Annotated in this window: 54 protein-coding genes, 1 tRNA gene and 2 pseudogenes (2 of these 57 only partly in view); 37 read left to right on the top strand and 20 right to left on the bottom strand. The window is 55.7% G+C overall.

Features of this window, described 5'->3' with window-relative positions; translation table 11 throughout:
* Together HY788_05550 and HY788_05545 are read right to left on the bottom strand one after the other, a co-directional pair.
* Positions 1 to 498: the 5' portion of a haloacid dehalogenase gene (locus HY788_05550; protein ID MBI4773635.1), read on the bottom strand. It extends 18 nt beyond the left edge of the window; the window shows 498 of its 516 coding nt (coding positions 1-498); its start codon is at positions 496 to 498; its stop codon lies off the left edge, out of view.
* A 78-nt stretch (positions 499 to 576) separates the two neighbouring features.
* Positions 577 to 1,500 (bottom strand): FAD-dependent oxidoreductase, encoded by a 924-nt coding sequence (locus HY788_05545; protein MBI4773634.1) that lies wholly within the window; start codon positions 1,498 to 1,500, stop codon positions 577 to 579.
* 476 nt (positions 1,501 to 1,976) lie between these two features.
* Here HY788_05545 and HY788_05540 point away from each other — a divergent pair, with 476 nt between their 5' ends.
* From HY788_05540 to HY788_05385, 32 genes and pseudogenes are all read left to right on the top strand, one after another.
* Positions 1,977 to 2,879 carry a prenyltransferase gene (locus HY788_05540; protein MBI4773633.1) on the top strand — a complete coding sequence of 301 codons (903 nt, stop codon included), beginning with the start codon at positions 1,977 to 1,979 and terminating at the stop codon, positions 2,877 to 2,879.
* 69 nt (positions 2,880 to 2,948) lie between these two features.
* Entirely contained in the window at positions 2,949 to 3,947 is a 999-nt protein-coding gene (gene mltG, locus HY788_05535) for an endolytic transglycosylase MltG (GenBank protein ID MBI4773632.1), read from the top strand.
* Positions 3,948 to 4,009: 62 nt separating this feature from the next.
* Positions 4,010 to 4,489 carry a division/cell wall cluster transcriptional repressor MraZ gene (gene mraZ / locus HY788_05530; GenBank protein MBI4773631.1) on the top strand — a complete coding sequence of 160 codons (480 nt, stop codon included), beginning with the start codon at positions 4,010 to 4,012 and terminating at the stop codon, positions 4,487 to 4,489.
* 3 nt (positions 4,490 to 4,492) lie between these two features.
* The gene (gene rsmH, locus HY788_05525; protein MBI4773630.1) at positions 4,493 to 5,431 is read left to right on the top strand and encodes a 16S rRNA (cytosine(1402)-N(4))-methyltransferase RsmH; all 939 of its coding nucleotides are present in this window, start codon (positions 4,493 to 4,495) and stop codon (positions 5,429 to 5,431) included.
* 3 nt (positions 5,432 to 5,434) lie between these two features.
* On the top strand, positions 5,435 to 5,776 hold the full coding sequence (gene ftsL / locus HY788_05520) for a cell division protein FtsL (GenBank protein ID MBI4773629.1): 342 nt from the start codon (positions 5,435 to 5,437) through the stop codon (positions 5,774 to 5,776).
* Between the two features lie 38 nt (positions 5,777 to 5,814).
* Positions 5,815 to 7,764, top strand: a complete 1,950-nt coding sequence (locus HY788_05515; protein MBI4773628.1) for a transpeptidase family protein — start codon at positions 5,815 to 5,817, stop codon at positions 7,762 to 7,764.
* On the top strand, positions 7,761 to 9,299 hold the full coding sequence (locus HY788_05510) for a UDP-N-acetylmuramoyl-L-alanyl-D-glutamate--2,6-diaminopimelate ligase (GenBank protein ID MBI4773627.1): 1,539 nt from the start codon (positions 7,761 to 7,763) through the stop codon (positions 9,297 to 9,299). The genes HY788_05515 and HY788_05510 overlap by 4 nt, the downstream gene beginning before the upstream one ends.
* On the top strand, positions 9,296 to 10,696 hold the full coding sequence (locus HY788_05505; protein ID MBI4773626.1) for a UDP-N-acetylmuramoyl-tripeptide--D-alanyl-D-alanine ligase: 1,401 nt from the start codon (positions 9,296 to 9,298) through the stop codon (positions 10,694 to 10,696). The genes HY788_05510 and HY788_05505 overlap by 4 nt, the downstream gene beginning before the upstream one ends.
* A gap of 3 nt (positions 10,697 to 10,699) precedes the next feature.
* Complete coding sequence (locus HY788_05500; protein MBI4773625.1) at positions 10,700 to 11,779, top strand: phospho-N-acetylmuramoyl-pentapeptide-transferase; 1,080 nt, start codon at positions 10,700 to 10,702, stop codon at positions 11,777 to 11,779.
* 17 nt (positions 11,780 to 11,796) lie between these two features.
* A complete protein-coding gene (gene ftsW / locus HY788_05495; protein ID MBI4773624.1) occupies positions 11,797 to 12,903 on the top strand; it encodes a putative lipid II flippase FtsW in 1,107 nt (368 codons plus the stop codon).
* A gap of 1 nt (position 12,904) precedes the next feature.
* Positions 12,905 to 13,993 (top strand): undecaprenyldiphospho-muramoylpentapeptide beta-N-acetylglucosaminyltransferase, encoded by a 1,089-nt coding sequence (murG, locus tag HY788_05490; protein MBI4773623.1) that lies wholly within the window; start codon positions 12,905 to 12,907, stop codon positions 13,991 to 13,993.
* Positions 13,980 to 15,371: a UDP-N-acetylmuramate--L-alanine ligase gene (locus HY788_05485; GenBank protein ID MBI4773622.1), complete on the top strand. Its 1,392-nt coding sequence runs from the start codon at positions 13,980 to 13,982 to the stop codon at positions 15,369 to 15,371. Before murG ends, HY788_05485 begins: the two co-directional genes overlap by 14 nt.
* Positions 15,355 to 16,329, top strand: a complete 975-nt coding sequence (gene murB / locus HY788_05480; GenBank protein ID MBI4773621.1) for a UDP-N-acetylmuramate dehydrogenase — start codon at positions 15,355 to 15,357, stop codon at positions 16,327 to 16,329. Before HY788_05485 ends, murB begins: the two co-directional genes overlap by 17 nt.
* On the top strand, positions 16,313 to 17,152 hold the full coding sequence (locus HY788_05475) for an FtsQ-type POTRA domain-containing protein (protein ID MBI4773620.1): 840 nt from the start codon (positions 16,313 to 16,315) through the stop codon (positions 17,150 to 17,152). Before murB ends, HY788_05475 begins: the two co-directional genes overlap by 17 nt.
* On the top strand, positions 17,149 to 18,369 hold the full coding sequence (gene ftsA, locus HY788_05470) for a cell division protein FtsA (GenBank protein ID MBI4773619.1): 1,221 nt from the start codon (positions 17,149 to 17,151) through the stop codon (positions 18,367 to 18,369). Before HY788_05475 ends, ftsA begins: the two co-directional genes overlap by 4 nt.
* Before the next feature lie 38 nt (positions 18,370 to 18,407).
* Positions 18,408 to 19,571: a cell division protein FtsZ gene (gene ftsZ, locus HY788_05465; GenBank protein MBI4773618.1), complete on the top strand. Its 1,164-nt coding sequence runs from the start codon at positions 18,408 to 18,410 to the stop codon at positions 19,569 to 19,571.
* A gap of 9 nt (positions 19,572 to 19,580) precedes the next feature.
* Positions 19,581 to 21,341 (top strand): radical SAM protein, encoded by a 1,761-nt coding sequence (locus HY788_05460; protein MBI4773617.1) that lies wholly within the window; start codon positions 19,581 to 19,583, stop codon positions 21,339 to 21,341.
* A gap of 151 nt (positions 21,342 to 21,492) precedes the next feature.
* Complete coding sequence (locus HY788_05455; protein ID MBI4773616.1) at positions 21,493 to 22,323, top strand: glycosyltransferase family 2 protein; 831 nt, start codon at positions 21,493 to 21,495, stop codon at positions 22,321 to 22,323.
* Positions 22,304 to 23,728 (top strand): sugar transferase, encoded by a 1,425-nt coding sequence (locus HY788_05450; GenBank protein MBI4773615.1) that lies wholly within the window; start codon positions 22,304 to 22,306, stop codon positions 23,726 to 23,728. The genes HY788_05455 and HY788_05450 overlap by 20 nt, the downstream gene beginning before the upstream one ends.
* Positions 23,729 to 25,155 (top strand): annotated as a pseudogene (gene tadA, locus HY788_05445) (Flp pilus assembly complex ATPase component TadA).
* 4 nt (positions 25,156 to 25,159) lie between these two features.
* Positions 25,160 to 26,374: a type II secretion system F family protein gene (locus HY788_05440; protein ID MBI4773614.1), complete on the top strand. Its 1,215-nt coding sequence runs from the start codon at positions 25,160 to 25,162 to the stop codon at positions 26,372 to 26,374.
* Between the two features lie 27 nt (positions 26,375 to 26,401).
* The gene (gspG, locus tag HY788_05435; GenBank protein MBI4773613.1) at positions 26,402 to 26,833 is read left to right on the top strand and encodes a type II secretion system major pseudopilin GspG; all 432 of its coding nucleotides are present in this window, start codon (positions 26,402 to 26,404) and stop codon (positions 26,831 to 26,833) included.
* Positions 26,745 to 27,383 (top strand): type II secretion system protein, encoded by a 639-nt coding sequence (locus HY788_05430; GenBank protein MBI4773612.1) that lies wholly within the window; start codon positions 26,745 to 26,747, stop codon positions 27,381 to 27,383. Before gspG ends, HY788_05430 begins: the two co-directional genes overlap by 89 nt.
* Positions 27,370 to 27,801 carry a type II secretion system protein gene (locus HY788_05425; GenBank protein ID MBI4773611.1) on the top strand — a complete coding sequence of 144 codons (432 nt, stop codon included), beginning with the start codon at positions 27,370 to 27,372 and terminating at the stop codon, positions 27,799 to 27,801. The genes HY788_05430 and HY788_05425 overlap by 14 nt, the downstream gene beginning before the upstream one ends.
* A gap of 67 nt (positions 27,802 to 27,868) precedes the next feature.
* Positions 27,869 to 28,573, top strand: a complete 705-nt coding sequence (locus HY788_05420; GenBank protein MBI4773610.1) for a hypothetical protein — start codon at positions 27,869 to 27,871, stop codon at positions 28,571 to 28,573.
* Entirely contained in the window at positions 28,551 to 29,600 is a 1,050-nt protein-coding gene (locus HY788_05415; GenBank protein MBI4773609.1) for a general secretion pathway protein GspK, read from the top strand. Before HY788_05420 ends, HY788_05415 begins: the two co-directional genes overlap by 23 nt.
* A 59-nt stretch (positions 29,601 to 29,659) precedes the next feature.
* Positions 29,660 to 31,024, top strand: coding sequence for a pilus assembly protein PilM (gene pilM / locus HY788_05410; protein ID MBI4773608.1), 1,365 nt, complete (start codon positions 29,660 to 29,662; stop codon positions 31,022 to 31,024).
* Between the two features lies 1 nt (position 31,025).
* A complete protein-coding gene (locus tag HY788_05405) occupies positions 31,026 to 31,580 on the top strand; it encodes a type II secretion system protein M (GenBank protein MBI4773607.1) in 555 nt (184 codons plus the stop codon).
* Between the two features lie 3 nt (positions 31,581 to 31,583).
* Entirely contained in the window at positions 31,584 to 32,162 is a 579-nt protein-coding gene (locus HY788_05400; protein ID MBI4773606.1) for a hypothetical protein, read from the top strand.
* Between the two features lie 86 nt (positions 32,163 to 32,248).
* A complete protein-coding gene (gspD, locus tag HY788_05395; protein MBI4773605.1) occupies positions 32,249 to 34,501 on the top strand; it encodes a type II secretion system secretin GspD in 2,253 nt (750 codons plus the stop codon).
* A 35-nt stretch (positions 34,502 to 34,536) separates the two neighbouring features.
* A complete protein-coding gene (locus HY788_05390) occupies positions 34,537 to 34,980 on the top strand; it encodes a nucleoside deaminase (protein MBI4773604.1) in 444 nt (147 codons plus the stop codon).
* 48 nt (positions 34,981 to 35,028) lie between these two features.
* A tRNA-Ser gene (locus HY788_05385) sits at positions 35,029 to 35,124 on the top strand.
* A gap of 133 nt (positions 35,125 to 35,257) precedes the next feature.
* Here the strand turns inward: HY788_05385 and HY788_05380 are convergent.
* The 7 genes from HY788_05380 to HY788_05350 form a co-directional block, all read right to left on the bottom strand.
* Complete coding sequence (locus HY788_05380; protein ID MBI4773603.1) at positions 35,258 to 36,316, bottom strand: Ig-like domain-containing protein; 1,059 nt, start codon at positions 36,314 to 36,316, stop codon at positions 35,258 to 35,260.
* 115 nt (positions 36,317 to 36,431) lie between these two features.
* Complete coding sequence (locus HY788_05375; protein ID MBI4773602.1) at positions 36,432 to 37,115, bottom strand: hypothetical protein; 684 nt, start codon at positions 37,113 to 37,115, stop codon at positions 36,432 to 36,434.
* A 139-nt stretch (positions 37,116 to 37,254) separates the two neighbouring features.
* Complete coding sequence (locus HY788_05370) at positions 37,255 to 38,865, bottom strand: tail fiber domain-containing protein (GenBank protein MBI4773601.1); 1,611 nt, start codon at positions 38,863 to 38,865, stop codon at positions 37,255 to 37,257.
* A gap of 84 nt (positions 38,866 to 38,949) precedes the next feature.
* Positions 38,950 to 40,080, bottom strand: a complete 1,131-nt coding sequence (locus tag HY788_05365) for a carotenoid 1,2-hydratase (GenBank protein ID MBI4773600.1) — start codon at positions 40,078 to 40,080, stop codon at positions 38,950 to 38,952.
* Positions 40,073 to 42,217, bottom strand: coding sequence for an FtsX-like permease family protein (locus HY788_05360; protein ID MBI4773599.1), 2,145 nt, complete (start codon positions 42,215 to 42,217; stop codon positions 40,073 to 40,075). The genes HY788_05365 and HY788_05360 overlap by 8 nt, the downstream gene beginning before the upstream one ends.
* A complete protein-coding gene (locus tag HY788_05355; protein MBI4773598.1) occupies positions 42,217 to 42,507 on the bottom strand; it encodes a hypothetical protein in 291 nt (96 codons plus the stop codon). The genes HY788_05360 and HY788_05355 overlap by 1 nt, the downstream gene beginning before the upstream one ends.
* A 14-nt stretch (positions 42,508 to 42,521) precedes the next feature.
* Positions 42,522 to 43,214 carry an ABC transporter ATP-binding protein gene (locus HY788_05350; protein ID MBI4773597.1) on the bottom strand — a complete coding sequence of 231 codons (693 nt, stop codon included), beginning with the start codon at positions 43,212 to 43,214 and terminating at the stop codon, positions 42,522 to 42,524.
* Between the two features lie 345 nt (positions 43,215 to 43,559).
* Here HY788_05350 and HY788_05345 point away from each other — a divergent pair, with 345 nt between their 5' ends.
* The 3 genes from HY788_05345 to HY788_05335 all read left to right on the top strand — a co-directional run bounded on the left by HY788_05345 (position 43,560) and on the right by HY788_05335 (position 46,693).
* Positions 43,560 to 44,837, top strand: a complete 1,278-nt coding sequence (locus HY788_05345; GenBank protein ID MBI4773596.1) for a radical SAM protein — start codon at positions 43,560 to 43,562, stop codon at positions 44,835 to 44,837.
* 154 nt (positions 44,838 to 44,991) lie between these two features.
* The gene (locus HY788_05340; GenBank protein ID MBI4773595.1) at positions 44,992 to 46,359 is read left to right on the top strand and encodes a radical SAM protein; all 1,368 of its coding nucleotides are present in this window, start codon (positions 44,992 to 44,994) and stop codon (positions 46,357 to 46,359) included.
* A gap of 4 nt (positions 46,360 to 46,363) precedes the next feature.
* Complete coding sequence (locus tag HY788_05335) at positions 46,364 to 46,693, top strand: hypothetical protein (GenBank protein MBI4773594.1); 330 nt, start codon at positions 46,364 to 46,366, stop codon at positions 46,691 to 46,693.
* A 147-nt stretch (positions 46,694 to 46,840) separates the two neighbouring features.
* Here the strand turns inward: HY788_05335 and HY788_05330 are convergent, their stop codons facing one another.
* Positions 46,841 to 47,224 (bottom strand): pyridoxamine 5'-phosphate oxidase family protein, encoded by a 384-nt coding sequence (locus HY788_05330; protein MBI4773593.1) that lies wholly within the window; start codon positions 47,222 to 47,224, stop codon positions 46,841 to 46,843.
* 452 nt (positions 47,225 to 47,676) lie between these two features.
* Between HY788_05330 and HY788_05325 the strand changes: the two genes are divergently transcribed.
* Positions 47,677 to 48,237: a periplasmic heavy metal sensor gene (locus tag HY788_05325; protein ID MBI4773592.1), complete on the top strand. Its 561-nt coding sequence runs from the start codon at positions 47,677 to 47,679 to the stop codon at positions 48,235 to 48,237.
* A 401-nt stretch (positions 48,238 to 48,638) separates the two neighbouring features.
* On the opposite strand, the gene HY788_05320 is transcribed toward HY788_05325, so the two are convergent.
* The 7 genes from HY788_05320 to HY788_05290 all read right to left on the bottom strand — a co-directional run bounded on the left by HY788_05320 (position 48,639) and on the right by HY788_05290 (position 55,618).
* Positions 48,639 to 49,154: a purine-binding chemotaxis protein CheW gene (locus HY788_05320; protein MBI4773591.1), complete on the bottom strand. Its 516-nt coding sequence runs from the start codon at positions 49,152 to 49,154 to the stop codon at positions 48,639 to 48,641.
* A gap of 250 nt (positions 49,155 to 49,404) precedes the next feature.
* On the bottom strand, positions 49,405 to 50,547 hold the full coding sequence (locus HY788_05315; protein MBI4773590.1) for a DNA polymerase IV: 1,143 nt from the start codon (positions 50,545 to 50,547) through the stop codon (positions 49,405 to 49,407).
* A 152-nt stretch (positions 50,548 to 50,699) separates the two neighbouring features.
* A complete protein-coding gene (pilB, locus tag HY788_05310; GenBank protein MBI4773589.1) occupies positions 50,700 to 52,286 on the bottom strand; it encodes a type IV-A pilus assembly ATPase PilB in 1,587 nt (528 codons plus the stop codon).
* A gap of 7 nt (positions 52,287 to 52,293) precedes the next feature.
* Entirely contained in the window at positions 52,294 to 52,716 is a 423-nt protein-coding gene (locus HY788_05305; GenBank protein MBI4773588.1) for a hypothetical protein, read from the bottom strand.
* On the bottom strand, positions 52,703 to 53,866 hold the full coding sequence (locus tag HY788_05300) for a PilT/PilU family type 4a pilus ATPase (GenBank protein ID MBI4773587.1): 1,164 nt from the start codon (positions 53,864 to 53,866) through the stop codon (positions 52,703 to 52,705). The genes HY788_05305 and HY788_05300 overlap by 14 nt, the downstream gene beginning before the upstream one ends.
* Before the next feature lie 3 nt (positions 53,867 to 53,869).
* Positions 53,870 to 54,952, bottom strand: a complete 1,083-nt coding sequence (locus tag HY788_05295; protein ID MBI4773586.1) for a type IV pilus twitching motility protein PilT — start codon at positions 54,950 to 54,952, stop codon at positions 53,870 to 53,872.
* Positions 54,953 to 54,988: 36 nt separating this feature from the next.
* Entirely contained in the window at positions 54,989 to 55,618 is a 630-nt protein-coding gene (locus tag HY788_05290) for a hypothetical protein (GenBank protein MBI4773585.1), read from the bottom strand.
* A 345-nt stretch (positions 55,619 to 55,963) separates the two neighbouring features.
* Here HY788_05290 and HY788_05285 point away from each other — a divergent pair, with 345 nt between their 5' ends.
* Positions 55,964 to 56,275 (top strand): HNH endonuclease, encoded by a 312-nt coding sequence (locus HY788_05285; protein ID MBI4773584.1) that lies wholly within the window; start codon positions 55,964 to 55,966, stop codon positions 56,273 to 56,275.
* A 45-nt stretch (positions 56,276 to 56,320) separates the two neighbouring features.
* Here HY788_05285 and HY788_05280 read toward each other — a convergent pair whose 3' ends face one another.
* The 3 genes and pseudogenes from HY788_05280 to HY788_05270 all read right to left on the bottom strand — a co-directional run.
* Positions 56,321 to 56,614, bottom strand: coding sequence for a transcriptional regulator (locus tag HY788_05280; protein MBI4773583.1), 294 nt, complete (start codon positions 56,612 to 56,614; stop codon positions 56,321 to 56,323).
* A 154-nt stretch (positions 56,615 to 56,768) separates the two neighbouring features.
* The gene (locus HY788_05275) at positions 56,769 to 57,230 is read right to left on the bottom strand and encodes a transcriptional repressor (protein ID MBI4773582.1); all 462 of its coding nucleotides are present in this window, start codon (positions 57,228 to 57,230) and stop codon (positions 56,769 to 56,771) included.
* Between the two features lie 149 nt (positions 57,231 to 57,379).
* Positions 57,380 to 57,671 (bottom strand): annotated as a pseudogene (locus tag HY788_05270) (metal ABC transporter permease) (it continues 439 nt past the right edge of the window).

Raw genomic sequence — 57,671 nt, 5'->3', positions numbered from 1 at the left:
GTTCAGCTCCTCCCAGTTCCGGACCCGTTGGAACGGATGCGCCTTTCTGTTCCAAGGCTGGTCGAATACAATGGGCGTAATGCCGGAATCCGCCAGCAGGAAACAGGTCTCGAGCCGGTCTTCCACGAAGAACCGGAGACCCAGTTCACGCAGAACCAGGGGCTTCTTTTCCGGCGATCCCGTGGTTTCAAGATGCACGGTGAATGGATCCACCATCCGCAGGGTCTGCAGGATCCAGGAATAGATGGGGCCGCAATCCCGACGCGCGGTAACGAACATCAGGGGAGCCAGCCTGGAGAAACGGGTCAGCGTTTCCACGGCCCCGACCAAAGGCTCCAATCCGAGCCGATGCGGCTCATCGAGGACCAGCAGAGTAATGGGCCGGAGCACATCGGCTTCCACACCCAGCGATACCGTCAGATCGTAATCCGTAATGTCCTCGTATTTCCAGTGGGGGAAATTGAAGCGCGTTTGCGCCAAATGCAGAAACAAGGACATGGTATCCGCTACGACGCCGTCGATATCGAATCCGATCTGATCCAAAGGAATGCTCAAGCCTCTTCCGATCCTTCCAGCCTATCGATCGAGCTTGCTGAGATATTCGTACGCGCTGGTGGCGGCGAGGGCTCCATCCGCACAAGCGGTAACGACCTGTCGAATCGCCGTATCCCTCACGTCCCCGGCGGCAAACAGACCGGGATGGGACGACATGAGACTTGCGTCCGTCTTGACGTAGCCTTCCGACGTGGTATCGAACGGAACCCGGATGACCCGAAGGTCCGGTTCCCAACCTACGCAAACAAAGATCCCGTCGGCGCGAAGCACTTGCTCCCCGCATTCTCGGGTGGCGATACGGACCCCCGAAGCCGTGTCATCACCCAGAACCTCCTGAACCTGGGCGTCCATGATCATCTCCACGTTGCCCCGATTCCGCAGCTCTTTCTGAAGAGCCGCCTCGGCCCGCAATTCGCCGCGGCGATGAACCATCTGAATGTGATCGGCAAAATGAGACAAGATCAAAGTCTCGTGAGCAGCCATATTGCCGCCGCCCACCACTACCACGTTTGCATCCTTGCCTCTGAAAAGGGGACCGTCGCATAAAGCACAGTAATGGATACCCAGTTTTTCTTCGCCTCGGACGTGCAGAGACTTGGGCACCACACCCATGGCCAGGACAGCCGTTCTGGACTCATATCGCTCTCCCGTCGCCGTCTCCGAGAAAAACACTCCCCCTTCCGCTGAAAGTGATGCAAGTCGAATCATGGGAAGGGTAGCTCCCTCCATCTGCGCCTGGGCGAACATCTGGGCGCCCAGTTGCGCGCCGGGAACGCCGCCGGGAAATCCCGGATAGTTCCAGAGATTCTGGATCATGTAAAGGTTCCCTCCGGGAGTATCTCCCAGTACGACGCTGTTCATCCCCAGTCGTTGGGCATAGATAGCGGCGGTAAGTCCCGCGGGACCCGAACCAACGATGACGATGTCAAACTTCTCGGCTTCCATGTCGGCACCCTTTCATGTTTGAAGAACCCGCGCCCCGGACCCCTCGTCCCTCATCGGATTATGGTGGGCAATACTTGTTTCAAAATTATCATAGTTTGGCCGACTCGTCCAGGCGTTCGGCAGCGTGTCGGCGCCTGGATGTCCGTGATGCATCCTCGCAGGAAAGGGTTCCGTGGATCGCTGAATCCATGGGCGCCCACAGATGTATTAGGGAACGGAAGCTCTTGGATTCGATGCCCTTGACGGCAACCCCGGACAACGATAGCCGGAATTCGGTCTGCACCATACTCACATTGAAAAGTTACTGATCGGCGGCGATTGTACGTATACTTCCGCTCACCCCCCTGCGCCCCGCCGGTGGAAAAGAAGGGATGAGGGAGATTTTTCCCATTTTCCTCCCGGAGGGCGGGCATAAGGATTTATTGTTTTTCCAGGTGGTTTCGGTATAATCGTTTTTTCCTCCAGAGGGTTTATGGGTGATGAATAGTTATTTCAAAGCTATGCGACTTCCGTTTCTGGCGGGCTCCATGGTCCCGGCCGCCGTCGCAGGCGCCTACGCCTGGCTTAGAAACGAATTTGAATTGGTTTCCTTTTTGCTGGCCGCGTTCGGCGTAGCGTGCCTGCACGTCGCCTCAAATCTGATCAACGACTGGTCCGACGCTCCCGGAACCGACCGGGTGAATTTGAGGGTCACGCCTTTCAGCGGGGGTAGTCGCGTCATCCAAGAAGGCGGGGTCTCTCGCCCCACTGTTCTGAGCATGGCGCTCGCATTTTTCGGCATCGCTCTCCTGATCGGCATCCTACTGGCCGCCTGGCGCGCTCCGGGCGTGCTGTGGGTGGGTGTCCTCGGCTTACTGGCGGGATGTCTCTATTCCATAAGACCCCTCGAGCTGATGAGCCGATCGCTGGGTGAAATCACCATTTTTTTCGCGTTCGGGCCCTTGATCACACTAGGAATGTATTACGTCATGGCGGGCAGACTGTACTGGCCGGCCTTTTGGATCGGTCTGCCCAACGCCTTTCTCATAACGGCCGTCATTTGGATCAACGAATTTCCCGATTTGGAGGCGGATCAAGACACCGGCAAACGAAACCTGGTGGTTGTCCTTGGCCTTCAGCGCAGCCGAACCGTGTACGCGGCCCTCATGCAGTTACCCTACCCCTCTTTGATGGCGCTCGCATTGGCCGGAGTGTATTCGCCCGGTCTCTTGCTGGGCCTGCTCGCATTCCCCCTCTCCCTCAGAGCCGTGCAGCTGGTATTCGCCATGGATGAAGACCGCCGGGGCATCGTGCATATCCAGGCGCTGACCCTTCAGACCCTGTTGGTATTGGGTCTCGCCATGGTGGCCGGATTGATCTTACACGGGCTTTTGTTTTAAAACCGGGAACCTTTCCCGCCCGTTCGCCGGCCGGGACTGTGCGATTCTTCGCCTGTTCAAAGAGCTACGATGAGAATACGACATCTCGGAATCCTGTTGGCCGCTGTGGGTCTGTCCCTGATCCTGCTGATGCTCCATATTGAGAAGTACCTTGATACGCCTGTCGAATTGCGATCCGAGGCGGTGTTTTTTGACCTGAAAAAGGGGACCTCCTTCGATCGGCTGGCTCACCAGTTGAACGAGCTGGGGCTGATCGCATCTCCCTGGAAATTGAAGACCTATGCACTGATTACGGGAAAAGCGAGGAGACTCCAGGCGGGTTATTACCTATTGCATCCGCGTTCGACCCCTCGCGTCCTGTTGGATAAGTTTGTCAAGGGAGAAGTGTATCTCGCCCGTGTAGTGTTTCCCGAAGGGGCCACGGTTCGGGATATGGCGTGTACGTTGGACCAGGCAAGTATCGTTGGGAAACAAGCCTTCCTTGAAACGGCGCTGGCGGATCATGCGCCGGCTCGATTCAATGTACCCGGCCCCACCCTCGAGGGCTACCTGTTCCCGGACACCTATCTTTTTCGACCTCACTCGAGCAGTTCGGAAGTCCTGCTCCGAATGGTGCATCGATGGAAACAGGTCTTCGCTCCTTTCGGAACACGCCTGAAGGAAACCGGAGTGTCCGCCCGGGAAGCGATGACGATGGCCTCCATCATCGAGAAAGAAACCTCGCTGGAGTCCGAGCGCGGTCTGGTGGCGTCGGTGTTCCAAAACCGGCTTCAGAAACAGATGAAATTGCAGAGCGACCCAACGGTCATTTACGGCGTTCCGGACTTCGACGGGAATCTCACCAGAAAACACCTGGATACGGATACACCCTACAATACTTACACCCGCGTCGGCCTCCCGGCGGGTCCCATCGCCAATCCCGGCGAATCGTCTATTCGGGCGGCTCTTTATCCCCCCAATACGAGTTATTTCTATTTTGTGTCTACCAATGAAGGCTTCCACCGATTCTCCGAAACACTATCGGAACACAATCGTTTTGTAAGACTCTATCAAAAGAATAATCGTTAGTACTCTATTGTTTTTTTCTTGACACCAAAGGCCGGTGCTCCTATTCTTGGAGGTGGGGAAATGTGGGGATAAGTGTCTACCGTGGTCGCGAGGGTGGGGAGATGTTCCAGGGAATCAGTTACCAAACCATGGATCAAAAAGGCCGGATCGCCATTCCCACCCGAATCCGGGAAGTCCTCAATTCCGGGGGAAACGGCAACATCATGGTGACCCACGGAATCTCCTGCCTCATGGCATTCTCCCTCGAGTTCTGGAAAATCGTCGTTGAAAAAGCCGCATCCCTCGCCACCTTCGATCAAAGAAGCCGGGACTTCATACGACTGTTTATTGCCCCTGCCATGGAATGCGCTCCCGACAGGCAGGGGCGCATTCTCATCCCCAGCAGCCTTCGAGAATACGGGGAATTGGATAAAGACGTGGTGGTTGCGGGAATGCTTAAGAATTTCGAAATCTGGGACCGCAAGAAATTCGACGCCAAGATGGAAAGCGGACGCGCCGACCAGTCCTTCTTACTGGAAGGCGCGGGACTGCTCGGACTCTGACCCTTGAACAGAATCGTCCATGAGCCCGTTCTCCTGAAGGAAGTTCTGGAGCTTCTTCAGCTCAAGCCGGATGCCTTGTACGTTGACGGTACCGTGGGCGAAGGAGGACATGCGGTAGCCATGTTGGAGGCTTCGTCTCCCAGCGGAAAACTCATCGGGCTCGATGCGGATCCCTCCGTGTTGCGGTACACACAAAGACGCCTCGCACCCTTTAGGGGACGCTTTCAACTATTTAATGAATCGTATGACCGGCTGGACGAGGTCTTCTTCTTGGCTGATATCGATCAGGCGGACGCCATCCTGCTGGATCTCGGATTCTCCTCCTTCCAGGTGGAGGATCCGGCTCGCGGGTGGAGTTTTCAACAGGACTCGCCGTTAGATATGCGATATGACCAAACCCAAGGGGATACGGCAAAAGATGTTCTGAATCGAGCTTCCAAGGAAGAATTGGTCCGGATCCTAAGCCATTACGGCGAAGAGCGGTTCGCCAAACGCATCGCTTCCGCCATCATTGAGAAGAGAGCTGAAGCGGAGATCCGTACCACGGGTGAATTGTCAAACCTGGTGTTGGGCGCCGTGCCCTCTTCCGCTTTGAGATGGAGGATTCACCCGGCGACCCGCGTATTTCAGGCGCTGCGTATCGCTGTGAATCAGGAGCTCGAACATCTGCGCCGCTTCCTGGACAATGCGGAAAGGTGGCTTGCGCCGGGAGGCAGACTGGCGGTGATTTCATATCATTCCCTGGAAGATCGAATGGTCAAACAGAGCATGCAGGACTGGAGTCGTGATTGCATCTGCCCAAAATCCATTCCTCAGTGCGTCTGCAGAGGGAAGAAGCTTTTCAGGATACTCACCCGAAAGCCGTTGTTTCCGTCGGCCGAAGAGGTGGCGTCCAATCCGCGAAGCAGAAGCGCCCGGCTCCGGGTGGCGGAGAGGCTGTAACGCATGGCTCTACGGAAGGAATCGAAGGGTCTGAAGACGACTGCTCCCAGGCGTTCCGGAAGCCGCTGGATGGAAGACCGGCTTCGTCCTTTTTTCATGATTCTTCTGGTCCTTGTAACCCTGTTGAGCGCCGCCTTTGCCAATGTTTGGCTGTCCCAACAGTGTCGCTTGTTGACGTATGAAATTTCGAAGCTTGAGAAAAGCATCCGGATGGAACGAGAGACCAGTCTGCGTCTCGAAGTCGAGACCGCCAGCCTGAAATCGTTGAGTCGGATCGAACGAATAGCCATGAACGAACTGCAACTAAGTACCCCCACACCGGAACAGATCATCGAGTTGCCATGACTGCCGCGCACCGTAAGAACAGACAGAGGAAAGGGCTGATGTTGCGGCGAAACATCGTCGTAGCAATCATGCTGGCCTGTTTCGTTGCCATCGTGGTCCGAGCTTACCGGCTTCAGGTGACGGAGCGGGAACGTCTGACGGGTCTCGCCATGACCGAATATTCCCGTAACGTAACGCTTCTTCCACGAAGAGGCGACATCATTGACCGGCGAGAACGGATACTGGCGTCCAGTGTGGAAGTCTACTCTCTTTTCGCGGAACCCAGGATCATCGAAGAACCGAAACCCATTGCCGCGAAGTTGGCCTCCCTGCTCAACCTGGACTATCTGGACACGCTTGAAAAGCTTTCATCCGGTAAGGGATTCGTGTGGATAAAACGCAAACTGCCGCCCCATCAAAAAGCAGAGATCATGGAGCTGAATTGCCGGGCGCTCGGATTTGTTCCCGAAAGCAAACGAATTTATCCGAATCGGGATCTGGCGGCTCACGTACTAGGTTTTGTGGGTTTGGACGGCAATGGTCTGGAAGGCCTCGAACTCCAATACGATGAAACGTTGAGCGGTGAAAAGGGGCAGTTTCAGGTTTACAGGGATCGGCTCGGAAGAACGGTATACAGGCACGGCTCCCCGGAAGGTTTCGAACATGAAGGGCGCCGGCTGGTGCTTACCTTGGACAAAACCATCCAATACCGCCTCGAGAACGCGCTGAAAAAGGCCGTCATCGAACAGAACGCAGCATCCGGTTTGGCGGTCATGATGGACCCGTGGACGGGGGATGTCCTGGCGATGTCCGTGCAGCCCGCTTACGATCCCAATGTGTTCTGGAAGTACCCGCCTGCCAGACGAAGGAACCGGGCGGTCGTGGACTGCTTCGAACCCGGATCCACTATGAAGGTATTTACCGCCCTACTGGCGCTCGAGAATAATCGGATCGGCCTGGAGGAGCCCATATACTGCGAAAACGGGAACTACAGGGTGGGCAGGCATGTGGTGCACGACACGCATCGATACGGTTGGCTCACCCTCCCCCGCATTATCCAAGTATCGAGTAACATCGGGGCGCTGAAAATCGGCATGCGCATGGAAAAAGCCATGCTGTACGACGGCTTGCGCCGGTTCCGGTTCGGAGATCTCACGGGCATCGATCTTCCGGGCGAGACGAGAGGATTGCTGCGAGGGGCATCCGGCTGGGCGGAAATCGACTTTGCGACCATTTGCTTCGGGCAGGGCTTGAGTATTTCGCCCATCCAGCAGATCTCCGCCTTGAGCACCATTGCAAACGGCGGTCTACTCGTACACCCGAGGATGGTCAAACGCATCGAAGACGCACAAGGTAACGTCATACGGAGATTTGAAAGCAAGCCATCCGAACGTGTGGTTTCCAAGAAATCGACCCGCCTTCTTACGAGGATGCTGAAAACAGTGGTGGAACGTGGGGGAACCGGAAGTCACGCGGCCCTGGATGGATACTCGGTAGCCGGAAAAACGGGAACCGCTCAAAAAGTGGATTCGAGAACGGGCACGTATTCAAGAAATACCTATGTCTCTTCTTTCATGGGCTTTTTCCCGGCCGACAAACCGTCCGCGGTCCTGCTCGTAATGGTTGACGAGCCCCAAAAAGCCGTGTATGGCGGCTTGGTCGCAGCCCCGGTATTCAAGACCATCGCCGAACAGGTGATCCCTTACATGGGTATTAAACCCGACGAAGTATACCTCGCTCAGAAAGACATCGATTCAGCAGCCAAGCCGGACGAGGAGCCGCCGGATAATGATGTATGTCCCATAGGAGAAGAGGCTGAAGACCCGGGCGTCATGCCGAACTTGATCGGTTTGGACGCGAGGAGCGCACTGAACACGTTGGGAAACCGGAAACTGAACGTGAAACTGATCGGCAGCGGGATCGTGGTGAACCAAGATCCTCCTCCAGGAACTTGTCTGGAAGGCATGCAAGTTTCCCGGTTGACCTTGGGGAAGGAGCAGGCTTTTTGAATCTCGAGGAACTCATTCCACCCGGTTGTGTCATAGAGCGGCGAGGCCCGGGGAACCCCACGATAAACAGTCTGGCCTACGACTCCCGCGCGGTGACGCCGGGAGCCCTTTTTGCGGCGTTTCGGGGAGTGAGAGACCACGGCCTCCGTCATCTGCCCCAAGCCGTTCGGAATGGAGCGGTGGCCCTTTTGTTCGACGGCGAACCGGAAGGAGGATGGCCCGAGTTTTCGGGACCTGCGCTTCTGGTCCGGGATGCTAGAAAAACACTTGCTCTGACGGCGGATCGTTTTTACTCCCATCCGTCCGAAAGAATGGATCTCGTGGGCATTACCGGGACCAACGGCAAAACGACCACGGCTTACCTTCTGGAGTCTATATTCAACGCTTGGGGAAAGCGGGTCGGTGTCATTGGAACGATCCAGTATCGATATGGAAGTCGAGAGTTTCCTGCGGCCACTACGACGCCCGAGTCCGTGGATTTGCAGCAATTATTGAAGGCGATGGTGGACGAAGGCATGACTCATGTCATCATGGAAGTGTCATCCCACGCGTTGATCCAGAGCCGCGTGACGGGATGTACTTTTCGGGCTGCATTGTTCACCAACCTCTCGAGGGATCACTTGGACTATCACAGAGACATGGCCGACTATTTCGAAGCCAAGTCACGTCTGTTTGATTTGTTGACGGGCGGAACGCATGGCCCGCGTCCCATGTTGAGGCTGAGCAACGGCGATGATCCATATGGCAGGGAACTAAGACTCAAGTACGGTTCAGACGTGACGACGTACGGCATGACTCCGGAAAGCGACGTTTCCGGGAGGATTTTGACTTCAGGCCTCAACGGCTTGGAAATCCTCATCCGTTGGGAGGGAGGTCAGGCCGTCCTGGTGTCTCCGTTAATCGGAACGCTCAATGCCTACAACGTGCTGGCTGCTTCCGCTACAGCCCTCCATCTGGGGATTCCGATAGAGAAGGTGCAAGAAGGCGTGGCGTCAATGCGGAGTGTCCCCGGCCGCATGCAGCTGCTCCGGGGAATGCATAACGAAGTGGCCGTCATAGATTACGCGCATACACCGGACGCCCTTGAAAAGGTCTTGAACACGGTGGCGACTTTTTCGACCGGCCGGATCATCACGGTCTTCGGATGCGGGGGAGATCGAGACCGAGGCAAGCGCCCCCTTATGGGGCGTATAGCCGGCGAAAAGAGCGACATACTCGTCGTGACCTCGGACAACCCTAGATCCGAATCTCCAAGGTCGATCATCGAGGATATCGAATCGGGAGTGAACGAGGCGGGGCCGGTGTTATGCACCGTGAAAGAAGCGGGTTCCCGACCGAAGACGCTCTGCTATTTCATTGAAGAAGATCGGCGTACCGCCATTCGATCGGCGATATCCCTCGCGGCTGCCGGTGACGTGGTGCTGATTGCCGGAAAAGGTCACGAAAACTATCAAATCATAGGGAACGAACGTTTCCACTTCGACGACGTGGAGGAAGTGGTGAACGCGTTCAACCTGAAACCACGAATTACATGAACTGGACTCCACAGCAAGTCGCGCGATTGGTGAACGGGCACATCCGGTCACTGGGGGACAGTCCCCGCGTGCAGCTCCTTTCCACGGACACGCGAACTCTCAAACCCGGAGAGCTGTTTGTGCCGTTGGTTGGAGACGCGTTCGACGGACATCGTTTCGTGGTCGAATCCGAACGGCGTGGAGCCATCGGAGCCCTGGTACAGATCGGACGCATGTCTGAGTCCGAGTTGCAGGCTCTCTCGAAACGGTTTCTGGTGATTCTGGTTTGCGACACGCTGCACGCTCTTGGAAACCTCGCTGCCGACGTCCGACGCGGCTTTCAGGGTCCCGTTGTGGCGATCACCGGAAGCAACGGCAAAACCACGACGAAAGAGATGGTGGCCGGTATCCTTGAACAACGTGGATGCGTTTTGAAAAACGAGGGAAACTTCAACAACCTGGTGGGACTTCCCCTCACCCTCTTTCGCTTGGGAACGGAGCACAGGTTCGCCGTATTGGAGATGGGCGCCAACAATTTCGGAGAGATTCGCCGTCTGATGGAAATCGCTCGACCGACGGTAGGAATGATCACCAACGTGGATTCAGCGCATCTCGAAGGGTTTGGGGATCTTGACGGCGTGGCCAGAGCCAAAGGGGAAATGATCGAGCAGATGTCCGACTCGGGTGCTTTTGCCGTGAACCTGGATGATCCGCGAGTGGCCAGTAAGGCCGCGCGCTTTCGAGGCAGGCTGATCTCATTCAGCCGTACATCGGATGCGGATGTTCGACTCATACGATCGCACCCCACTTCTTCCGGACTCTCGGAACTCCTTTTGCGGGTGGGCCGTGACGAGATTCGAGTCCGGTTGAACGCCGCCGGTGAACACATAGAACAGAATGCCCTGGCCGCGACCGCCGCCGCTTATGCGGCCGGAGCGGACAGTGAAGCGATCCGCGTGGGCCTCGAGTCCTTTCGGCCCGTCCGAGGCCGAAGCCGGATACTGACCGGTGAAGGCGGCATCCGAATCCTGGACGACACGTATAACGCCAATCCGGCCAGCATGTCGGCCGCCCTCAAGATGCTGGCCCGAGTCAGGGGAAAGGGCCGAGCCATAGCGGTTCTCGGCCACATGGCCGAACTTGGGCCACATGCGGAAGCGGCGCACCGGGAACTGGGAGCGCAAGTGGCGGACCTTGGTGTGTACGAGGCCTTTTTTGTCGGTCCGTACGCCGAGTCGGCCAAGGAAGGAGCTGTCAGCCATCAGATGAGTTCGACCCGGGTGCATGTGTTCGAATCCCTTGAATCGCTCATCGATGAACTGAAAAAACTACTGCAAGAGGACGACGTCGTTTTGGTCAAGGGAAGCCGAACGGCTCGCATGGAGCGTGTAGTGAATACTTTGGCGGAAGGATATTGATTCATGCTGTACGAGTTGCTGTTCCCGTTACATACGCTCCACCCTGTGTTTAATGTGTTCAGGTATATCACCTTCCGGACCATCTACGCCATTGTGACCGCCCTGCTGATCGTCTTCTTCATGGGGCCCTGGTTCATAGACAAAATGACCCGGCTTCGGATCGGTCAGTTTATACGTGAGGAAGGCCCCACCAGCCACAAGCCAAAAGAAGGCACTCCCACCATGGGAGGGGTTCTCATCCTGTTTTCGGTTCTGGTATCTACGCTGCTGTGGGCCAGGCTCAGCAACCCCTACGTCTGGGTCGTCCTTTTCATCACTTTGATTTGCGCCGCCATCGGTTTCGCGGATGACTACCGGAAGTTGACCCGACGGCACAACAGAGGGCTGCGAGGAAAATCCAAGCTCATCGCGCAGTGCCTGGCGAGCCTTGCCGTGGCTCTATTCCTATACTTTCACGGAGGCTTCGACTCCAGGCTTACCATTCCCTTCTTCAAAGAGATCAATCCGAATCTCGGCCTGGGCTACGCGTTGCTCACCATATTCATTATCACCGGTTCCTCGAACGCGGTGAATCTGACCGACGGATTGGACGGACTGGCGATCGGACCCATCATTGTGGCTTTCGCGACCTACCTCGTATTCTGCTACCTGGTGGGACACGCCGTTATAGCCAAGTATCTTCAGATTACACACATACCCGCGGCAGGCGAGCTGACGGTGTTTTGCGGAGCCATGGTCGGAGCCGGAATCGGGTTTCTCTGGTATAACACGTACCCCGCGCAGCTCTTTATGGGCGATACGGGATCGCTCGCGTTGGGAGGTGCGCTTGGCACCGTCGCCGTCCTTATAAAACAGGAGATTCTTCTCGTGATCGTGGGAGGAATCTTCGTGATGGAAGCCCTTTCCGTAATCTTTCAGGTTGGTTTCTTCAAGCTCACTCACGGTCGGCGCATCTTCCGGATGGCTCCCCTTCACCATCACTTCGAACTGAAGGGTTGGCCCGAACCGAAAGTTATCGTTCGATTTTGGATCATAGCGTTCATTTTGGGACTCGTCGGCATCAGCACCCTTAAACTCAGATAGCCGAGTTTCAAAGAACCATGAAAATCAAACCTTTCAAGCCTCTAGATCCCTCTCTGGTCCTCACCGTCTTCGCGCTGGTGGGCCTCGGAGTGGTTATGGTGTTGAGCGCGAGTTCGGCCCTGGCCCTTCAACGGTATGGCGATTCCTATCATTTCCTGAAACGGCAGACGTTCTCCGCCGGCATCGGTATACTCGGACTCTTACTACTTTCCCAAATTCCCTATGAATACCATAGAAAACTCGTTTATCCCGCGCTGATCTCGGCCCTGGCGCTGATGGTAATGGTCTTGTTCCCCGGCATTGGTTATGAGGTCGGCGGAGCCCGAAGATGGCTTCGGTTAGGAGGCTTCTCGTTCCAGCCTTCCGAGTTGGCAAAGATAGCGTTCACGGTGTATCTGGCTTACTCGTTAACAAAGAAAGGCGAAAAGGTACGGGAGTTCTCGATCGGATTCCTCCCCCACCTCATCTTTCTGGGCCTTTTCGTACTGGTAGCTCTGCTGCAAAAGGACCTCGGCACCGTTGTCGTTTTGGGGCTGCTTACCTTTGCCATGCTCTTCATAGGAGGCGCCAGGACGCTCCACTTGTTCGCTACGGGCACGGCAGCCTTGGGTCTGCTGGCCCTGGCCATCGTGATGGAGCCCTACCGTCTGAAGAGAGTGTTCGTTTACCTGAATCCTTGGGCGGACCCACTGGACCACGGATTTCAGATCATTCATTCGTTCTTGGCCTTAGGTTCCGGGGGTATTTTCGGAGTCGGGATCGGAGACGGCAAGCAGAAGCTCTTCTATCTGCCCGAACCTCACACGGACTTCATTTTTTCCGTCCTGGGGGAGGAACTCGGCCTGGTCGGCGTCTCCGCGGCAGTGGCGCTCTACGTCGTTTTGTTCTGGAGAGGCATACAGATATCCAGAAAGGCCTTGGATCCCTTCGGATCGCTCCTTGCTTTCGGTCTTACCCTTCTGATTTCGTTCCAGGTGATCATGAACATCTGGGTTGTAATGGGTTTGGTTCCCACGAAAGGCATGGCGCTCCCGTTTATGAGCTATGGCGGTTCGGCTCTTATGATGAATCTGTGCGTAGTAGGAGTCCTGCTCAGCATCCGATCCAAAGGGCGGGCAAGCTGACATGGCGGGGCTCGTATTCGCCGGTGGGGGAACGGGCGGGCATTTGTTTCCCGGCCTGGCCATGGCTGAAGATTTCCGGATGCGAACAGCAGAGATACCGATCACGTTTATCGGGACCGGCCGGCAACTCGAGCAACGAGTGTTGAAAGAGACAGGATACCCATTAGAGACCATCTCGACAACGGGTCTTACCAATAAACGCGGTTTCAGAAAAGCGGGGGCCTTTTTCAAAGTGGTTCAGGGCATCTTTGAAAGCGTTTTTCTGCTTCGAAGGCTTCGCCCTTCTCTGGTGATCGGCCTGGGCGGCTATTCCTCCGGACCGGTGGGCCTCGCAGCATATCTGATGGGAATTCCATTGATCCTGCAGGAACAGAATGCCAGACCCGGACTGACCAACCGGTGGTTGGCGCGGTTTGCGCGAGCGGTGCTCGTTTCATACGACGAATCACTGGACTACTTTCCCGAGGGACTCGCCAAAGTGACGGGCAACCCTGTCAGAAAGCCGTTCCTGCACTGTCCGGACAGAAGGGACCCTTCTATGACCCACGTGTTGATTACGGGCGGAAGCCAAGGCGCGCACGCCATCAATACCGTGGCGCCTGAAGCGATTAGGATGATGATCATGGATCATCGGGCCGTGCGCGTTACACATCAAGCCGGTCAAGAGGACTTGGATTTGGTGCGCGGGGCCTACGAGAACATCGGTTGCGAAGCCCGGGTCGAAGCTTTCATCCGGGACATGGCTGAAGCTGTCTCCTCGGCGGATCTCGTGCTGGGGCGCGCGGGAGCCACCAGCCTGGCCGAGATCGCGCAGGTGGGACGCGGAGCGATTCTTATCCCCTATCCCTTTGCTTCTCACAACCACCAGGAAGAAAACGCACGGGTCTGGGAAAAACGGGGAGCTGCGCGTGTACTGTTGGAAAGCGAACTCAGCGCCGAGAGTTTGGCAAAGGTGTTGGATGAACTGATAGGCGACCGATCTCGCTTGTTGGAGATGGCTGTAAACGCCCGGGGACTGAGCCGCCCCAACGCGGTCGAAGATGCGGTTGCGGCTTGCTTGGAGTATCTGCCCGATGATGAGACGCACTAAAATAAGGAATCTGCACTTTGTGGGCATTGGCGGCTCGGGCATGAGCGGCATTGCGGAAGTGCTTCTGAACCAGGGATTTCGAGTTCGCGGCTCGGACATGAAGGACTCCCAGATCGTTCGTCGCCTTACCGGCCTCGGAGCGGAGATCCATATCGGCCATCAGGCGGACCACGTGCGTGATGCGGAAGTAGTGGTGATCTCATCCGCCGTGAAAGAGGACAATGTGGAAGTCCAGGAGGCCCGTCGACTGAAAATCCCGGTGATCAAACGCGCTGAAATGCTTTCCGAACTGATGCGTACGAAATACGGCATCGCCGTAGCCGGCGCCCACGGCAAAACAACGACTACAAGTCTGGTAGCCCAAGTGCTGACCAACGCAGGGTTGGACCCCACCGTGGTGATAGGCGGCCGCCTCTCGACTTTCGGCAGCAGCGCCCGCCTGGGTCAGAGTGACATCATGGTCGCCGAGGCGGACGAGAGCGACGGCTCCTTTCTGCGACTGTCTCCCGCCGTGGTAGTGGTCACCAATCTGGACGCCGAACACCTGGATTACTACGGCAGTCTGGACGAGATTAAACAGGCGTTCCTGGAGTTTATCGACAAAGTACCTTTTTATGGGCTCAGCGTGCTCTGTCTGGACAACCCCGGGCTCCAGGATCTTATTCCTCACGTGCACAGAAGAATGGTCACGTATGGGCTTTCGGCTCAGGCGGACGTCAGGGCCTTTGACGTTAAGCAGCGGGGGCCCACCACCTCCTTTCGTGTGATGGCCGGAGACCGGGACATGGGACCGATCACTCTGAACCTTCCGGGCATACACAACATGTTCAACGCTCTTGCCGCGATCTGTGTGGGCATGGAGCTGGACGTCTCCTTCGAGTCCGCCGCGGAAAGCCTCCAGCGTCTAGGCCAGGTCCAGCGCCGCCTTGAAATCCTGGGGTCCGTGGACGAGGTGATGGTTGTTGACGACTACGCGCACCATCCCACGGAGATCAAGGCCACGCTCGAGGCGGTTCAGAGTTCCTGGAAAGAGAGGCGGATCGTGGCGGTTTTCCAGCCGCACCGATACAGCCGGAGCTTTCACCTGCACGATGAATTCGTCAAGTCTTTCTACCAGGCGGATCATCTGGTCATCACGGAGATTTATCCGGCAGGCGAAAAGCCCATCAAGGACGTGAACGGACATAGAATGTTCGAAGGAATCCGCGATCACGGCCATCGGGACGTGCTTTTTCTCGAAAACGATGCCGAAATCGTCGAGCATCTGGTGTCTTTCTGCCGTCCGGGCGATCTGCTGCTCACCATGGGAGCGGGCAATGTCTACGAGGTTGGATTGAAGTTCCTTGAACAGAAAATGGAAAATGCAGTCCGGGCATAAAACATCGCTCAAGAGGCTTTTGAAGGACCGGGTGGACTTCGAAGTGCCGCTCGGCAGGTACACCAGTCTTCGGGTTGGAGGCCGGGCGTGGGCCGTGGCGCGGCCGGCCGACGTACACGAGGTCAGAGCGTTGTTGGGTTTTCTGGCCGACACCGGCATGGCAGCGTTTCCCTTAGGAGAAGGCACCAACCTGCTGGTTTCGGATTCCGGTTTCGACGGGGTGGTAATCCTTCTGAAGGACGGATTTACCAGCGCACATTTCGAGCGGGAACCCTCGGGGACCGTTGTATGTGTTGCCGGTGCAGGAGCGCATCTTTCCATGGTGCAACGCTTTCTGCTTCAGCACGGTTTCGGCGGGTTCGAATTCGCTGCGGGCATTCCGGGCTCCATCGGCGGATCGGTCAGGATGAACGCGGGTACGGCCGCGGGCGAGATGAAAGACGTGGTCCTGTGGATTGAGTGGGTGACCAGGGACGAGGGCTGCCTCCGTTTTTACGGAAACGAATTGAGCTTCTCGTATCGAAACCTGGATCTTCCTGAAGGCGCCGTTGTCGTCCGCGCGGCCTTGAAAGTGGAGGCACGGGACCCGGATTGCATCAGAAGGGAAATCCGCGGACTCATGAAAAAGCGCCTACAGACTCAGCCCATCGGCAAGCGCTCCGCCGGAAGTGTATTCCGAAATCCTCCCGGATTCGCGGCAGGTCGGCTCATTGAACAGGCGGGGCTGAAAGGAACTCGTGAAGGTGCGGCGGTGGTGAGCGAGAAACACGCCAATTTCATCTTGAATGAGGGGAGCGCCACGGCGACCGATATCTTTCGCTTGATTCAAAGAATCCGACGGGACGTTCATGATCAACTTGGTGTCCGTTTGATCCCTGAGATCGTCTTTTTGGGGTCGTTTGGCGCCAATGGAAAGGCTGCGTCGGAAACGGCTTTATCCTATGAAAAGATTTCCTAGAGACAAAAGAAACCGTTACGTAACCAAGGTCCATCGAGGGCTCATGGCGCCAAGGATACTGGTGTTCCTGGTCCGCCTACTGGGCGTTGCGTTCATAGGCGTTTCAGCCAGCATGGGCCTGTTGTGGTTCTATGAATACGCGCTCGAATTACCCTATTTCAGACTCTCGGGTGTAACGCTGGTAGGCTGCGAGCGGGTCAATGACAAACGAATCATCGCACTCATGGGAGTTGACAGCCGAACGAGTGTTTTGGGGATGGACCTGAAAAAGGCGGCCGAACGGATTCAGTCGGAGCCCTGGATCGAAAAGGCCATGGTGCGCCGTGAACTTCCGGACGAGTTGTGGGTTCGAGTCTGGGAACGGCGGCCGGTCGCCCTGGCTAACCTGGACTCCCTTTATTACATGGATGGAAACGGCGTGCCGTTCAAAACCATCGAAGTCGGCGACTCGATGAATTATCCGATCGTGACCGGAGCTTCCAGTGACGATTTCGAGCCCGACCGCTCAGGCCGTATCCATACTCTGGAACGGATTCTGGCCGTTCTGCAGTTGCTGGAGAATAAAACCTCTCCCGTGATCCCCACAGCGGTCTCCGAGATCCATGTGGAGAAAGATGGGGCCCTGGTGCTCATCACTCGTGACCATGTTCACATCCGGCTTGGCCTAGATTCGTATTCGAATAAGTTCAGCCGACTTGCCGAGGTGATGGAAGATCTGAATGGGAAAGATCACTGGCGGCTCATTCAATCGATCGACCTCGACTACGAGGATCAGGCGATCGTGGAATACCGCAAGTTGAAAGAGAGTATGGAGCAAGCATGAAAAATGAACTGATCGTCGGGCTGGACATAGGGACCACCAAGATCTGCGCGGTCGTGGGGGAAGTCACGGAAAAAACGATAAACATCGTCGGCTTGGGGTCGCACCCTTCCGTCGGTTTGCGCAAAGGGGTGGTGGTCAATATTGAAGACACCGTCGAGTCCATTCGAAAGGCTGTGGAAGAAGCGGAACTGATGGCCGGATGTGAAGTCACCGAAGTGTATGCCGGTATCGCCGGAGGCCACATTAAAGGGTTCAACAGCATCGGCGTGATCGCAATAAAGAACAAAGAGGTAACCCAGTCCGACGTGGATCGGGTGATCGACACAGCCCGGGCCGTGGCCATTCCAATGGATCGTGAGGTCATCCATATCATCCCGCAGGAGTTTATCGTGGATGATGAAGGCGGCATACGAGATCCCATCGGTATTTCGGGCGTGCGTCTCGAGGCTCGGGTGCATATGGTCACCGCTGCCGCCACATCGGCCCACAATATCATAAAATGCGCCAACCGTGCGGGATTGGACGTCTGCGACATCGTGCTCGAGCCCATCGCATCCTCCGAAGCGGTGCTCACGCCCGAGGAACGGGATCTGGGCGTCGCCTTGGTCGATTTCGGAGGCGGGACAACGGATCTGGCCATATTCTCCGGAAACAGCGTCAGACACACTTCCGTGCTGGCTTTAGGCGGAAACAACCTGACTCACGACATCGCAGTAGGGTTGCGCACGCCGGAAATAGAAGCGGAAATCATCAAGAAACGGTACGGATGTGCGCTCACGTCCATGATCAGCAAGGATGACGTTATTGAAGTGCCCAGCGCGGGCAGCGGCAGGACCAGGAAGATATCGAGAAGAATTCTTGGAGATATCCTGGAGCCTCGCGTCGAGGAAGTATTCACACTTATTCAAAGGGAAATGATCCGATCCGGATACGAGGATCTTCCCGTATCCGGGATCGTACTCACGGGAGGTTCTTCCCTACTGCCCGGGATTCCGGAGGTAGCCGAACAGGTTTTCAATCTGCCGGTTCGCCGCGGCTATCCGCACTCCATCGGCGGACTGGTCGACATTGTCAACAGTCCTATGTACGCCACGGGCGTTGGTCTGGTGCTGTATGGAAAACGCGCCAAGCCGGGCAAAAAATTCAGGATTCGAGACAAAAATATCTTCAACCGCGTGTTAGGCCGGATGAAGAAATGGATTCAGGACATTATTTAAACCCTAGCAGCCGTCACAAAAAAAGGGGAGGAGAAACCATGACCGTAAAGTTTGAACCGAACAATCCCGCAAGCGGTGCCAGGATCAAAGTCATCGGCATTGGAGGTGGTGGGGGGAACGCCATCAACAACATGATCGAGTCCCGGCTGATGGGCGTCGAATTTCTGGCGGCGAACACCGACATGCAAGCGCTGGAAACATCGTTGGCGGACGGGCGAATCCAGTTGGGATGCAACCTGACCAAAGGACTCGGAGCCGGCGCGGAACCGCAGCGAGGCCGTGAAGCTGCTTTGGAAGACAGCCACAAACTCCGCGAGGCGCTGAAAGATTCAGACATGGTTTTCATTACAGCAGGCCTGGGCGGAGGAACCGGCACCGGCGGAGCACCCGTGATAGCGGAGATCGCCAAAGAACTCGGCGCATTGACGGTTGCCGTAGTTACCAAACCGTTTTCCTTTGAGGGTAAGAAACGCTTGATGCAATCACAGGAAGGGATTGACAACTTGAAAGAGGTGGTGGACACGCTTATCACCATTCCCAACGATCGGCTCATCGCGCTGGCCCCAAAGGGCGCTACCTTCAAGGAAATGTTGAAGAAAGCCGATGACGTGCTGTACTATGCGGTCAAAGGCATTAGCGATCTTATCATGGTCCCCGGACTCATCAACCTCGACTTTGCCGACGTGAGAACCATCATGGGCGAAATGGGAATCGCTCTTATGGGAACCGGAGTGGGCAAAGGAGAAAACCGGGCGATGGACGCGGCCCAGGCAGCCGTGTCGAGTCCGCTTTTGGATGACGTTTCCGTTGAAGGCGCGCGCGGTCTGCTCGTAAATATGACATCTTCCAGCGACTTGTTGATGCAGGAAGTGCAAGAGGCTTCCTCTTTCATACAGCAGGCGGCCCACGAAGACGCGAACATCATCTGGGGCGCGGTGTTTGACGAGAATCTCGAGGACGAGATCCGAATTACGGTCATTGCTACGGGAATCAAAGACAAACCGGAAACCAAACTGAAGCCCGTGAGCAGGAAAGAGACGGCGGAATCCAAAGAGCTGGAGGTACCGACCCACGTCAGGATGCGCAAACGGCTAAAAACGGCGGTAGGTCAAGACTCGCACCACCTCGAGTCGGAGAACGATTTTCAGTTCGACGAGGGCTATTATGACGAGCCTACTTTCTTGAGAAAGCAGGCCGATTAGGGCCTCTCGATGTCGTGGAAGCTTCGTGAATATTACCGAAAGCGCCTTGCCGGAGAACAAGGAACGGTTTTCAAGGACCCCGGAGGAAGAATCCGTGTAGCCCTGATGTATCCCAATCGCTATCATATCGGGATGTCGAACCTGGGTTTTCAATCGGTGTACGGCTGGCTAAATGACCAGGACGACTTTGTTTGCGAACGCGCGTTTCTGCCGGATGATGACGAAACGGGGTTATATGAGCGGTCGGGCGCCTCGTTACTGACCATGGAGTCCCAAACCGAAGTTTCGCGGTACGACGTGTTGGCGTTCTCGATATCGTTCGAGAACGACTATCTCAATGTATTACGGCTTCTCGATCTGGCCCGTGTGCCTTTACTCTCCTCCCAAAGGAACGGACCGGGTCCCCTCCTAGTGGCCGGGGGCATCGCAATTTCCCTGAATCCCGAGCCCCTGGCCGCTTTTTTCGATCTTCTGGGGTTGGGTGACGGCGAGCGCCTGGTTCCCGAGCTTATCGAACTCCTGCGACAGGCGCGATCCGTACCCCATGATCGTGAACCCATTTTGAAACAAGCTTGCCGTCTGACCGGATGGTACGTACCCTCCTATTACACTGAACACTACCGGGAAGACGGGACGATCGAAGGCAGGGAATCGCGCGAAGCGGCGCCGGAGCGTGTAACGCTTGCCAGAACGAACCTTGTCTCGGCGCCCATTCCTAAGACCGCCATTACCACGCCTGATACGGAATTCAGCAACACGGCGCTGCTGGAAATCGGAAAAGGCTGCGGTCGAGGATGTCGCTTCTGTGCGGCGGGTCACTTGTACAGGCCTCCACGATCCCACAGCGAGGACCGCCTCTCTTCCATGCTGACCGATCTCTCCGAGTCGGTTTCCCGGTTCGGCCTGATTTGCCCCGCCTTGGGCGATCTGCCCGAAACGACGCTCATTCTGAAGCATATCCAACACATCGGAGCCGAGGCGACCACGTCTTCTCTCCGGGGGGACGCCGCGAGCGATGAACTTCTGACGTTGTTGAGAGCTTGCGGCCAGAAAAGTGTAGCCATCGCCCCGGAAGCAGGTTCTCAGCGGTTGAGGAACGTTCTGAACAAGAAACTGTCGGAGGATGAGATCATTGCCGCAGTGGCCAGACTAACGGAGGCGGATCTGAGTTCCATAAAGCTCTACTTCATGGTAGGGCTTCCCACAGAGACACTCGATGACGTTCATGCCATCCATGCTCTTCTTAAACGAATCGTTCACGCGCTGAAGAAATTTCGCAAAAAGGACCGGGGATTCCCTAGAATCGGCGCGAGCGTCAATTGCTTTGTGCCAAAGGCGCAAACGCCGTTCCAATGGGAGGCCATGGATCGCGTGGACGCTCTTAAGAAGAAACTTCGCTTGATTCAAGGGCAGATGCGGAGCACCAAGAGCGTTTCCTTCTCCGCGGAAGTTCCCAAGTGGTCGTATATACAAGCCTTTTTTTCATTGGGCGACCGACGGGCGGGCCAAGTGCTCGCCGCCGTTCACTCAAATGAAGGACGGTGGTGGGAAACGTTCAAGAATGTCCCCTTCAATCCGGATTTCTTCGTCTATCGTCGGAGAGAGTACACGGAGACGCTTCCCTGGGATTTCATCCACACTGGCGTTAAGAAAGCGTACCTCGTTTCGGAGCATAGCCGCGCCATGAGCGGAAAGACTTCTCCCGACTGTATCCCGGAGACCTGCAATCGTTGCGGGCTGTGCGGGAACGCGGCTGTGCCCGGCGTCTGAAAATCCGAGTGATTGAATCGATTTCAGCACTTGATTCCTCTTGGCCGGAGGTTGTTCGAGGCCTTGCCGCCTCCGCGGAAGATTGACTTTAACCTGTCTTTTGAATAAAGTAGATCGTCTGGAAAACACCTTTCGGTACGAAGCTAAATAGATGCTCAGCGTCATAATCGTACACTATCGAACTCCGGACCGTCTCGTCAGGTGCCTCGACGCGTTGTCTCGAGCGTTCATACCTGCGACGGCGGAATGTATTGTTGTAGACAACGGCTCCGGACGCGATGAGGAGCTTGCCCGCATATGTGAAAACGGTCCCAAGCCCATCACGTTGGTTTCCAGCGGAAACAATGAAGGCCTCGCTTCAGCGGCCAATCGGGCCTTCCGTATAAGCCGGGGGAAATACATACTCAACCTGAATCCCGACGTCACGGTGTCTCCCCATTCCGTCGGCATTTTGTACCGATTTTTGGAAGACCATCCGGACGTGGGAGCGGTATTCCCCAAACTCCTGAATCAAGACGGCTCGCTGCAGCTCTCTTGCAGGCGGTTCTATGATCTGCCCACGGTCATCCTGAGACGCACGCCCTTACACCGGCTTATGGGCAAGGTGCATGTGGATCGGCACCTCATGACGGATTTCGATCACAGGAGCGTCAGGAACGTTGACTGGGCGCTTGGCGCCGCCTTTTTGGTCCGCAGGGAGGCCCTGTATCCGGGCAACAGGCTCTTCGATCGTCGCTATTTTCTCTATTTCGAAGACGTAGACTTGTGCATGGGTCTTCGGCGTCGCGGCTGGAGGGTGGTGTATCATCCGGAGGCCGTCATGATTCACGATCACATTCGCCGCAGCGCTTCAAAGCCTTTCAGCCGGGCGAACTGGGAACATTTCATCAGCTATCTCAAATTCTCTCTTAAACAAAGCGGATGTAAGGCCTATCCGATAAATCCGAGTACGGAGCGGTTCCATGTTGAGGCAACGGGCTAAAGCGATCGAGTTTGTGCTGTATTCTATGGATCTTGCGGTCACGGTGGGCGCGTTTCTACTCACCTATTGGGTCCGTAACCGGTTCCCGGCGCCTTATTTTCAAGAACTGTTCCACATAAGTCACTACCTCAAGCTATTGGTGTTCCTCATCCCCACTTGGGCTATTTTGCTCAAGTATTTTAAAACATACAGATCGTACCGGACCACCGGCATCCTGAAGGAAGCGTGGATACTTGCCAAGGTGGTCGTCTTAGGCGGCCTGGTATTGGGCTTTGTCATATTTCTGCTGAAATACGACGTCATCTTGAGCCGAGTTTTCATTCTCTGCTTTCTGATGGTCGACTTCGTATTTCTGGTGATCATGCGCGTAATCATCCGCATGGTCAGCCGTTGGGTGCGGAAAAGAGGATACAACTTCAGAAACATGGTTCTGGTCGGCGACGACAAACGCGCTCTGGAATTCGCCAAAATGATCGAGCAGACCCGTTGGTGGGGAATTCGCATTTTGGGATTCATGACTCCGGGAGAAAATGACGTTATCCCCGAGATTCGGGCCCGGTATCCCATATTGGGCAGCATAAACGACCTCGAGCGTTTCGTGATGGAAGAGGTGGTGGATGAGGTCCTGTTTCTGGTGACCCGAAAGAAACTGGCCGAATTGGAGAATGTCTTTCTCTTCCTCGAAGACGTAGGGGTCAAGGCCCGTGTGGCGTTGAACTTCTTTCCCAACGTCATTGCCAGAGCCGAGCTATCGGAACTTAACGACATCCCGTTGATCTCCTTTTCCACGATACCCAAAGACGGCCTTCCTCTTTTCCTGAAGGCGGTGATGGATCGGTGCCTTTCTTTCCTCCTGCTCCTGCTTCTTTCGCCTTTCATGGCCTCCGTCGCGTTTCTCATCAGACTGACGTCGGAGGGACCCGCTATTATCCGTCAAACCCGCTGCGGACTGAACGGAAGAAAGTTCATCATCTACAAGTTTCGAACCATGATAGCCAACGCGGAACAGCTCAGAGACTCGCTGATGCCGTTAAACGAAATGGACGGCCCCGTGTTCAAGATCAAAAACGACCCACGCATCACAGGAATCGGAAAGTGGCTTCGCAGGACCAGCGTAGACGAACTGCCTCAGCTTCTTAACGTGTTGAAAGGCGACATGAGCCTGGTAGGGCCGCGTCCTCCGATGCCCCAGGAAGTAGCTTTGTACGAACGATGGCAGATGAGGCGTCTGAGCATGAAGCCGGGCCTCACCTGTCTGTGGCAGGTGAGCGGACTTCGCAATAAAGTGGATTTCAAGAAGTGGATGCACATGGATTTGGAGTACATTGACAACTGGCGCCTCGAGCTGGACTTCAAAATTCTTCTTAAAACGATTCCCGTCATGCTTTCGGGAAAAGGCATGTAGATGGAAACCAAATCTCTCGGGGAAGTATCTGAGAAGGAATTCCCGTCGGCTCCCGTCATAATAGAAGGTCTCACTCCTCAGTTTATGCGATTTAACCTCGTGGTTCCTGTCGAAAGAGAGGACAACGAACTCACCCTCGCCATGGCGCGTCCGGACGACATCGACACCATCGAAGCCGTGCAGATGGCTACCGGCCTGCGCATATGCCCCCGTCCAGGAAACGAAGACGACATCATGGATGCCATAGAACGGCTCTATGGACAGGGCGCTTCGACCATGGAACGTATCGTCGGAGAAATCGGAGAGGAGGACCCGGACGTCTTAGGTCAGGACAGTGTGGAAGTCCTTAGAGACATGGCGTCGGAAGCGCCTGTCATAAGGCTGGTTAACCTCATCATTTCAAAGGCCATCGAACTGGGAGCCAGCGACATTCATTTGGAACCGTTCGAAAACCGTTTCAAGGTTCGTTATCGGATCGACGGAGTACTCCAGGACATGGAGTCTCCCCCTCGAAGGCTTCAATCCGCCGTATTGTCTCGCGTCAAGATCATGTCCAAACTGGATATCGCCGAGCGAAGATTACCACAGGACGGGCGGATCAAGATGCTGATACAGGGCAACGAAATCGATTTCCGGGTTTCCACCATTCCCACGCTGTTCGGGGAAAGCGTGGTCATGCGTATTTTGGACAGAGGCACCGTACGATTGGATTTGAAGCGGTTGGGCCTTCCCGAGGACATACAAGGCGTCTTTTCCGCGTTAATCCGAAAACCGTACGGCATGATTCTGGTCACCGGACCCACCGGAAGCGGGAAGACCACTTCTCTATATGGCGCCCTCGAGCAGATCAATTCATCCGATAAGAAGATCATATCGTCCGGCAGGACCCCGACGTCATCCTCATTGGAGAGATACGCGACGCGGAAACGGCCGAGATTGCCATTCAGTCCGCCTTGACCGGTCATTTGGTCTTCAGCACGCTGCACACCAACGACGCAGCCGGCGCCGTATCCCGCCTCCTGGAAATGGGCGTAGAGGACTACCTTCTCTCATCCTGCCTTTTGGCCATTATCGCTCAACGCCTGTTGCGGGTTCTGTGCCCTGCCTGCAAAAAGAAAGTTCGAGCCGATCGAGCCATGCTCGGTGACTTGGGAGTGAATGGCGATCACGGCGACACCTGGGTCTACGAACCGACGGGCTGCGAGAAATGCGCCCACACCGGTTATCGCGGTAGAACCGGGATATACGAATTCCTTCGCGTAACTGAAAACGTCCGAAAACTCATCCTCGGTCACTCGGACTCGTCCACGATCAAACAAGCCGCCATGAAGGAAGGCATGAGAACACTGCGATCCGACGGAGCCTTACGGGTTCTTCAAGGAGTTACATCCTTTTCCGAGCTGCTGCGTGTGACCCTGGAAGAATAATCCGATGCCCACCTTCAAATACAAATCCGCCACCAGAGACGGCAAGATTTCCGAGGGATCATTGGAGGCGCCTTCCCGAACGGATGCCGTTCGGATGATTCAGGCCACCGGAAACATTCCGCTGCACGTCTCGGGAAAAGGCCTTTCGATCCAAATGGAAATCAAGCTTCCCGGTTTCGGGAACAGGATTACCCAGAAGGATCTGGTTATTTTTACTCAGGAATTTTACACGCTCATCCGAGCCGGGCTTCCCCTGGACCGATCGCTGGCGATTCTGGCGGAAATATCAGAAAAGAAGAAACTTTCCGACGTCATTGGCGAAATACTACACAAGGTGGAAGGTGGAGACAGCCTGGCCGACGCGATGGAGGAATATCCGAAGGCCTTTCCAAAGCTGTATACGTCGATGGTCCGAACGGGCGAAGTGGGAGGCGTCCTCGACGTCGTGCTCAAACGGCTGGAAGAATACATGGCCAGGCTGCAGGAGTTGAAAGAGAACCTCATCTCCGCGCTCGTTTATCCTTCACTGCTGGTAACGGTCGGCACGTTGTCCATGGTGATCCTGATGGCTTTTGTTATTCCGAAATTCGAGAGTATTTTCGAATCGGTGGGACAATCGCTGCCATTAAGCACCACGATTCTCCTTACGACAAGCAAGATCATCCGATTTTACTGGTGGGCGATCCTGCTGCTGCTCCTAGGCTGTTTTTTGAGCGTTCGGTATTACTTCCGAACGGAAAACGGCAGGTTCTTATTGGATCGTCTAAAGCTTGGCGCACCCATCATAGGCGGCCTGGCCCAAAAGATTGAAACCGCTCGATTTGCACGTACGCTGGGGACGCTCATGAACAGCGGCGTGCCGTTTTTACAGGCATTGAAGATCGTCAGAGACGTATTGCAGAACAGGGTCATATCGAGCGCTTTGGACAAAGTCACCAGTCAGGTGCGAGGCGGTAAAGGCATTGCAGCGCCGCTGATGAAGAGCAAGTTGTTCCCTCCCTTGGCGCTTCACTTGATCCAGGTAGGGGAAGAGACGGGAACCTTGGATCAGATGCTGCTTCAAGTAGCCGACAATTATGATCGCGAATTCCAAACTGCCGTAAAAAGAATCATCGCATTGATGGAACCGGTTATGATATTGGTTGTCGCCCTGATGATCGGATTCATCGTGGTGAGCATGCTGTCGGCCATATTCAGCATCAATCAACTGCCGCTCTGACAACATCATACTAAGGAGGATCGCTTCATGAGAGTAAGAAAACATTGCGGAGGCTTCACGCTGATCGAGCTTCTGGTGGTCTTGATTATACTGGGCCTCTTGGCTGCCCTGGTCGGCCCTCGACTCTTCGGACGTGTGGATACCGCGCGCCAACAGGCCGCCCAGACCCAGATCGAAATCTTTTCAGGGGCTTTGGACACCTATCGATTGGACAACGGCAAGTACCCAACCACGGACCAGGGGCTTCAGGCCCTCATGGAAAAGCCCGAGGATCTCTCAAACTGGGCCGGCCCATATCTAAAGAAAGAAATCCCGAGGGACCCCTGGGGCAATGACTACGTATACAAAAGCCCCGGCGAGCACGGTGACTATGACATCACATCCTATGGTGAAGACGGCCAGGAGGGCGGAGACGGCAACAGCACGGACATCGTCAGCTGGAAAAGCAAGGACCAGTAACGCCTGGTCTGCCGGCTTCACTCTCATAGAATTAATTACGGTTCTTATCATCCTGGCTCTGGCGGGGGCCATCGTCGTCCCAAGATTCTCGGACAGTCTTGACTTCCTCTTCGACAGGAAGGGACTGCGATCCGCCGCCGCGATGATGAGAAGGGCCCGGGCGGAAGCCGTATTCCGTCGGGAAAACATGGATGTAACCGTGGACATCGAGAACGGAAAACTGACGCTGAGCAGTGCTGAAGAGTCCGAGAACGGGGTTGCGATTGCACCGGAACCGCCGCCGGACGGTGACGAAGCGGGGGCCGGTTCCGCGGTGAGGGCTTTCAGCCCGATCGAAATTCAGTTTCCCAAGTCGCTCAAGATCGAGGAGGTAAGTGTAGAGACGTACGGCGAAGGCAAAGATGACGAGTATACGTTCACGTTCTATGCACGTGGAACGTCCAGCGGGGGCGAAATACGTTTCGAAGATGCCCGTCGAAACGAACACCTGCTCCGCGTCAGTCCCTTGAACGGCAAAGTTTGGCTTGTGGATTTGGATGAGAAGAAGTAACCAGCGAGGCTTTACGCTCCTTGAAATATTGGTCGCCCTTACCCTTATGGGCCTCGTACTGACCACGGTGATCGAACTGCTCTCGAGTTCCTTGAATACGGCCGCCGTTGCCAAAGAAACCGCCCAGGCCGCGCTCCTGGGTCGCCGGCTGATGGACGGCCTTCTGGGGCAGGACGAAACCTTCGAGAATGAGGACTGGCCCCAAGGGGGCGCTTTGGACGATGTGTATAGCTGGCGGGTGACCATCACTCCCTATCTGGACCTGGATGTTGAGGACGCAGAAGAGACGTTTCCGTTTATCATATACTCCTGTGACCTCAGCGTGGAGTGGCAAAGCGGCATCCGCACACGTAGCGTCCACCTTAAAGCGCTCAAGACGGTCCCGAAACCACAGACAACCGTCACTGAACAACAATAGAGAACGCTCTTTGAATCCATGGCATTCCACATCTGATTCGTGTCCATCGGACGCAGGCTTCACCCTGATGGAGTTGTTAGTGAGCCTGACCATTCTGGGCATCATGGTTTCGGCTATTTCCGGCGCCTTCCATCTGGGAACCCGGTGCTTTGAACGGGCGGACCGCATCGTCGAGGACACCCAGGACCGGATTTACGGATGGGATCAGATTGCCAAACAAGTCCGCAGCGCGTTCCCGTACAAGTCCAAGAAAGGGACGGTCTATTTGGAAGGCGAAGCCGATTCCCTGGATTTTGTGAGCGCCTACTCGCTTCGCTGGGGCGGGACAAGAGGCCTGGTAAGGGCGAGCTATAAGATACTCGAACTGGACGAAGGAGGGTACGTGATCGACGTCTACGAAGAGCAGCTTCTGGACAAGGATCAGCTCGACGAGAAGATCGACGATGAGAACTACGAAACCTTGGCGCGGTCCAACGAAGAACTCTCCTTTCGATATTACAAGCAGAGCAAGGGGAGCGATGATCCGGAGGCGGGCAAATGGATGGATGCGTGGGATCAGAATGAAACTTCCCTTCCTGCACGGATCGCTCTTGTCGTCGGAGACGCGGACCCGGATGAAGATGTCACCGCTGTCATGCAAATGAGCGTGCAGGCCCAGACCATGGTCTCATCAACCGGCGGCCGACCCGGAATTCAAAAAGGTTCCTTCTCCGGGAGACGTCCCTCTTCTAGCAAGCAGGACTCAGGGCATGGCAATCCCCGTGAACCGTGAGAAAGGGTTCGCCCTTATATTGGTTTTGTGGGTAGTCGTCTTCCTCACGGTAATCGCCTTCGAATTCGCTTCGAGTATGCGACTCGAGTCCCGCATCGCCCGTAACTACCTGGACGACGCGAAGACGTACTTTCTCGCACGATCCGGTTTCGACGTGGCGATTGCCGAGATCGAACGGAGGCAGACATACGTAAAAGATCAATCAAACAAGAGTCTGAGCGAACAGCAGGAAGAGACCAAGGATCTTTGGGGCTTTGACGGAGAGGAAAATTCGATTAAACTGGACAACGACTCCATAGCCGTGCGCATATTTACGGAAGAGGGGAAGATCGATCTGAACACTTCATCCATTGTGTTGTTGCGCGGTCTTCTCGATTCGACCGAACTGGATGAGAAAGACCGGAATGTGATCCTGGACTCCATTCAGGATTGGAAAGACTCGGACAACCTGCATCGTATGAACGGAGCGGAAGACGATTATTATGAGTCGTTGAATCCTTCTTACAAAGCAAAGAACGCGAATTTCGAGACGGTCGAAGAGTTGCTTCTGGTTCGTGGTGTCACGGAAGCGATCCTGTACGCCCCCATTTCTTCGGGCAGTAATGAAGAAAGCGGATCTGAAACGGAAAAAGAAGGGCAAAAGGGGCGGCGTCCACTGCGCTTGATCGATTGTCTGACCGTAAATAACACGAGCGGCCGCATCAATCTGAATTTTGCACCCACGGAGGTGCTGCGCGCGGTTCCTTTTTTCGGACCCGGATTGATAGAACGCGTCGTCGAACTTAGAAACAGCAGAGGCTCTGAATTTCTAACCCAGAACGACTACCGTATTACCTTGGGCGATGATGTGTATAATGCCATCGAAGGCTATGTAACGTTCGAGCAAGAGCCCAAGATCTTTTCTCTCCGCTGCAGGGGAGCGTTGACCACCGGGGCCACGACGGAGATTCAAGCGTTGGTGCAATACAACGCCGGCAACCGACAAAAGCCTTACGAGATTCTCCGCTGGCTTGACGCCGCATACTAAACCAACATCTTCATGAACTCTTTTTCTACAAGTCACTGACGGTACATAAAGGGTGTCTTTTGGTTGAATCACTTGGACTCTATTTCGACGCTCATGCAGCCACGCTGGTCCACATGCGCAAGGGCGCAGGCGGAAAACGAACCGAGCAGTTGATGTCCTTTCCCTATCCCGCGGGGGACTCCGGCGACCACGCCCGAGAAGCGGTTGCGCCCAGAATCGCTGAATATCTGGTGATGAACCGGATCAGACTGAAAGAAGTTTGGGCTGTGATTCCCAATGAAGAAGTGGTCCTGAAAAAGGTTAAGCTGCCGGAAGCCGCTCGCGAAAACCTGGATGAATTACTGGAATTCGAATTCGAGAACTATTTTCCTTTCAAGCGAGAGGACGTACTGCTTGACTACCTGGTGCTCACAGCTCCCAAAAAGGACCGGCACGAATTCAATGTTCTCCTGGCCGCGCTGAAGCGCGCCCGCTATGATTTCTACTGGAACCTGATCGACAAAGCCGGTTTGGCGCCCGTCGGACTGGAGCCGCCGCTTTCCGCCCGTCTCCCGATGGTTCGGCGGCTTCACCGGAAACGGCGTATCCGTTTCCCATCGGTGCTGCTGATTCCGGGAACACGCGTTTGGGAGTTCGAAGCCTGGTTCGGCAAGAACGAACTGGATTGGAGGAGAATCCCCAAGAACGATCAGGAAACCTCCGATCAGTTCTTTGCCGAGCGGGGTAGAACCTTGGTGAACGGGGCTGTCACCGGGCCGGTGGAAACGCCCTGCATCGAGGATCCGGAGGGGGCCGGCCCGGATCTGCCGGAACCGTTTCAACGCGTGGATCTTGCGGAGACCTTCAAGGAGGCGAGTCTTCTTCCTTACTCTCCAGAAGCTTTTCACGCCGCGGGCGCCGCTCTTCGGGGCATGGAATGGACGGATTTCGGTCTCAACCTGTTGGCTCCGGAAAAACGCAAGAAACGCAAAATGGGACCCGTATATCTTCTCATGGTCCTCTGCCTGATCGCCGTCTTATTGGGCGTCGCCACATTGGCGTCTCCCTACCTTCAGATCAAGAAGACGCTGACCGTCTTAGAGGCCAAGTACGAATCCCTTTCTCCGCAAATCAAGACTGTTGACGAAAAACGCGCCAAATTGGAGCGCGTCCAGAAGGACATGGAAGCGCTCACACGAGTGCATCAAAGGAACACCCTCGAGGTTCTGCTGCAGCTCACGCCTCTGATCCCCGAGCATTCCTGGCTTCAAACCTTCGATCTGAAGAACGACACCATCAACATCCGGGGAAACTCGACCAGCGCTTCGGAGCTGATTCCGCTTCTGGAGAATTCGCCGCACTTCAAGGATGTTGAATTCATTTCACCAGTGGTCAAACGCGGCGGTCTCGAGAATTTCAACATCACCATGAAAGTGGAGAACTGACATGTTCTCTCAGTTGAGTGATCGTGTACGTACGTTTATTTGGATCGGAGCTGCGGTCCTTGGTTTGACCGCTGCGTACCTTATGGGATGGGAACCGCTCTACGCTGATTACCGTGCTAAACTGAACCGGATCGAGCTCCTTCAATCGGACCTGGATAGGGCGCACCGGAGGTTGGCGGACGTCACCGAGTTGGATCGTACGTTCCGGGAGCAGCAAGGACGTTTGGAAGCTCTCGAGAAACGAATGTTTACCGGGGACCGTCCGTCGCTGGTAGGAGCGGAGATGCAGAACATTCTAAGCGACATATGCAAGCAGCAAGAAGTTTCCATCCGAAAAACGCGTATGTTGAAGGAAGGGACCATAGGCAAATACACGGAAGTCAAAGTGAAGATTGAACTGAACGCTTCCCTGACCTCCTTGGCCCACCTTCTGTACGACCTGTTCAATAACGACTACCTGTTTCTGGTCGACGAGTTTGAGGCATCCTCCGCGGGACGCGGGGGATCCTACATTCGTGTCGATATGACGGTTTCCGGGCTGATGAAGGCGGTCTAAAGTATGTTGCGCTCCTACATCGGCGTCTTGAACGCTGTCTTGCTCGTCGGGATCGGGGTGCTCGGTCTGCTGTTGTCCAATCAATGGCGAGGATTCGAACCGGACATAGAAGGCCCGGAGGCAAAGACGGTTGATGTCCGGCCGGGAAAGAATTCATCCCCGCCGACCGAGGGTTTGCTCGCTTCAAATCCGGAGCGCATGTTTGATTTCTATCAACAAGTCATTGATCTGAACCTCTTTCGTCAGGACAGGAAGGAACCCGAAACACCGGCGGAGACGGAAGATGGCGCTGCAACCAAAGAGAAACCTACGTTCGACAGGAATTTTAAGTTGCTGGGAGTGGCGGTGGTAGGTGATAAGAAATTGGCCCTCATAACGTTCAATGACAAGGAACAGGAATCCAATCGGATAAAGCAAGTCACTAAAATGGTGCATGAAGGCCAGGAAGTGCGTGACTTTAAGATCGAGAAAGTAGATGATCGATTTGTTATAGTGAATACGGATGAAGAAAAAGTCGAGGTCCGCCTGAATCAAGCCGAACCTTCCAACGCGGCCCCCGGCGGGCCCTCACGTCCAAGGTGAAACCCGGGATGTTCGAAGCCGGGATGAATATGTCTTTGCATGAGAGCCATTAGAAGGGATTTCACTGTTTGAAATTGAGGTACTGTATGAAAAGGCTGGGCATCATTCTATTGGCGGTGTGCCTCATTGCTGCATGCTCATCGCCTCGAGGCAGAGAGAAGGCAGAGCCATCGGCGCCCGAACCTGGTTCGGATCGCGTTCGAGTGACTCAGAGAACGTTCAAGGATGTGAGTCCAACGAAGTCGGAATCCCCCAAAGACGTTACGAAGCCGTCCGTGCGGGAACTCGAACTTGAAACGGACGAGTCCGCTGCCTCGTCCGTCAAGACTCAAAAAGAGGCGCTCTCCAAACTCATCGCCGCCGCGTCGCCCGAGAAGCCCGCCCAACCTCAGGTTCCGGCCCAAAAGCCTCAAGAACCTTCCCCGAACAAACGGCCGACCGAATCCGACAATGTACCGGATGTGGTGCTGAACTTTGAAGGCGCCGATTTATATGAAGTTCTTCAAGTGTTCGCAGAAGTCCTCGAGTTTACCTACACCGTGGATCCGAGAGTGCGGGGGAAAGTCACCATACACACAAAGCACCGGCTCAATCGCAAACAATTGGAAGCGATTTTTCACAAGGTGCTGGAACTGAACGGCGTGGCCGCGATAGGCGGCAACGGCTTCTATGAGATTATCCCCCTCGGCGAAGCCATCCGGAGGGGCGAGATCGTCTCTCCCGAACTGAGGACCATCAAAGGTCTGGGACCCGACAAAAACGTGGTCGAAATCGTGCCCTGCAAGTATGTCAGCGCAACCGAACTGTCCAAGATGGTAAAACCCTTCGTGAGTGAGGGAGGAGCCGTATATGAATATCCGTTGTTGAACATGCTCATCGTAGCGGACGATCCGGACAGCGTCCTGCGCGTCCGTAGCATCATCGAAGCGCTGGACGTGAATACGTTCGAGGACGTCCACTTTCGGCTGTTCACTCTCGACAACGCCAGCGTCGAGGATGTGGGAGACGATCTCAAATCGGCCCTCGAATCCATCAAACTCTCGGAACGGATCGGCAAACATTTGGTGTTCAGTTTCACCCCTATTCCAAGAATCAATTCCGTTCTGGTGGTTAGCTCCATGCCCGAGCTCTTCGACAAGGTGGAACTGCTCATCCGGGCGCTGGACAGCGAAGCCAGCGAAAATGAAGAGCGAGTGTTCGTGTACCGCGTCCAAAACTCCAAAGCAGAGGACATTGTCAACGTTTTGGAAGCCGTATACGGAGAGGGGAAACAGGAATCCAAGAAGGAAAAAACGACTACGAAGGGGACAACCCCCAAAGTCAAAGGACAGCAGCCTGCACGGACACCGGCGCCGGCCAAGCAATCCGGCTCGGCAGGCGAGGTGGCGGCCGTGGTGGCGGGCGAGGTCAAATTCGTATTTGACGAGATCAACAATTCGATCCTCGTTCGTGGCACTCCCAGGGACTACCGCGCCATTCTGAAAACCATCCGCGAGTTGGACGTGTATCCGCGCCAGGTGCTCATCGAAGTCCTGATCGCTGAAATTACTCTAGATGACTCCACGGCCATGGGCTTCGAATGGACCAAACTCGGCGCCCAGGGTCCGGGATCCCAGATCGGTTGGACCAGCGGACTGACCGGTTCCAGCCCCCCAATCACAACAGGACTGGTTTACACGGTCAACTATGTGAATTCGTTTGTGAGCGCCTTACGCGCCTTTGCTTCCGAAAACAAGGTCAACGTGCTCTCCTCGCCGCATATCATCGCTTCCAACAATCAGGAAGCCAAAATCGACGTGAGCCGGGAGGTGCCCATCGTAACGAGTTCGACCACCACCACGGCGGCCACCACCACGGCAACCGGCGGAACCACGACACGCGACCAGAGCATCGAATATCGGGATACGGGTATTATCCTTACGGTGACCCCATACATCAACGACCAGGGACTGGTGAAATTGGAGGTCAACCAGGAAGTGAGCAACGTGGACACCACCACTGTTGTGGAAGGAATCAATTCCCCGGTGTTTTTTAAACGGGTGGCAACCACCACCCTGACGGTGCAGGACGGTCAATCGGTGCTCATCGGTGGTCTGATCAGCCAGACGAAGTCGAGAAACCGTTCCGGCGTGCCCGGCCTGAGCAGGCTTCCGCTGATCGGGTGGCTTTTCGGCTACTACGAGGATTCGGCCAACAAGACAGAGCTCATGCTGCTGCTGACGCCCAGGGTCATCGAACATATCGAGGAGGCGGATCTGGTTACCGCCGAATTCCGGCAAAAAGTGCAGTCGCTGCGCCTGTCCATAGACCGAACCCTGGAAAGAGAAGGGCTGGAATAGAAGCCATACTATCCGTGCCCGGCCATTCGCATTACATGAACCTGGCCTTGGAGCAGGCCCGAAAGGCGGCTGCAAAAGGAGAAGTACCCGTTGGATCGGTCGTCGTATCGGAGACCGGTTCCATTCTTGGAACCGGTCACAACGAACCTTTAGCCGGCCACGACCCGACGGCGCACGCCGAAATCCGGGCTCTTCGGCGGGCGGCCCTCTCCCGCCGCAATTACCGGTTGCTTGATTCCACGATTTATGTCACCATGGAACCATGCATCATGTGTGTCGGCGCTTTGCTCTGCGCAAGGGTCAAGCGCCTGGTTTTCGGAGCCCGCGATCACCGATTCGGCGCGGTCGAGTCCATGCACCGGCTGCTGTACGATCGCCGTCTGAACCACGAAGTGGAGGTGATCGAAGGCATTCTGGAAGCCGAATGCGCGGACCTGTTGACCTCTTTTTTCCATGATAAAAGATCACCTCGCACCTGAGAGGTCGCGGACAACAGGTATACTCCTTTCTTTTCGCTACACCTTCGCGGAGAGGTACCGAAGTGGCCGTAACGGGGGCGACTCGAAATCGTCTTGTCTCGTGAATAGCGAGGCACGTGGGTTCGAATCCCACCCTCTCCGCCAGTTTCTTATTCCCGGTCCGGCGTCGTCAATTCCCATCCGAGCCTGCGCGCAGAGGAATATCAGGGTGCGCGGCGCGCACCCTATTATTTGATTTGCTGAAAATGAGGGACGGATCTTACAGGAAGTCCGATCCTTACTGCCCGCCGCCGGCGATACTGAACGACCAGGTGTAGGACCAGGGGGCGAAATGCGTGGACGAGTAGTTGCCGCGCACCCGCCAGTAGAGCGTTGAACTCGATGACCGGTTAAAGGATAAAGACGTGCCCGACACGTCCTGGTCCACCAGGAGGGGAGATACGAAGGCTGAATTATTGGCGACCTGGATGCGATACCCCACAACGTCGTCCACGGGATTCCACGTCATTTGGATGGGCAGGCTCAGGCCGGACGCGCCGTTGGAAGGAGAAATGGGTTGGACCTGATTGGCCATGGGTCCGACGGTATTGTTTACCGTAACCGTAATGGTATCGATGACCTTCTTCAGCCCTGCCGTATCGTAGCATGTGGCCGTGATGGTTACGGGTCCCTTCGGTGAGGTGGTCGATTCCCACATATACAAGAACGAACCCGTCAGCACATTGAACATCGTATCCACTTCCGGCCCGTCACCGATCCGGAGCGTCACCCGCTGGAGAACGACGTCGTGGGAAGTTCTTCCGCTCACCGTGGTCAGGCCGATCACCGTGGAACCATCGGGAGGGGCAAGGATGGAGCCCGTGGCCGGATTTCCGTTCGTGCCGTCGTCTCCCGGATCTTCATCGCCCGGATCTTCATCGCCCGGATCTTCATCGCCGGGGTCTTCGCCATCCGGGTTGTCGCCGCCCGAGTCATCTTCCAAAGCCGGCGCCGCCGCGTTTCGGACCAGAGTAAATATGGCCGGCTTTTCCCCTTCAAACGTCAAAACGGCGTAAGCCTTATCGTCGCCCTCGAAATAGATCTTCAGCGTGTGCGGGTTCCCGGCCACATCACGATCCGCCTCGAATCGGCCTTCAAATCGCGTGTCCAGAAATCCCCAGAACGAGCCGAAGTCCGCCGACAGCATCACCAGCATGGAGCCTCCCGCATAGGTCTGAATGTACCAGCTATACGGAGTGGGCCCGTTCTCGCTTTTCCACAATCCGCCGGGATCGGCCAGAACCGACCCACCGGCGAGGAACATCAGAATGACGAGGAGAAGACTCGCTCTTTTCATAGGCTTGTTTTCTTCAATTGCCGATTTTGAATTCTCTTCGCGATGCGCAGGGCTTGTCAAAAGCCCCCATATCGGTTGCCTTCAATCAGCCGCTTTTCTCCGCCGCGGTCGCTGGTCATGAACTCGAAACGTGGAACCGCCGGATCTCGGACCAGGGGCTGTACGATCCGCCGCCAAGGTCGGCCCGAACGCGCCAGTAAAAGTCAAATCCAGCGGTGGCATGTGTGAGCGAGATGCTTGTCCCCGTGCTCGTCCAGTCTCCATTATCGTCCGAAATCACGTTGGTGCAGCTGTTGTCCGTACAGATCTGGACAATGTAGCCCTCCGCTCCTGTAACGGCCGTCCAGGTCATGCTATAAGGGGATGCGGATGTCGGAACGGCAATCGTCTCGCCGTCCGCGGGGGAAATCAGTGTGGGAGCATCGCCACTATCACCGGTCGAAGGCGCTTGCGCGTTACGGGACAGGTTGTACGTGGCAGGCAGTTGACCGGTGAGCGTCATGTTGGCCAGGGCGCTGCCGTCGCTCGTAAAGGTGATCGACAGGCTGTTGGGTGCTCCGCTCAGGTCCTGGCTTGCGCTGAACCCGTTGGTGTAGTTGTCGTCCGCGTCCAGGAACACCCAAAACGTCTCCGTGTTCGGCGCCACGATAACCAGCATGGCGTTTCCCACGTAGGTCTGCATATAGAAACTGTAGGCCGGCGCGCCGGTGATATTCTTCCAGATGCCGTCGGGAACAGCCCACGCGTTTCCTACGATCAGCATCAGGCCGACGAAGACCATCGCCAACCTTTTCATCATGGTCATCTCCTTTGTACATTCACCGATGAAGAGAAAACGGTATAAAGTCCCTCCTGCGTGTTGAACTCGCGGGATATCCGCCGCTCGTTCCTCGATTCCTCGCGACGGCCGTCCTCGCGATCCGTTCCCATATCGTTTACTATCTAGCTGTTTTTGTCTCCCCTGTCAATAGAAGTTTCAGTGCGTCGCGCAATTCGGCATTGGCCTTTTCCAATTCCTCGATGCGGGCGCTCTGGACCTCGAGCTTCCGGTTCATCTCCTGAATGGCGGCGAACGCCACGCCGTTGGCGTCCAGCGGGAAGATGGTCGTATCGTCGCCCAGGCCGAAAGCCGCGTGAAAATCCTGGGCCATTGGCCCCATGTGCAGGGTCTTGCCGGTATCCTTCTTGTAGTTCCATGTGCTGACGGGAAGCTCCGCCACTTTGGCCAGCACGTCCTCGGCCGCCACGTTCCCGAAGTTCTCCTTCAGGTTCCGGTCGCTGGCCGGGTTTGCCACATAAAAACTCCAGGTGGCGGACCAGGGACCGAAGGAACCCCCGCCCAGATTGGCGCGCACCCGCCAATAGAGGGTAAATCCCATTGCAGCTGACGTATCCAGGTCCATTCCATCATACGGCCATGACTGGTTGTTCAGCAGGATACCGCCTGAATATGACACTTCCACGTGATACCCGCCGACGGCCGCTGCCAGGGGCGACCAGGTCATGGGAACCGAGAAGCCCACCGTGGATCCGTCCGCGGGAGTATACAACGCAACCGTGGTTCCGGCTCCTCCGCCACCGCCTCCGCCGCCACCTCCACCGAGGTTGTACGACCAGATGGACGACCAGCCGCTGAACCCGCCTCCGGACAGGTTGGCGCGCACCCGCCACCACCATTGACCCGTGCCGCTAATGACCCTGTGCAAAGTATCGACACTGACGCCCTCATCGAAAATGACTGTGAACGCGTTGTCCGCGGCGATCTGAACCGTGTAGCTGACGGCTCCCGTTACGGCCGTCCACTCGAGATCAAACGGGGCGGTTACGGATGCTCCGTTGGCCGGGTACACCAGGGTGGGAGTCCCGCTTGGAGGCGGAGAGACATTATTTACCGTGACCGAGATATTGCCGATCACCGTGCTCAGGCCTTCGGTGTCGTAGGCCGTGACCATGATCGAGTAAGCGCCGTTGGACACCGAAGTCGTGAACCACGTGTAGGAAAAGGCTCCGGTCCCGGTGTTCAGACTCGCATTGACCTCCGCGGCCCCCCCGATGCGGATTCCCACCCGGTTCAGACCCACGTCGTCCGAAGCAGTGCCCGATATGGATATGGACCCGGACACGGTCTGGCCGTTGGTCGGCGAAGCAAGGCTGCCCGTCGGAGGATTGCCGCCGCCCCCACCGCCGGAGGCCGGCGCCTGGGCGTTCCGGGCCAGGGTGTAGGAGGAGGGCATTTGGCCGACCAGCGTCATGTTGGCCAGCGCGCTGTTGTCGCTCGTAAAGGTAATCGACAGACTGTTGGCCCCCCCGCCCAGGTCCTGGCCGGCGTTGAACCCGTTCGTGTAGTCGCCGTCAGCGTCCTGAAACACCCAGAACACGTCCGTGCTCGGCGCCACAATGACCAGCATGTCGTCCCCGGCGTACGTTTGTACATAGAAACTGTACGCCGGCGTGCCGGTCGTGTTCTTCCAGATGCCGTCCGGCACAGCCCATGCGGTTCCGGCCAGGAGGACGAAGCCCAGGAAAAGAATCGCGAGCCGTTTTTTCATGGCAATCTCCTTTATATCGTAAGCCGATGTGAAAAAGGTTGTCACTAAACGTTACGTGCTTCTATCGTCGGGCGTCCGCCCGGCTCAAGGCTCCTGCCCCAAACCCATTTTCATCGCACCGGCGTACCCGGTCATTTCCGCGTAGCCGCTCCCCTTAACGGCCTGTTCCTGAAACCGGCCGACGGCGGTCACACTTCCTTCCCAATAGGTAACGCCCGTACTCCGAGTCGTGATGAGTTCCTGGTCCGAAAATGCCGCCTTAATTTTCAGGTCGATGCCGTAATCCGGAATCCTGATCCTCCACGACACCGGATACCTGCCCCCGCTTTTGTCGCTGCGCCAGAAGGATTCGGGCGTGATCTCGAAGCCGCTTCGCTTCAAAACGGTCCATGAACCGTCCGGGTGCACCAGCGTGCCTGCGCCAAAGGCAACCTTGGAGCTATCTCTATACCTTAATAAGTATAGCATAATTTCAATGTTGTTATCGAGCTGAATACTGAACCAGTCCCACCCTTCCTGATTCCGAGGATTCAAAAGCCGGCTCGTAAACTCGTGATCCATCCAGGAGAGCCCGTTCACCTGGAACGTCCGCCCTCCGATCCGCAGAGTCCCGGCGGTTTCCAACCGGGTGAAGGAATAGTAGTACGACGCTTCCTCCGGGCTTTCCCCTTTGGGAGAGTATCCCCCGTCGCCGTGGAGCACCACGCCCTTTAACGGTTTCAGCCTCAGATCGATGGCATGATCGCCCTCTCCCGCGCGAAGGATCCACTCGGGCCCCCATCTCCATTCCCAGGAACCGTTGTGCACCGACCGGGTTTCCGGATCCGCCCCGGCCCTGCCCAAAGCGGCGCGACGGATGCTCTCCGCGTAGAAAAAGGTTTTGTTTTCGATGTCCGATATGGCGAAATGGGCCGGATAGAGGTCTTTGGGAGCCCAAGCGGAAGGATTGGACATGACGGCCGGCTCGTTGAATCCGAACCGGAAGAAGGTCAGTTCGAATCCGAACTTCCTTCCGCCGCTGTTGACGTTGCCGGTGAAGTACCACCACTCGATGCGGTAGTTCTCATGGGAAAAGTGATCCTTCGGAAATTCGAATGCATAGCCGGGTGTCACCGCCGAGAATTCCCGTGCGTAGGCCGGAGCCCCGGCAACCGTCAACAGGACCAGAAGCGTGACCGCCATGCCCGTGAAACGTCGACGAACCATCTTATTCATACCGGAACGCTTCTCTGAGGTTCGTGCGGGCCGCCCATCCGGCGGGGAATACACCGGCCAGCAGCGTCGTTACGAACACGAGGAGCGTGGCCCACGCCAAAGAGGCCAGCGGCGTCTGAAATTGTATGCTCCATCCGAAGGACTGCTTGTTGATGACGTAGATGAGCACCAGGGCCAGCATCAGTCCGTTCGCCAGCCCGAACAGACAACCGATTCCTCCGATCACTCCCGCCTCGATGAGCACCATTTTCCGGATTTGGGATCGAACAAAGCCCATGCATCTGAGTATACCGATTTCTCGCTGTCTTTCCAAGATGGCCGCGGAAAACGTGTTCACAATGGCCAGAACGGCGACCACAATGGCGATGATCTGCAGAGCGTAGGTAATGGCGAAGGTCTGGTCGAAAGCCTCCATGATGTACTCCTTGAGCTGCCGCTGCAACACGATGACCAGATCGTAACGGTCCGCCGGTCCTTTTTCGAGGCGTTCCCTCACCCGCGCTCTTGCGCCGGGATCGTCCACGTACACGTAGATGCCGGTCAACTCGTCCCGCGGGTAGTACCGTTCGAACAGGGGCCGGTGAAGGTACGCCATTCCCCTGTCAAACTGGTAATTGTAGAACACGCCCGCAACACGAAATCCCGCGGGACCCGATGGCGTGATGAGCGTCATGGTGTCCCCTGCGCGCAATCCGTTGCGCGCGGCCAGGGCCTCTGATATCAGAATGCCGCCCCGGATCGCGTTTTCATAGATTTCGGCGGGATCGCCTGTCAGAAACCGGATCTGATCGTATGTACGGTATATGTTCAGATTTGCGCTCATAAGAACGATGCCGCGATCCCCATAAGGCTGATTTACCAGACTGTATCCTTCGACCGCACTGACGCCCTCGATGCCTGCAATCTCGCCGGTCAATCGCTTCGGCAGAGGAACGGGAACGCCCCGTTCCAGCCGGTGTCGATCCGCCACATAGTACTGGAACCGGACCACCTGGTCGATGAGGCCGGCCAGCGAAGTACGGAAGCTGTGAATCATAAAAACAAAACTTACCGTCATGCCTAAACTCACCATGATGGCGCAAAGGATTACCGAGGATCGCCCCAGGTTCCGCAGCAGGTTTTTATGCGCCAGAAAACCTTCAGCCCCCCAAAAACGGGTTATGGTCGTATGTATCAGCTCGCTCAGGGGCGCCGCCAGAAAAGGCGTAATCAATGCCATGCCGAACATAATGGTCATGGTGGCCAGATAGCCGAAGAGCGGGATTCCCCAGACCGGCTTTTGAAGGGCCAGCGCCACCGAAATCCCCAAGAGCAGAATGCCCGGGAGGAACAGCTTCCGGTGAGTCTCCCCGAAGCGGATTTCGTAGGACCCCATTTTGAGGGTTTCCGCCTGACTCGTACGGGCGGCCTCGAGGGCGGGAACCAGCGACGAAAGGAAAGCCGCCACGAGCCCCATAATCATGCCCATGAGCATGATGCGGGGAGACAACCGCACCTGGGAGGCGTCCACCTGCGCATACAACATGTTGACGGTGGTCGCCATGGAATCCACGGTAAGATAGGACAGCAGGTAACCAAGCCAGATGCCTGCGAAACCTCCGGCCGTTCCATAGAACAGGCTTTCGGCGGTGAAAATCCAGAAGATCCCTTTACGCGTGACCCCCAGCGCTCGAAGGATACCGATCTGCCTTCGCTTCCGGATGGAGGAGATGAAGATGGTGTTGTAGATCAGGAACATGCCGACCAGCAGGGAGATCAGACTGAGGGCGGTGATGTTGAGCTGAAACGAGGACACCAGACCCATCATGAGCATTCCGCTGGTCTCGGGAGAAAAAGCGGTCACCCGGGGAGGCAACACCCGGTTAAGCTCCCGCTCGGCTTCGAGCCGGTCCACGCCTGGTCGAAGCGTCACGTCCAAGCGATCCAGGCGACCCAACTTGCCGAAGAGAAGCTGAGCCCAGGCAATGTCCACAACGCCAAAGGAGTTCGCGCCGGGGGCCCGAGAAGGGCTGGGCGTCAATCCTTTGATGACGAAATCCACGATCCGGTCCTGATACTGAACCCGTACGTTCATGCCGAGGCTCCATCCGTTTTCCAGGGCAAACGCCTCGTTCAAAATCAGGCTTTGAGGATCCATCAAGAGATTCGGGCGACCATGGGGTTTGCCTCGACACGTCGAAGGATCTCTTCATCGAAACTGAACTGGCCGGCCGCCACTTGCAGGTCGGGTGTCCCGGAAACGTAGCCACTGGTCTGCCGAAAGCTCTGCTTGATGGTGTCGTGGGCCGTCTCTACAGCGACAAAGATCCCTATGCCGAGAGCGATGCCCGTTATGGTTAGGATGTATTTCAGCTTGTTTGCGGAGAAGTCGCCAAGAATTACGAACCGTAGCAGGTTCTTGAAGGCATTGAAGCGGGTCCCCTTCATTGCGACTGTATTCCTCACAGCACCATGCCGTCTCGCATTCGGACCACCCGGTCCGCCGAGGAAACCACCTGCTCCTGGTGGGTCACCAAAATAATCGTTAGACGGCTCTCGGAACAGACACGCTCGAAAAGACGCATGACCTCCCGACTGTTTTCCGAATCCAGATTGCCCGTCGGTTCGTCCGCCAGCAGGAGTTCGGGACCCCTCACCAGGCTGCGCGCTATGGCGACGCGCTGTTGCTGCCCGCCGGACAGCTGACTGGGCAGGTGTCGTTCCCATGGGGCCAGGCCGACGAAATCGAGCAGCTCTCGAGCTTTCTCGTCGGCCTCTCCGATCGGCGCGCCCACCATGTACAACGGCAACGCGGCGTTCTCGAGAGCGGTGAGGTGCGGCAACAGATTGAAGAACTGGAATACCATGCCGATGCGGTCCCTTCGCAGTAATGTGATTTCCTCATCGCTCATACTCGAAAAATCCCGACCGTCGAGCAGGATCCGGCCGCTGGTGGGGTCATCCAGTCCTCCGATCAGGTTGAGAAGCGTGGATTTTCCGCAGCCGCTGGGCCCCATGATTCCCAGGAATTGACCGCGGTCCAGTTCCAGGGTCACTTCTTGAACAGCACGCTGTTCCACTTGACCGCTTCTATAGATTTTGGTTACATTTTCAAGTAAAAGAAACGAGGAACTCACGGCTCGGGACGCTCCCATCAAAGGTGTATGGCAACTGAAATGTATCAGAGCCGTACCGGCTTTTCAAATGCATCGTTTTGGGATCAAGCTGAGGAATGCCGCCGAAAGCGTTTCCGATTCTCCGGCTTGCCTTTTGCCTGGCTAAGACCACCGCGATTTCGTACACTGGGCGCCGCACCTGACCGTGTCGGTCGCCCGGGGCCGTTCGCTGTCAGGCCGCGGACAGCGGGTACGACGTCGGCTTCGATAAGAAAGAGACCATAGGGCGCCGGAGCCCAACCGTTCCGGCGCTCCCGGAACCGGTCCCGCGACATACCCGAGCTCTCGTGCGACTCTCATTTACACGTAAAGGAACTACTATAGATGCCAACTTCAATCGCGAGCAAACGCTCACCGGATCGGGAGTCCCATGAAGCCCTCGGCTCTTCGATCCCGGACCTTTCGACTCATCCGATCTCTCCGCCATCCGACGAGATCGATGAAAAGATGGAACGAAAGCTTACTGCTATTGTCGAACGACCCTTCCGGGAAGATCTGAAACTAGGCACCTCGTATTTTGTGTGGCGGGTGCTACAATCGTTGTTCTCGCCGGACGAGCTGAGATATTATAAATACCGGGGACTCATCAACCTGGCTTTGAACGCCCTCACCAGCGTCCCCAGGTTTCCCAGGGAATCCTGGAACGCTTTCCTGTGGCAGGTCGTGGGGCTCCGTAAGCGAGTGGAGATCTCTCAACTCCTTCGCCTGGACTACTTTCTTCACGTGGGATGGACGATCCAGATCAGTTGCAGTTACCGATGCAAAATCTGCCCGCAGAAGTCCTACTTCAAGAAGAACGTGGAAACGATCTTACCCTTCAAACTCGCGGACAAGTACCTGACCGAGATCGCCCGCTTCGGGTACCCCCTCATCGGTTCTTATGTGGGCGAACCGCTCATGTGGCCCTACTTCCTGGACATGGTGAAAAAACACAAACATCTGTTTTTTGTCAGCGGAACCAATGGACAGTTCGTGCCCGACCATATCGAAGAGATCTCAAAGGTGCACAATCTGTTGTTGTTTGTCACCATTGAAGGAGGTCCGGATACCATGGCCCACATGCGGCGGCCGGGCGCTTACGACATTGCCGAAAGGGCCATCCGCCTGCTCAAGAAGCACAAGAAGCCGTTTGGGGTCATTGTTCCGGTCAGTGGAGCCAATTTCGACGAGGTCATGGATATGAAGTTCATCAAACGGCAAGTGTACGACCGGGGCGCCACTTTCTACTGCTACTCCCCCTACATCGGCTTCGACGACCGCTACTCTCTGAATGACCGACAGGAAAAGGCCGTGGGAAAACAGATCTGTGAATTTCAAAGCACGTTACAGGGGGCCCGCTCCGTGTGCCTGGACTACATGAGGGGATTCAACAGCACAAACCTGGGCAATTTTTATGACTTCAAGCAGCATTGCATGGAAATCGACCCCACCGGAGACATTCATCTGATCGCGAACCAGCAGCAGTTCCGTTTGGGGAACATCGGCGAGGAGACCTTGGTTCGCATGCTGTCCAAAAAGCGGACCCTGGAGTGGATCAAGTCCAATGTACCCAGAGATCATCTGGGCATGAACAAGTTGACCCTGGGCCATTGGCTTCAATAACACCTTTTTCCCACAAAGCGGGCCAACAGGCCCAATTGTGCAATTCTTTCACGGCGTAATCGAAAGAAATCGTGAGAGATCGCGGATCCGGCCCGGCCGGACCGGAGGCCGCGCCGGATCCGTGAGCGCCCGATAGAACAAGGAATCTCAAACCATGTGGACACTCGTCCGTAATTATGTATTGTATTACTCTCATCTGTTCTACCTGAACCTGCCCTCCCGCGTGCAGAAGCGCTGGGGTCGCGCCTTGTCGGAATTCCTTCCCGGCGGCTACGGTCAAGGCCTGAAGCTCTGGACCGACGCTCTCGCTGAAGATCACGACATCCCTCTCCTCATTTTTCTGCGGCGTTTCATCAAGCAGGTTCACCCGAACCCCTTCGGCACGTTCGTGTGGAACGTGCTTCGTATCTGGCTTATTGAAGGACGCCGGTTGAGGGTCCGGATGCACCGGAAGAAGATCCATTATCCGGCCCTATTGCAGCTCAGTCTCACCACCCGCTGCAACTATCGCTGCAAAGGGTGCTATGCGGAAGGCTGGACCAAGAACGAGGAACTGGATTTTGAATGCATCAAACGGCTGCTGGCGGAAGGCAAGAAATACGGGTGCACCTACTATACGCTGCTCGGAGGGGAGCCGTTTATTTATCCGCATATCATCGATATCTTTTACGAGCATCCGGACCGGTATTTCCAGGTCTACACCAACGGCAGCCTGATCACGGATGAAAAGGCCCGCCATCTCAAGCATGCGGGGAACGTCCAGGTCATGATCAGCCTGGAAGGACTGCAACAGGAGACCGACTGGCGACGCGGTCAAGGCGCCTATCGCAACGCCCTTCAAGCCATGGCGCGGCTTCGGCGCGAGGGTGTCCCTTTTGGGGTGGGCGTCACGGTCACACCCAAGAATATCGACGTGGTCTGTTCGGATACGTTCGTGAAGGAGATGATCCGGAACGGCGTCCTGTACATGTGGTACTTCTGGTTCCAACCCTATGGGGATTTCGCCAACGTGGACCTCATGCTGGATGGGGATCAGAGGTACGGACTGTGGCGCCGTATTAACGAAATTCGCCGGGAATACCCGGTCCTGGCCGCGGACATGTTCAACGATTATGCTGTGGTGGGATGCCTGGCTTCCTCGGGCGTATCCCTCAACGTGACACCCTCGGGCATGGTGGAACCGTGCGCTCAGATGCACTTCAGCGCGGGCAACATCAACGAGGATTCCCTTCTCCACATCGTCGGAACGTCGCCGTTTTTCGAGGGTGTATTCGACTTCTATCGGCGGGGCGACAAGCGCTGTCTCGTGCAGGATTGCGGCAAAAAGCTGGCCGATGTGATCGTGCGCACCGGGGCGCGGGACGATACGGGAGGAAGAGACCTGAAGGCCCTATATCACGTGGCGGACTGCAGGCAAGGGATGCGGTTATATACCAGGGAAGAGATGGACGACTTCCCGGACCCGTTCCTGCCGTTCAAACAGTGGTTTTTTGATTGTCTTAAACCTTTGGACAGGCGGTAAAGCCATGCGACGCACTACACCGCTTCGTATGCACGTTCAGCTTACAAACTGGGACGGCAGGCGCACGGCCGGCTATTTCTTCGTATATCTCGCGGCCCTGATCGCGGTGACCGTGTTTCTTACTCCCGAACTCATCGACGACGCTTCTTACGGGTACCTGCAGATAGGAGCGGCGGCCCTGCTGACCTGGTTCACCCGAAGGCGGGCTCTCCGTGTTCGGACCGGACCCCGTAGCGCCAAGGGGTACGGCGACTCTCTTTCTCGGAAAGGCCGTTTACGAACCCCGGAATCCGGGTCGATCGGAAAGGACCCCGACGGTCCTACTTTGCATTGATCGGATGAGCCTTTGGAGACTGGTCCGTTACGGCTCCCCCCGGACCAGGACCGGCTCGCTTGTTTTCGACGATCCGGACCGCTGTTGGTGCGGCTTACAACCCCACCGGTTCAGCAAGTGCGAAATTCCGGCGGAAGCATCGATCGATCAGGATTCGGTCCCCACGGCAGGCAGAATTTTATCCACCTTGAAGCGCACCAGAAAGACGGGACCCGAATCGGTTTCCCTGTCCGAGAGGTAAGATCTTCTGCGCAAAGACTCGATGAACGCCGTATCCTGTTCCTCTCCCGTTTTCGTCAGGTAAAACCGCTTACCCCGATAACCGGGTCCCTCTTCCACAAAAAGAAACGCCGCACTGGGATTGGCCATCACATTGCTGTGGGATAAACGATCACGCATGATGAAAGCCAGGGTCCCATCCTCCATTACATGAGGTCTGGCGAAGACGGCGACGTCCACTTTTCCCTCCGCATCCGCGGTGGCCAGGACGCCGGTGCCTTCTGCCGAATCGAAATATTCCTTCAAGTCCATACCTTCACCTCCAGCAGTCTGTTTCTGACCGATCCGAACCATGCCTGTCCATTACCACGAACCTCCAACGAATACAACAGCAGGCGGAAAAGGCGCTGGGTCACGGCGCATGCCGAATGCGGTCCAGCCTCAGTCAGCAGGGGACAACGAGCCATGTCCTTCCTTCATTCGGGCCGACCGCAGGCTCTCTTCATCCGGAAAAGCATGGCTTGCCCCCATATGCGAAAAAAAGATTCGATCCAGCCCTCCCACTGCATAAAATTTATGCATCCGGGATATCGATTCCTGCATTTTCAAACGCTGAATATTCTGAGGTAAACCTTTTTTAGCACTAAAATCAGATAATTACTCAATACTTGCCTCCGTTTGCCTCGCTTGGCACAAACCTTGAATATCTGTAATGCCAAACACAATTGAAAACGGAAAAAAACCATACAAACAAGGAGGACAACATGAAAAAACTTATGATGATCGGCTTGGTTGTGGCAGTGGTAGGCGCCACCAGCATCATGGCCTTCTCTTGGGGGCCCGGCTTCAATCGGGGTGGCGGTGGAGCTTACGGACCCGGCGCCTGTTGGGCGAATTCCGACCGGCAATCCCTCACCGAAGAGCAGGAAGCCAAGCTGGATGCGCTGGACAAGCAACACTTCGACGAAACCCGGAAGCTCCGAAGAGAACTCTGGACCAAGCGAGACAAACTGGATGAACTCATGAGCGGTGACAATCCGGACCGCAACCAAGTCATGAGTCTGCAGAAAGAGATGGCTCAGTTGAGGGACCAGCTCCAGGAAAAAAACTTGGACTACGCCCTGGAAGCCAAGAAGATTGCACCGGACTTGGATAAGCTGGAAGCCGACAACGCTCCCGGACGCGGCCGGCGCGGATACGGTCCCATGATGAGAGGCGGTTACGGCATGGGCGGTTACGGCATGGGCGGCTACGGCATGGGCGGTTACGGCATGGGCGGCTACGGCATGGGTCAGGGAGGCGGACCCGGATATTGCTGGAGATAAGCATTCCCTGCGCGAGGCCTTTCCTCGCTCGCACAAAGTTCCAACAGATGCAAACCGAGCCGATGGGTTGGAGAGCAGATCCTCCCGTCGGTTCTTCACGAGCAGCTCAAACGCCCTCCTCTGCTGCTTTGACAATGATTACCGCACTCGGCGCGCCACCGATTCAACTCTTATTGCGGTGGCGCGCCGGACTCCGATCAGGGGTACATGGCTGTTCTCGGGCCCAAAAGGCTCATGCGTGAGCGCCGGATTCTTCCGTTCTTCCCGTTGAATACCGCCGGTTCGGGAGGAAGCACTCCCTCGAGTTCAAGCTCCTTCGTCCTTGAGGCCCGGTGCATCGGCCCGTACGGAGCCATCCGATCCTGATAACGGTTCTTCTCGAATCCGATCGGGAGATCCGATCACGCCATCCTCATGAGCGTTTCGGTTTCAGAAGCAGCCAGCACTCTGTCGATGTCCAACAAAATGATCACGCTTTTGTCGACCTTCGCCATACCCAGGATGTATTCCGTGTCCAGCGCGGAACCGAAGGACGGCGGCGGCTCGATCTGTTCTCCTTTGAGATTGACCACCTCGGAGACCGAATCCACTACGATGCCTACTTGAAGCGAACGGCCCTTCATGTCCGCCACCTCAACCACGATAATACAGGTACGCGCATCGTACTCTTTCGCTTTCATTCCAAATTTCAGACGGAGATCGATGACCGGAATTACTTTACCCCTGAGATTGATCACCCCTTTGACAAACGCCGGTGTCTTGGGCACGTAAGTGATGTCCATCATTCCGATGATTTCTTTGATCTTCAGGATCTCCAGTCCATACTCTTCACTGGACAGTGTAAAGGTAAGATACTTCCCTTCCCTGCCGGTTTTGGTGTCCGCAATCTGTTCAGCGACACCCATTTGTTTAGACATGTGTCCTCCTCATGTTTCCGACCCCGCGCTCGATTACCCCTTCTCTCGGAAAAAACGCAGACTCGGCGAAGGTTTATTAATCGCCCCTTAAAGCGACCGCATGGCCTACAGGCTTGAACGTTCCCGACGATCAAGGCCGGAGTGTCGTCGCCCCGGATGTCGATCCTCGTATCGCGTTGCTTTTTCAGCAGATCCGATGAGCTCCCCATCCTCCGCCGGCACTCGAGTCCTCGCGGAGATCCGCCGGCATTCACGTAAGATCCAGTGTGCTGGCCCTTCGGATGATCCCGTTCCCATAACGATGTCTCAAATCATCCACGGCTTCTTCCAGATCGTGTCCGCGTTCTTCTCGTTCTTCGAACTTCTCCCAGAAAGGAGGATCTTGTTCTGAAAGAAAATTGGTCACACCGACACCCGTGAGACGGATGTTTCCGCCCAACGGTTTCTGGTCCAGCAATGAAACCGCCGCGTCATAGATCACGTTCGTCTCGTCCGTATAGCAGCTCAGCGATTGTCGTCTCGTTTGCATCGTGAAATTCGAGCGCTTCAGCTTCAGGGTCACCGTGCGACCTTTGAGGCCTATTCTCCTGAGCCGCTGGGCCACGCGGTCGGATTGCCCAAGCAACCATTTCTTGAGCACATCACGGTCCGCCAAATCATAGGCGAACGTGTTTTCAGCACTGACGGATTTTGCGCGGTGAGAGGGGACTACTTCGGACGTGTCCACGCCCGCCGCCATGCGCAATAGATCTTCCCCGTATCGGCCAAATGCGGCAACCAGGTTTTTCTCCGGTATTTTCAGCAAGTCTCCGGCCCGGGAAACTCCCATGTTCCTCATTCGTTCCAGGCCTTTCTTGCCTACGCCGGGCATCTTTTCGATAGCAAGGGATAAGATGAAGGCCTCGGTTTCCGCTTCAGATAGTACGGTCAGTCCGTCGGGCTTGTTCAAGTCCGAGGCTATCTTGGCCAGAAATTTCAGCGGGGCGATCCCCACGGAACAGGTGACGCCGGCTGCTTGCTTCACCCGTCGTTTGGTTTCACGGGCCGCATCCAGCGGTGTTTTCCACACCCGATCCATTCCCGTCATGTCGACGTAAGCTTCATCGATGGAAACCTGTTCCACTAGAGGTGAAATGGTTCCGACGGCCGCCATCACGCGAAGCGAAACCTCCCGGTATCGATCCATACGCACGGGAAGAAAGATTCCGTTCGGGCAGTTCTTCCGCGCCAGAAACACGGGCATTGCCGAACGGACGCCGTACGCTCGCGCCTCGTATGAAGCAGCGCAGACGACCCCTCTGTGACTGCCACCGACGATGACGGGCCGTCCTTTGAGCTCCGGCCGGTCCGCTTGCTCCACGGCTGCGTAAAACGCATCCATGTCTATATGCATGATGACCCGACCCTGCACGCCGCTTCTCTCATTCGCCGGAGTCAGAGAGGCGTTTCGCACGCTTGCGTCCCGTCGGGGCCTCTCTTTATCCGTTCGATGTCTTTGGTGATTGCTCGGCAAACGCAGTCGCGTTGACGGCCTTCCCTCGAATCTTACTGCACTTCGGCGGTGACCCTAACGACCTCGTCCACGCTCGTGAGACCTTCCTTTATCCGGGCGATGCCGCTTTCCCGTAATGTTCTGAGGCCCTGCCTCCTCGCCACGTCCCTGATTTCGTCGGTGGAGGCGCCTTTAGATATCAGTTCGATCAAACCACCGCGAACGGGCATGATCTCGAACAGGGCCATTCTTCCTTTGTATCCGGAGTCGTTGCACTTGGGACATCCTGCGCCGCGATACAGGGTGATCCCGCTCAATTCTTCCTCTCTGAATCCCATATTCTTCAGATAAGCCTGATTGTACTCCGTCGGCTGTTTGCATTCCTGACAGACCTTTCTTACAAGGCGCTGGCTCATTACTAAATTCACGGACGACGCAATCAGATAAGGTTCGATTTCCATATCGATCAGTCGGGTGATGGTCGATGGAGAGTCATTGGTATGGAGCGTGGTGAGGACCAGATGGCCGGTAAGGGCCGCTTTGACACCGATTTCAGCGGTCTCCCGGTCCCGCATTTCACCGACCATGATCACGTCCGGGTCCTGTCGCAAGAAAGAACGGAGCACTCGGGCGAAATTAAGCCCGATTTTTTCGTAGGTCTGGAACTGATTGACCCCGTCAATATTGTACTCGACCGGATCCTCCACCGTCATGATGTTGATGCCTTCGTGGCTGATATGATTCAGGGCCGCGTACAAAGTAGTGGATTTTCCGCTTCCGGTGGGACCGGTGACCAGCAACATTCCCCAAGGCATGGAAATGGCTCGGCCGAAATCGTCCATCTCCTGCTGGTTGAACCCCAGGGTCTCCATGTCCAAAGAGAGACTGGACTTGTCCAATAGACGGAGAACGACTTTTTCTCCGTAGAGGCCCGGCAGGGTGGATACGCGGAAATCGATTTCCCGTCCCTGAAACTTCACTTTCATGCGGCCGTCCTGAGGAAGCCTTCGCTCGGCTATGTTCAGACTGCTCATGATTTTCAGACGGCTCGTCACAGGAGCTTGCATCGACTTGGGTGGGGTCATGATCTGTTGGAGAACGCCGTCGATTCGCATTCGGATACGAAACGATTTCTCGTACGGTTCCAGATGAATGTCACTGGCGCCGCGCCGAATCGCCTCGGAAAGGAGGATATTGACCAGTTTTACGACAGGGGTTCCCTCGGCGGACTCGCGTAGCTTGCCGACGTCCAGCTCGTGCTCGGAGGTGTCGAGCGTTTCGGGTTCGAGGCCGTCGCCCATCAAGTCCATGTCTTCGACCATGTTATCGAAGGCATGTTCTTCCACGGACGAATAGTTTTTTTCGATGGCGATGCCTAACTCTTCCTCATCCGCCAGCACCGGGATGATCTGAAGACCTGTCAGGAACTCGAGATCGTTCAAGGTGCTGAGTTTGGAGGGGTCTTTCATGGCCAGCGTCAGCTCGCGATCCCGCCTGAACAGGGGAAGCACTTGATATCGCTTCGCCAACGTGTAGGGGATCAACCCCATGAGACTCGTATCCGGATCAATCTGGGAAAGGTCCACGCGAGGAAACGAGCAGAAGTCTTTAGACATTTCCGAGGCCTGCGTTTTCATCAAACTATGCTTATCCTATAATATTGTAAAATAAACGGTAAAACTGACGATGCTCTTTTTCGATCATCTGAAGATTGCCGGCCAATCGCTCGATGTCTGCATAGTTAATCAGCGCGTCCAGTCCCATCACGAATGCATTCAGACGATCATTGGTGGCGTACTTGGTTCCGATAAGCACAAAAAGCGTTTTCCGCCGCAATTGCATAGGGATGGTCAGCACATAGGCCAGAACACGTTTGTCCTTGTCTGCGACATCTTCATCCATGACCACCAGATCGTAGTTGATAAAGGCCATGAGCTTAAGCGCTTCATCCACGGTCAGCAACACGGCCGGCTCGTAGCCGGCGATGCGAACCTGTTGGACAATCTTTCTGGCCTTGGATTCATCCGTCACCACGATCAGGGATTTTTTGATCTCACTAGTATTTGCCATACTCCCGGTCCAGACTGAGGTCTTCTATGTCCGTGGTTTTTTCGCCACGGCTGCTCTTTACCTGGTCGATTTTCTGACGCATCACGGCTCGATGAACCGAATACGACAGCGCCGTCTGTTCCGTTATGAGTTTCTGGCGGAATGCTCGGAGCAAGTCCGTCTCGAATGTCTGCATCCCCAGTCCCTCGCCGTCCGTAATGATTTGATAGAACGTCCTATCCGTCGTTTCGCCGTTCATAACCAGCTCCTGTACTCGCAGGTTGTTTTGCATGATTTCGAAAACGGCGTGACGTCCGGCGCCGATTTTTGGCAACAGTCTCTGACTTACGACCCATCGCATGGAATCGGACAAACGCATGCGGATCTCGCGTTCTTCTTCCGGCTGAAACATACCGATGATACGATTGACCGTCTGTCCGGCATCGATGGTGTGGACGGTACTTAAGACAAGGTGCCCGGTTTCCGCCGCCCGGAGCGCGGACAACGCCGTTTCTTTGTCTCGTATTTCCCCGACGAGAATCACTTTTGGGGCCTGACGCAACGCCGCACGAAGACCGCTGGCGTACGTATCGAAATCCAGGCCGAGTTCCCTCTGGTCGATCGTCGCCTTCTTGTGACGGTGGTCGTATTCGATCGGATCCTCGAGCGTTATGATATGAATAGGCTTACGCTCGTTTATATGGTCGATAAGCGCCGCCAAAGAGGTGGATTTTCCGGTGCCCGTAGCGCCGGTGAACAAGACGATGCCCGTGCGTTCCTCCGCAATAGTCTGGAACACCTCCGGCAACTCGAGTTCCTCGATGGTGGGCACGCGGTTTTCCAGTTTGCGCATGACGATGGAGTACTGACCGCGTTGAGAAAAGATGTTCACTCTGAATCGAGCCTTGCGCGGAACTGCGTACGAGAGGTCACAGGAGCCGTATTGAAAAAGCGAATGCATAAGCCTGGCGCTGTTCTGCAACAGGTTCAATGCAATGCATTCGGTGTGAAAGGGATAAAGCTTTGCAATGAAGGGGTTGAGCTTGACCGGTCTCAGTTCGCCGAAAGCTTCCACTTGAGGCGGTCGGTCCACTACAAAAAATACGTCCGACACGCCTTTGTAGGACTCGATCATCTGCGTTAGCATATAATCCAGTTCAGCCCGTTGCACGACTTACACCTCTGTAAAATCTTCCGCCTCACCGTTAAACAGATGGCGAAATTTGGATTTCTCCACACACTTGTTGTACGCGTCCTTGGGGCTTACCCATCCCTTCTGCACCAGTTCCATGATCGCGTCGTCCAGACTGACCATGCCGTACTTCCTCCCGGTCTGAATGGAAGAAGGGATTTGAAACGTCTTGTTCTCCCGAACCAGATTGCGGACGGCGGGAGTGGCGATCATGATCTCGAGAGCCGCCACGCGCCCCTTCACATCGAGCCGCTTGAACAGCGTTTGGCAGACCACTCCGCGTATTGAATCCGCCAGCGTGGCTCTGACCTGAGGCTGCTGATGGTCCGGAAACACATTGATGACGCGGTCCACGGTTTTGGCGGCGCTGTTCGTGTGCAAGGTGGCGAACACCAGGTGTCCTGTCTCGGCTGCCTCCAATGCCAACGATATGGTTTCAAGATCCCGCATTTCTCCCACCAGAATAACGTCCGGGTCTTCACGCAACGCTCCCCGGAGGGCCGCCGAAAAATTCCTCGTATGCGTCTCGACCTCGCGTTGATTGATAATGCACTGTTTATGTGCATGAACAAACTCGATGGGATCTTCGATGGTTATGATATGATCTTTCCGATTACGATTGGCATAATCAATGACGGCGGCCAGAGTGGTGGATTTTCCACTGCCCGTGGGTCCTGTGACGAGAACGAGCCCCCTGGGCAGCATGGCCAATTTCTCGAGGATGAGAGGGAGACCCAGCTCCTTTATGGTCATGATCCGGCTGGGAATCTCCCGAAAAACGGCTCCTAAGCCGTTTCGCTGTTGAAAATAGTTCGCCCGGTACCGGGCCAGCCCCGGAATGGCGTAAGCAAAGTCAATGTCCCCCGTTTCTTCGAATTCCTTGACTTTGAGCTCCGGAGCGATTTCGTAGAGCATAACCTTCAATTCTTCGTTGTCGAAGACCTTATACCGGACGCGTTCCATCTCACCCCGAATTCTCAATACGGGCTGCGATCCGGAAGCCAGATGCAGGTCGGAAGCCCCCTGGTCATGCATCAGTTTAAAAAAGCCGTCAATCCGAGCCATCTCGTCTAGTCTCCGAGTTTCCGATGAATCGGCCGTTTACTTCCGTTTCACCCGTATCGGGCCAGCCATTTTTTCCATCAGCTTCTGTATTTGGTCTTGAAGGTTCCGATTCTCCAATTTGATCTTGTGACCGAACTGAAGCATGTCTTCGTAACGGATCTTATATTCCTCAGCCAACGAACGAAGGCGCGAGTTGTCCACTTTGAGCCGTGTAATTTGATTCTTGAGGGAATAGAGTTGATCCAGGCTGACCGTCATTTGTGGATTCGACTCGCCAACCTCGCCGTTCTGCAATTCGGTTTGCAGCGCGTCCCTTTCAGACTGCAAAACACGTATGTTGTGAGCGATGTCTTTTGCCTTGGCTTTGTCCTTGAGCGTTTCCAGCTCGCTCTGAAGAACGGTTATCTTGTTTTCCCTTGCCTCAATTTCTTTCTTTAGATTTTCAACGTAATCCTTATGGTATTTTTCAAAGGAGACTCTCATCCGGGTCTTGCTTTCTTCAACCTCCTGAATATCCTTGGTGAGCTTCCGAAGCTCGGCGTCTTTCTTCTGCAACTGCACCAAGGCTTCCCGGTTCCGCCTCTTGTGCATAACGAATGAAAGAGCCAGCACGCAAAGGCTCACCCCGAGTACGATGACCGGAACGATAACACCTGGCGAGAACACGGATCCGTTCCTTTCCTCGATTTTGACTCTGCCCCGGATCGGTCGGGAAGAACCTAAATCAATTAATGACGCCTACGGTTCAGGAGGAACCGGTTTCCTCGAATGCACGAAAAGTGCCAAGTCACTGCAATACTAACTGAAAAAGAGAACCTGAGTCAATCCCCTCCGTCAACGGTCTCGACAGGCCTAATCCCGCCCCGGTCTGCATCTGGTCTCTCTCAGGCTCGGATCGAGCCGTTGTTTTTCCTGGTTTGCATTAATTCACTCAACAAGCCCTTTCCTTCAGGAATCATTGGTATATAATCTCCAACTGTCGTTTACGAATTAAGCATCGGGAAGTTCGCCATGAAACTAAAGTCTTTTTTTGTATCCGAAGTTACGGAAGCGGACCTGAGGAGAGAACGCAGCAAAGCACGGGAGCTGCGTAGGAGCCAGTGGTGGAAGAATAAACGCGCCCGGGGAGTCTGTTACTTTTGCGGCGAGAGAGTTCCTCCGGCGGAACTGACGATGGAGCATGTGGTGCCTCTTGTTCGAGGAGGGAAAAGCATAAAAAGCAATCTGGTGCCCGCCTGCAAGTCCTGCAATACCAAAAAGAAATATTTGCTTCCCATCGAGTGGGAGGAATATCTGGATTCCATCAAGAAAACCGAATCCTGACCAAACCATCGGCGCAACCCATGGATTTGGGCTGCCGGGTCGTTCTTAGAGAATTCGAAACCGGGGAGGCGAGATTCTGCGACTTCGACACAAAGGGCATTTCCCCGGAACCGTGAATCTCGAACGCCTTTTGAACGTGAACCCACACTCCAGGCACTCGGCGGGAATGATTTCGAATTTATGCGAATGGCTCGCACTTCGGGCCACGTTGGGAAGGTGGGACAGGATTTCTTTCTCCGAAGCCCGCAAGAGCTGAGACAGGTCCCGGACCGTACAACTTTCCGTCAGAAGCACTTCCTGAATGCGTCGCCGCAAAGTAGACTCTTTCTCTTCGGTCATGGCTTTGTTCGTGTCCTCGCTCGTCTTCCGGACAGGTTCCTCCCCCTCGTTCCGAGCCCTCCTTCACTCCGGCCTGCGGCATAAACGAGCGTCAAGTCCAGCCGCGGTTCCCGACCATCGGAGAATCGGCCTCCAGCTCAGCGCGCCCCGGACCTCATGGCTTCGCATCCTTTTCCGCTCGCATCAAACAGGACCCGCAAATGCCGTCCAGCCGCACCTCAACGTTCTCCACCACAGCCGGAAACGTCTCCCGAAAGGATAGCAGGTCCGACTCCAGATTGTGCAAACTATCAGGGTCGAGACAGACCATATTGCCGCAACTGGTGCAGTAAAAATGCGGGTGGGAAGGATGGTTGCCGTTTTCCGCCGGCCCAAACCGGAACGACCGGTCCCCGGCGGACATCCGTGCAACGAGTTTGTGTTCCACGAATGTGTCCAATATTCTGTACAGTGTGACCCGGTTCATGAGGTGAGGCTGTTCGAGCATTTCGAAGATTTCTCGAGCCGTAAGGGGCTGCTCGCTGTTTCCTATGATGTTCAGCACCTGAAAGCGATTCGGCGTGACCGCCAGCCCCGACCTCTCCAATAAGCCTCCATAATCGCAACGATCGCACATCTACCTATCCTTTAGGACCGTCCGTATGTTCGTTCTATACGCCGGCGGTTGGCCGCTGCCGACAACGGGTTCGTCCGCACTTTCCCTGAAACGGGAATCTGTCGGACTCCAAGCAATACGGCGGGCGTCACGAGAATTGCGCCCTCGCCTCAGACCGAGCGCTTCAATCTAGAAAGCACATTCCCGCCGCCGACGATCACCACGAAAACCGAGGCCGCCACCAGGATAATCATCGCTCCGGACGTCAGATTGAACGCGTACGATAACCACAAGCCTGCAACCGTAAACAATGCGCTGAGTACCATCGATAACGCCATCATCGTTTTCAGGGACATGCAGAATCTCTCCGCAAGATACGGCGGAATGGTCAACAGGGCGATCACGAGAATAAGCCCCACCACCCGGATGATCATGACCACGGAAAGAGCCACCATGGCCAGA

The organism is Deltaproteobacteria bacterium (assembly GCA_016208165.1).
Taxonomy (GTDB): Bacteria; Desulfobacterota; Desulfarculia; order JACQYL01; family JACQYL01; genus JACQYL01.
This window is presented reverse-complemented; position numbering and strand designations above follow the sequence as displayed.

Excerpts from the sequence above, each read along its gene's own strand:
- HY788_05545 (MBI4773634.1), bottom strand. The coding sequence starts at position 1,500 with ATGGAAGCCGAGAAGTTTGACATCGTCATCGTTGGTTCGGGTCCCGCG.
- mltG (MBI4773632.1), top strand. The coding sequence starts at position 2,949 with ATGAGAATACGACATCTCGGAATCCTGTTGGCCGCTGTGGGTCTGTCC.
- ftsL (MBI4773629.1), top strand. The coding sequence starts at position 5,435 with ATGGCTCTACGGAAGGAATCGAAGGGTCTGAAGACGACTGCTCCCAGG.
- HY788_05515 (MBI4773628.1), top strand. The coding sequence starts at position 5,815 with ATGTTGCGGCGAAACATCGTCGTAGCAATCATGCTGGCCTGTTTCGTT.
- HY788_05505 (MBI4773626.1), top strand. The coding sequence starts at position 9,296 with ATGAACTGGACTCCACAGCAAGTCGCGCGATTGGTGAACGGGCACATC.
- HY788_05500 (MBI4773625.1), top strand. The coding sequence starts at position 10,700 with ATGCTGTACGAGTTGCTGTTCCCGTTACATACGCTCCACCCTGTGTTT.
- ftsW (MBI4773624.1), top strand. The coding sequence starts at position 11,797 with ATGAAAATCAAACCTTTCAAGCCTCTAGATCCCTCTCTGGTCCTCACC.
- murG (MBI4773623.1), top strand. The coding sequence starts at position 12,905 with ATGGCGGGGCTCGTATTCGCCGGTGGGGGAACGGGCGGGCATTTGTTT.
- HY788_05485 (MBI4773622.1), top strand. The coding sequence starts at position 13,980 with ATGAGACGCACTAAAATAAGGAATCTGCACTTTGTGGGCATTGGCGGC.
- murB (MBI4773621.1), top strand. The coding sequence starts at position 15,355 with ATGCAGTCCGGGCATAAAACATCGCTCAAGAGGCTTTTGAAGGACCGG.
- HY788_05475 (MBI4773620.1), top strand. The coding sequence starts at position 16,313 with ATGAAAAGATTTCCTAGAGACAAAAGAAACCGTTACGTAACCAAGGTC.
- ftsA (MBI4773619.1), top strand. The coding sequence starts at position 17,149 with ATGAAAAATGAACTGATCGTCGGGCTGGACATAGGGACCACCAAGATC.
- ftsZ (MBI4773618.1), top strand. The coding sequence starts at position 18,408 with ATGACCGTAAAGTTTGAACCGAACAATCCCGCAAGCGGTGCCAGGATC.
- HY788_05460 (MBI4773617.1), top strand. The coding sequence starts at position 19,581 with ATGTCGTGGAAGCTTCGTGAATATTACCGAAAGCGCCTTGCCGGAGAA.
- HY788_05455 (MBI4773616.1), top strand. The coding sequence starts at position 21,493 with ATGCTCAGCGTCATAATCGTACACTATCGAACTCCGGACCGTCTCGTC.
- HY788_05450 (MBI4773615.1), top strand. The coding sequence starts at position 22,304 with ATGTTGAGGCAACGGGCTAAAGCGATCGAGTTTGTGCTGTATTCTATG.
- HY788_05440 (MBI4773614.1), top strand. The coding sequence starts at position 25,160 with ATGCCCACCTTCAAATACAAATCCGCCACCAGAGACGGCAAGATTTCC.
- gspG (MBI4773613.1), top strand. The coding sequence starts at position 26,402 with ATGAGAGTAAGAAAACATTGCGGAGGCTTCACGCTGATCGAGCTTCTG.
- HY788_05430 (MBI4773612.1), top strand. The coding sequence starts at position 26,745 with ATGACATCACATCCTATGGTGAAGACGGCCAGGAGGGCGGAGACGGCA.
- HY788_05425 (MBI4773611.1), top strand. The coding sequence starts at position 27,370 with ATGAGAAGAAGTAACCAGCGAGGCTTTACGCTCCTTGAAATATTGGTC.
- HY788_05420 (MBI4773610.1), top strand. The coding sequence starts at position 27,869 with ATGGAGTTGTTAGTGAGCCTGACCATTCTGGGCATCATGGTTTCGGCT.
- HY788_05415 (MBI4773609.1), top strand. The coding sequence starts at position 28,551 with ATGGCAATCCCCGTGAACCGTGAGAAAGGGTTCGCCCTTATATTGGTT.
- HY788_05405 (MBI4773607.1), top strand. The coding sequence starts at position 31,026 with ATGTTCTCTCAGTTGAGTGATCGTGTACGTACGTTTATTTGGATCGGA.
- HY788_05400 (MBI4773606.1), top strand. The coding sequence starts at position 31,584 with ATGTTGCGCTCCTACATCGGCGTCTTGAACGCTGTCTTGCTCGTCGGG.
- gspD (MBI4773605.1), top strand. The coding sequence starts at position 32,249 with ATGAAAAGGCTGGGCATCATTCTATTGGCGGTGTGCCTCATTGCTGCA.
- HY788_05390 (MBI4773604.1), top strand. The coding sequence starts at position 34,537 with ATGAACCTGGCCTTGGAGCAGGCCCGAAAGGCGGCTGCAAAAGGAGAA.
- HY788_05380 (MBI4773603.1), bottom strand. The coding sequence starts at position 36,316 with ATGAAAAGAGCGAGTCTTCTCCTCGTCATTCTGATGTTCCTCGCCGGT.
- HY788_05375 (MBI4773602.1), bottom strand. The coding sequence starts at position 37,115 with ATGATGAAAAGGTTGGCGATGGTCTTCGTCGGCCTGATGCTGATCGTA.
- HY788_05370 (MBI4773601.1), bottom strand. The coding sequence starts at position 38,865 with ATGAAAAAACGGCTCGCGATTCTTTTCCTGGGCTTCGTCCTCCTGGCC.
- HY788_05365 (MBI4773600.1), bottom strand. The coding sequence starts at position 40,080 with ATGAATAAGATGGTTCGTCGACGTTTCACGGGCATGGCGGTCACGCTT.
- HY788_05360 (MBI4773599.1), bottom strand. The coding sequence starts at position 42,217 with ATGGATCCTCAAAGCCTGATTTTGAACGAGGCGTTTGCCCTGGAAAAC.
- HY788_05355 (MBI4773598.1), bottom strand. The coding sequence starts at position 42,507 with ATGAAGGGGACCCGCTTCAATGCCTTCAAGAACCTGCTACGGTTCGTA.
- HY788_05350 (MBI4773597.1), bottom strand. The coding sequence starts at position 43,214 with ATGGGAGCGTCCCGAGCCGTGAGTTCCTCGTTTCTTTTACTTGAAAAT.
- HY788_05345 (MBI4773596.1), top strand. The coding sequence starts at position 43,560 with ATGCCAACTTCAATCGCGAGCAAACGCTCACCGGATCGGGAGTCCCAT.
- HY788_05340 (MBI4773595.1), top strand. The coding sequence starts at position 44,992 with ATGTGGACACTCGTCCGTAATTATGTATTGTATTACTCTCATCTGTTC.
- HY788_05335 (MBI4773594.1), top strand. The coding sequence starts at position 46,364 with ATGCGACGCACTACACCGCTTCGTATGCACGTTCAGCTTACAAACTGG.
- HY788_05330 (MBI4773593.1), bottom strand. The coding sequence starts at position 47,224 with ATGGACTTGAAGGAATATTTCGATTCGGCAGAAGGCACCGGCGTCCTG.
- HY788_05325 (MBI4773592.1), top strand. The coding sequence starts at position 47,677 with ATGAAAAAACTTATGATGATCGGCTTGGTTGTGGCAGTGGTAGGCGCC.
- HY788_05320 (MBI4773591.1), bottom strand. The coding sequence starts at position 49,154 with ATGTCTAAACAAATGGGTGTCGCTGAACAGATTGCGGACACCAAAACC.
- HY788_05315 (MBI4773590.1), bottom strand. The coding sequence starts at position 50,547 with ATGCATATAGACATGGATGCGTTTTACGCAGCCGTGGAGCAAGCGGAC.
- HY788_05305 (MBI4773588.1), bottom strand. The coding sequence starts at position 52,716 with ATGGCAAATACTAGTGAGATCAAAAAATCCCTGATCGTGGTGACGGAT.
- HY788_05295 (MBI4773586.1), bottom strand. The coding sequence starts at position 54,952 with ATGGCTCGGATTGACGGCTTTTTTAAACTGATGCATGACCAGGGGGCT.
- HY788_05285 (MBI4773584.1), top strand. The coding sequence starts at position 55,964 with ATGAAACTAAAGTCTTTTTTTGTATCCGAAGTTACGGAAGCGGACCTG.
- HY788_05280 (MBI4773583.1), bottom strand. The coding sequence starts at position 56,614 with ATGACCGAAGAGAAAGAGTCTACTTTGCGGCGACGCATTCAGGAAGTG.
- HY788_05275 (MBI4773582.1), bottom strand. The coding sequence starts at position 57,230 with ATGTGCGATCGTTGCGATTATGGAGGCTTATTGGAGAGGTCGGGGCTG.